At 33.4% G+C, this 57,671-nt stretch carries 55 protein-coding genes (2 of these 55 cut by a window edge); 45 read left to right on the top strand and 10 right to left on the bottom strand.

Annotation, left to right across the window (positions count from 1 at the left end; all coding sequences use genetic code 11):
• On the top strand, positions 1-2,337 hold the 3' portion of the coding sequence (locus CLV00_RS11505) for a carboxypeptidase-like regulatory domain-containing protein (RefSeq protein WP_099715336.1). 198 nt of this gene lie to the left of the window's left edge; the window shows 2,337 of its 2,535 coding nt (coding positions 199-2,535); its start codon lies beyond the left edge, outside the window; its stop codon occupies positions 2,335-2,337.
• Positions 2,338-2,417: 80 nt separating this feature from the next.
• On the opposite strand, the gene glmM is transcribed toward CLV00_RS11505, so the two are convergent.
• Positions 2,418-3,806: a phosphoglucosamine mutase gene (glmM, locus tag CLV00_RS11500; protein ID WP_099715335.1), complete on the bottom strand. Its 1,389-nt coding sequence runs from the start codon at positions 3,804-3,806 to the stop codon at positions 2,418-2,420.
• Between the two features lie 119 nt (positions 3,807-3,925).
• On the opposite strand from glmM, the gene CLV00_RS11495 reads away from it, so the two are divergent.
• The 43 genes from CLV00_RS11495 to CLV00_RS11295 all read left to right on the top strand — a co-directional run bounded on the left by CLV00_RS11495 (position 3,926) and on the right by CLV00_RS11295 (position 46,781).
• Entirely contained in the window at positions 3,926-4,510 is a 585-nt protein-coding gene (locus CLV00_RS11495; RefSeq protein WP_099715334.1) for an ACP phosphodiesterase, read from the top strand.
• Positions 4,507-6,192: a gamma-glutamyltransferase gene (ggt, locus tag CLV00_RS11490; RefSeq protein ID WP_099715333.1), complete on the top strand. Its 1,686-nt coding sequence runs from the start codon at positions 4,507-4,509 to the stop codon at positions 6,190-6,192. The genes CLV00_RS11495 and ggt (CLV00_RS11490) overlap by 4 nt, the downstream gene beginning before the upstream one ends.
• Positions 6,193-6,206: 14 nt before the next feature.
• On the top strand, positions 6,207-7,892 hold the full coding sequence (gene ggt / locus CLV00_RS11485; protein ID WP_099715332.1) for a gamma-glutamyltransferase: 1,686 nt from the start codon (positions 6,207-6,209) through the stop codon (positions 7,890-7,892).
• 13 nt (positions 7,893-7,905) lie between these two features.
• Positions 7,906-8,574: a DNA alkylation repair protein gene (locus tag CLV00_RS11480; protein ID WP_099715331.1), complete on the top strand. Its 669-nt coding sequence runs from the start codon at positions 7,906-7,908 to the stop codon at positions 8,572-8,574.
• A gap of 42 nt (positions 8,575-8,616) precedes the next feature.
• On the top strand, positions 8,617-10,401 hold the full coding sequence (locus tag CLV00_RS11475) for a chloride channel protein (protein ID WP_099715330.1): 1,785 nt from the start codon (positions 8,617-8,619) through the stop codon (positions 10,399-10,401).
• 61 nt (positions 10,402-10,462) lie between these two features.
• Positions 10,463-11,416 carry a Fic family protein gene (locus CLV00_RS11470; RefSeq protein ID WP_099715329.1) on the top strand — a complete coding sequence of 318 codons (954 nt, stop codon included), beginning with the start codon at positions 10,463-10,465 and terminating at the stop codon, positions 11,414-11,416.
• A gap of 100 nt (positions 11,417-11,516) precedes the next feature.
• Positions 11,517-14,348, top strand: coding sequence for an excinuclease ABC subunit UvrA (uvrA, locus tag CLV00_RS11465; protein ID WP_099715328.1), 2,832 nt, complete (start codon positions 11,517-11,519; stop codon positions 14,346-14,348).
• Between the two features lie 34 nt (positions 14,349-14,382).
• Positions 14,383-14,742, top strand: a complete 360-nt coding sequence (locus tag CLV00_RS11460; RefSeq protein WP_099715327.1) for a cupin domain-containing protein — start codon at positions 14,383-14,385, stop codon at positions 14,740-14,742.
• A gap of 113 nt (positions 14,743-14,855) precedes the next feature.
• A complete protein-coding gene (locus tag CLV00_RS11455) occupies positions 14,856-15,584 on the top strand; it encodes a TIGR00730 family Rossman fold protein (protein ID WP_099715326.1) in 729 nt (242 codons plus the stop codon).
• Positions 15,585-15,774: 190 nt separating this feature from the next.
• On the top strand, positions 15,775-18,522 hold the full coding sequence (locus tag CLV00_RS11450; RefSeq protein WP_099716319.1) for an aminopeptidase: 2,748 nt from the start codon (positions 15,775-15,777) through the stop codon (positions 18,520-18,522).
• Positions 18,523-18,708: 186 nt separating this feature from the next.
• On the top strand, positions 18,709-21,117 hold the full coding sequence (locus CLV00_RS11445) for a thiamine pyrophosphate-dependent enzyme (RefSeq protein WP_099715325.1): 2,409 nt from the start codon (positions 18,709-18,711) through the stop codon (positions 21,115-21,117).
• A 140-nt stretch (positions 21,118-21,257) separates the two neighbouring features.
• On the top strand, positions 21,258-21,515 hold the full coding sequence (locus CLV00_RS11440) for a hypothetical protein (RefSeq protein WP_099715324.1): 258 nt from the start codon (positions 21,258-21,260) through the stop codon (positions 21,513-21,515).
• Between the two features lie 164 nt (positions 21,516-21,679).
• On the top strand, positions 21,680-22,357 hold the full coding sequence (locus CLV00_RS11435; protein ID WP_099715323.1) for a peptidoglycan DD-metalloendopeptidase family protein: 678 nt from the start codon (positions 21,680-21,682) through the stop codon (positions 22,355-22,357).
• 2 nt (positions 22,358-22,359) lie between these two features.
• Entirely contained in the window at positions 22,360-22,836 is a 477-nt protein-coding gene (locus CLV00_RS11430) for a hypothetical protein (protein ID WP_099715322.1), read from the top strand.
• 285 nt (positions 22,837-23,121) lie between these two features.
• On the top strand, positions 23,122-23,484 hold the full coding sequence (locus CLV00_RS11425; protein WP_099715321.1) for a cupin domain-containing protein: 363 nt from the start codon (positions 23,122-23,124) through the stop codon (positions 23,482-23,484).
• A 216-nt stretch (positions 23,485-23,700) separates the two neighbouring features.
• Positions 23,701-24,252 carry an AraC family transcriptional regulator gene (locus CLV00_RS11420; RefSeq protein WP_099715320.1) on the top strand — a complete coding sequence of 184 codons (552 nt, stop codon included), beginning with the start codon at positions 23,701-23,703 and terminating at the stop codon, positions 24,250-24,252.
• Positions 24,253-24,341: 89 nt separating this feature from the next.
• The gene (locus tag CLV00_RS11415) at positions 24,342-27,143 is read left to right on the top strand and encodes an ATP-binding protein (RefSeq protein ID WP_233206895.1); all 2,802 of its coding nucleotides are present in this window, start codon (positions 24,342-24,344) and stop codon (positions 27,141-27,143) included.
• Positions 27,143-27,577 (top strand): response regulator, encoded by a 435-nt coding sequence (locus CLV00_RS11410; RefSeq protein WP_099715318.1) that lies wholly within the window; start codon positions 27,143-27,145, stop codon positions 27,575-27,577. The genes CLV00_RS11415 and CLV00_RS11410 overlap by 1 nt, the downstream gene beginning before the upstream one ends.
• A 205-nt stretch (positions 27,578-27,782) precedes the next feature.
• Positions 27,783-27,977 (top strand): hypothetical protein, encoded by a 195-nt coding sequence (locus tag CLV00_RS11405; RefSeq protein WP_099716318.1) that lies wholly within the window; start codon positions 27,783-27,785, stop codon positions 27,975-27,977.
• Positions 27,978-28,408: 431 nt separating this feature from the next.
• The gene (locus CLV00_RS11400) at positions 28,409-29,470 is read left to right on the top strand and encodes a class I fructose-bisphosphate aldolase (RefSeq protein ID WP_099715317.1); all 1,062 of its coding nucleotides are present in this window, start codon (positions 28,409-28,411) and stop codon (positions 29,468-29,470) included.
• A 253-nt stretch (positions 29,471-29,723) separates the two neighbouring features.
• Positions 29,724-30,197 carry a Dps family protein gene (locus tag CLV00_RS11395; protein WP_099715316.1) on the top strand — a complete coding sequence of 158 codons (474 nt, stop codon included), beginning with the start codon at positions 29,724-29,726 and terminating at the stop codon, positions 30,195-30,197.
• Positions 30,198-30,604: 407 nt separating this feature from the next.
• Entirely contained in the window at positions 30,605-30,988 is a 384-nt protein-coding gene (locus tag CLV00_RS11390; RefSeq protein WP_099715315.1) for a hypothetical protein, read from the top strand.
• 44 nt (positions 30,989-31,032) lie between these two features.
• Positions 31,033-31,254, top strand: a complete 222-nt coding sequence (locus CLV00_RS11385) for a hypothetical protein (RefSeq protein WP_099715314.1) — start codon at positions 31,033-31,035, stop codon at positions 31,252-31,254.
• Between the two features lie 165 nt (positions 31,255-31,419).
• The gene (locus CLV00_RS11380; protein WP_099715313.1) at positions 31,420-31,875 is read left to right on the top strand and encodes a PA2169 family four-helix-bundle protein; all 456 of its coding nucleotides are present in this window, start codon (positions 31,420-31,422) and stop codon (positions 31,873-31,875) included.
• A gap of 102 nt (positions 31,876-31,977) precedes the next feature.
• Positions 31,978-32,736, top strand: coding sequence for an ABC transporter permease (locus CLV00_RS11375; RefSeq protein ID WP_099716317.1), 759 nt, complete (start codon positions 31,978-31,980; stop codon positions 32,734-32,736).
• 1 nt (position 32,737) lies between these two features.
• Positions 32,738-33,514, top strand: coding sequence for an ABC transporter ATP-binding protein (locus CLV00_RS11370; RefSeq protein ID WP_099715312.1), 777 nt, complete (start codon positions 32,738-32,740; stop codon positions 33,512-33,514).
• A gap of 18 nt (positions 33,515-33,532) precedes the next feature.
• Positions 33,533-34,417, top strand: a complete 885-nt coding sequence (locus CLV00_RS11365; protein WP_099715311.1) for an MlaD family protein — start codon at positions 33,533-33,535, stop codon at positions 34,415-34,417.
• 183 nt (positions 34,418-34,600) lie between these two features.
• A complete protein-coding gene (locus CLV00_RS11360) occupies positions 34,601-35,365 on the top strand; it encodes a DUF4382 domain-containing protein (protein ID WP_158234601.1) in 765 nt (254 codons plus the stop codon).
• A gap of 169 nt (positions 35,366-35,534) precedes the next feature.
• Positions 35,535-35,753, top strand: a complete 219-nt coding sequence (locus tag CLV00_RS11355) for a hypothetical protein (RefSeq protein ID WP_099715309.1) — start codon at positions 35,535-35,537, stop codon at positions 35,751-35,753.
• 191 nt (positions 35,754-35,944) lie between these two features.
• Positions 35,945-36,130 carry a CsbD family protein gene (locus CLV00_RS11350; protein WP_099715308.1) on the top strand — a complete coding sequence of 62 codons (186 nt, stop codon included), beginning with the start codon at positions 35,945-35,947 and terminating at the stop codon, positions 36,128-36,130.
• Positions 36,131-36,298: 168 nt separating this feature from the next.
• Positions 36,299-36,760, top strand: a complete 462-nt coding sequence (locus CLV00_RS11345; RefSeq protein WP_143394892.1) for a hypothetical protein — start codon at positions 36,299-36,301, stop codon at positions 36,758-36,760.
• Between the two features lie 200 nt (positions 36,761-36,960).
• Positions 36,961-37,596 (top strand): porin family protein, encoded by a 636-nt coding sequence (locus tag CLV00_RS11340; protein WP_099715306.1) that lies wholly within the window; start codon positions 36,961-36,963, stop codon positions 37,594-37,596.
• Positions 37,597-37,718: 122 nt separating this feature from the next.
• Positions 37,719-37,871 carry a lmo0937 family membrane protein gene (locus CLV00_RS16345; protein ID WP_121342222.1) on the top strand — a complete coding sequence of 51 codons (153 nt, stop codon included), beginning with the start codon at positions 37,719-37,721 and terminating at the stop codon, positions 37,869-37,871.
• A 70-nt stretch (positions 37,872-37,941) separates the two neighbouring features.
• Positions 37,942-38,094 (top strand): lmo0937 family membrane protein, encoded by a 153-nt coding sequence (locus CLV00_RS16340; protein WP_121342223.1) that lies wholly within the window; start codon positions 37,942-37,944, stop codon positions 38,092-38,094.
• A 31-nt stretch (positions 38,095-38,125) separates the two neighbouring features.
• Entirely contained in the window at positions 38,126-38,458 is a 333-nt protein-coding gene (locus tag CLV00_RS11335; protein ID WP_099715305.1) for a YtxH domain-containing protein, read from the top strand.
• Between the two features lie 54 nt (positions 38,459-38,512).
• On the top strand, positions 38,513-38,860 hold the full coding sequence (locus CLV00_RS11330) for a hypothetical protein (protein ID WP_099715304.1): 348 nt from the start codon (positions 38,513-38,515) through the stop codon (positions 38,858-38,860).
• 1 nt (position 38,861) lies between these two features.
• Positions 38,862-39,200 carry a hypothetical protein gene (locus CLV00_RS11325; protein WP_099715303.1) on the top strand — a complete coding sequence of 113 codons (339 nt, stop codon included), beginning with the start codon at positions 38,862-38,864 and terminating at the stop codon, positions 39,198-39,200.
• 174 nt (positions 39,201-39,374) lie between these two features.
• Entirely contained in the window at positions 39,375-40,148 is a 774-nt protein-coding gene (locus tag CLV00_RS16580) for a diguanylate cyclase (RefSeq protein ID WP_233206894.1), read from the top strand.
• A gap of 376 nt (positions 40,149-40,524) precedes the next feature.
• A complete protein-coding gene (locus CLV00_RS11315; protein ID WP_099715302.1) occupies positions 40,525-42,300 on the top strand; it encodes an Ig-like domain-containing protein in 1,776 nt (591 codons plus the stop codon).
• A gap of 88 nt (positions 42,301-42,388) precedes the next feature.
• Positions 42,389-44,422: an OmpA family protein gene (locus tag CLV00_RS11310; RefSeq protein ID WP_099715301.1), complete on the top strand. Its 2,034-nt coding sequence runs from the start codon at positions 42,389-42,391 to the stop codon at positions 44,420-44,422.
• A 242-nt stretch (positions 44,423-44,664) separates the two neighbouring features.
• Positions 44,665-45,144 (top strand): nuclear transport factor 2 family protein, encoded by a 480-nt coding sequence (locus CLV00_RS11305; RefSeq protein WP_099715300.1) that lies wholly within the window; start codon positions 44,665-44,667, stop codon positions 45,142-45,144.
• Positions 45,134-45,580, top strand: a complete 447-nt coding sequence (locus CLV00_RS11300; RefSeq protein ID WP_099715299.1) for a DUF1572 family protein — start codon at positions 45,134-45,136, stop codon at positions 45,578-45,580. Before CLV00_RS11305 ends, CLV00_RS11300 begins: the two co-directional genes overlap by 11 nt.
• Before the next feature lie 112 nt (positions 45,581-45,692).
• Positions 45,693-46,781, top strand: coding sequence for an AI-2E family transporter (locus CLV00_RS11295; RefSeq protein WP_099715298.1), 1,089 nt, complete (start codon positions 45,693-45,695; stop codon positions 46,779-46,781).
• 1 nt (position 46,782) lies between these two features.
• Here CLV00_RS11295 and CLV00_RS11290 read toward each other — a convergent pair whose 3' ends face one another.
• From CLV00_RS11290 to CLV00_RS11255, 8 genes are all read right to left on the bottom strand, one after another.
• Positions 46,783-47,829 carry an o-succinylbenzoate synthase gene (locus tag CLV00_RS11290; RefSeq protein WP_099715297.1) on the bottom strand — a complete coding sequence of 349 codons (1,047 nt, stop codon included), beginning with the start codon at positions 47,827-47,829 and terminating at the stop codon, positions 46,783-46,785.
• Between the two features lie 62 nt (positions 47,830-47,891).
• The gene (locus CLV00_RS11285; RefSeq protein ID WP_099715296.1) at positions 47,892-49,097 is read right to left on the bottom strand and encodes a M48 family metallopeptidase; all 1,206 of its coding nucleotides are present in this window, start codon (positions 49,095-49,097) and stop codon (positions 47,892-47,894) included.
• A gap of 213 nt (positions 49,098-49,310) precedes the next feature.
• The gene (locus CLV00_RS11280; protein ID WP_099715295.1) at positions 49,311-49,988 is read right to left on the bottom strand and encodes a metal-dependent hydrolase; all 678 of its coding nucleotides are present in this window, start codon (positions 49,986-49,988) and stop codon (positions 49,311-49,313) included.
• A gap of 53 nt (positions 49,989-50,041) precedes the next feature.
• Positions 50,042-51,004 carry a 1,4-dihydroxy-2-naphthoate octaprenyltransferase gene (gene menA / locus CLV00_RS11275; RefSeq protein WP_099715294.1) on the bottom strand — a complete coding sequence of 321 codons (963 nt, stop codon included), beginning with the start codon at positions 51,002-51,004 and terminating at the stop codon, positions 50,042-50,044.
• Positions 51,005-51,087: 83 nt separating this feature from the next.
• Positions 51,088-52,602 carry a PH domain-containing protein gene (locus CLV00_RS11270; RefSeq protein ID WP_099715293.1) on the bottom strand — a complete coding sequence of 505 codons (1,515 nt, stop codon included), beginning with the start codon at positions 52,600-52,602 and terminating at the stop codon, positions 51,088-51,090.
• Positions 52,602-53,123, bottom strand: a complete 522-nt coding sequence (locus tag CLV00_RS11265) for a PH domain-containing protein (RefSeq protein WP_099715292.1) — start codon at positions 53,121-53,123, stop codon at positions 52,602-52,604. The genes CLV00_RS11270 and CLV00_RS11265 overlap by 1 nt, the downstream gene beginning before the upstream one ends.
• A gap of 72 nt (positions 53,124-53,195) precedes the next feature.
• Positions 53,196-54,026 carry a 1,4-dihydroxy-2-naphthoyl-CoA synthase gene (locus tag CLV00_RS11260; protein WP_091170323.1) on the bottom strand — a complete coding sequence of 277 codons (831 nt, stop codon included), beginning with the start codon at positions 54,024-54,026 and terminating at the stop codon, positions 53,196-53,198.
• 881 nt (positions 54,027-54,907) lie between these two features.
• Positions 54,908-55,762, bottom strand: coding sequence for a S1 RNA-binding domain-containing protein (locus tag CLV00_RS11255; protein ID WP_099715291.1), 855 nt, complete (start codon positions 55,760-55,762; stop codon positions 54,908-54,910).
• A 323-nt stretch (positions 55,763-56,085) separates the two neighbouring features.
• On the opposite strand from CLV00_RS11255, the gene CLV00_RS11250 reads away from it, so the two are divergent.
• The gene (locus tag CLV00_RS11250) at positions 56,086-57,438 is read left to right on the top strand and encodes a M28 family metallopeptidase (RefSeq protein WP_099715290.1); all 1,353 of its coding nucleotides are present in this window, start codon (positions 56,086-56,088) and stop codon (positions 57,436-57,438) included.
• A gap of 77 nt (positions 57,439-57,515) precedes the next feature.
• On the opposite strand, the gene CLV00_RS11245 is transcribed toward CLV00_RS11250, so the two are convergent.
• A protein-coding gene (locus tag CLV00_RS11245; protein ID WP_099715289.1) for a DUF2853 family protein crosses the window boundary here: on the bottom strand, positions 57,516-57,671 show its 3' portion. 186 nt of this gene lie beyond the right edge of the window; 156 of the gene's 342 nt are visible here — the last part of the coding sequence; its start codon lies off the right edge, out of view; it ends in the stop codon at positions 57,516-57,518.

Below are 57,671 nucleotides of genomic sequence, written 5' to 3'. Positions count from 1 at the left end.
GAAACAATTGATTATCTAAACTCAAAAACACTTTTAAATTTCAAAGCTTTAGACGATCGATATGTTACCGTTTCTGTGCTAAACAAAACAATATCGGTTTGCGGAATTGTTTTATCCGATGAAAAGAAATCTCGTTTAGTTGGCGCTTCTGTACTGGTAAACAACATTGGAAGAAGTACAATCACAGATGAAAATGGTAAATTTAGCTTAACAAATATTCCAATAACTGCAACGCTTACTGTTTCTTATGTGGGTTTTGAGTCCAGACAGTTTTCTGCTAACGAATTGTTTTCTGCACAAAATAATTGCAAAGAAATTGTCCTTTCCACAAAAAACGAAGAGTTGAATCAGGTTATGATAAATGTTTATTTAACGCCCGGATTACAAAAATACCTGGATGGAAGCACCGTTTTAAACACTAAAAAATTCGGTATTCTTCCAGGATTAATCGAACCCGATATTTTGCAATCTGTTCAAGCGCTTCCCGGTGTAGAAAGTACTAATGAAAGCATTGCTAATATCAACGTGCGCGGCGGAACTAATGATCAGAATTTAGTGCTTTGGGACAATATCAAAATGTATCATTCCGGTCATTTCTTCGGGCTAATATCTGCTTACAATCCCAATCTTACCAACAAAGTTATCGTCAGTAAAAACGGAACAAGTGCTGAATACAGCGATGGCGTTTCCAGTACGATTAACATGTACACGAAAGATTTGGTTACCAATACCTTTTCTGGTGGTGCAGGAATTAACTCCATTAGCGCCGATGCTTTTTTAGAAATTCCAATAACTAAAAAATTAGAACTTCATATTTCAGGACGTCGCTCAATTACTGATTTGTTTAAATCGCCTACGTACACAAAATACTTTGATCGTAGTTTTCAAGACACTGAAATCAATGCGGATAGCGACCGGCACGATACGTCTTCTGATTTCTACTTTTATGATTATACTGCTAAATTACTTTTTGATTTGAATGAAAAACATCAATTTAGAGTAAATATTATTGGTATCAATAACGCTTTGGATTATTCGGAACGTCTCACAAATTCAAACGAAACCCAATCCAAAACCAGTACTTTATCCCAGAAAAACATGGGTTACGGCGGAAATTGGAAAGCACAATGGAATTCAAAATTAAGTTCAAACTTCATTACTTACTTTTCCAGATACAATATTGATGCTAAAGATTACAGGGTAGAAACGGATCAGCGCTTGACAGAAGCTAATGAAGTACAGGAAACTGGAGTGAAATTAAATACCTATTACAAAACAAATGACAACCTAAATTTCTTGTTTGGATACCAATTCAATGAAACTGGGATGTTAAACCAAACCACCGTTAGCGCTCCGTTTTATTCCAGTACTAAAAAAGATGTTTTATTGAATCACGCCTTATTTTCAGAAGTGGAATACAATAAAAACAATACGTATTTAAGAGTTGGATTGCGTTTGAATTATTTTCAAAAATTCGAAAAGCTTTTGGTCGAGCCAAGAATAAACATTCGACAAAAATTATCAGATCAATTTGCTTTAAAATTAGAAGGAGAATTCAAAAATCAATCCACTACGCAAATCGTGGATTTTGAAGATGATTTTTTAGGTGTCGAAAAAAGACGTTGGGTTTTAGTAAACGATAAAGACATTCCGATTGCGACGAGCAAACAAGGTTCTTTTGGTGTCGAATTCAATAAAAATAAACTAAATATTGAAGCTACAGGATTTTATAAGATAGTTGACGGCATCACAGCTTCTAATCAGGGTTTCTACAACAGCTTTCAGTTTAATAATGCGAATGGAAGTTACACCGCAAAAGGTTTTGAATTTTTAGCCAATAAAACAGCGCGTCAATACAGCGTTTGGGTAAGTTATACGTTTAGTACAAATGACTATGAATTTGATACTTTTACGCCTTCTACTTTTCCTAATAATGTAGATATAAGACATTCTGTATCACTTGGTTTTTATTACGACATTCTTAAAAATCTAAAAATAGCGATTGGTGGAATTTGGAGAAATGGTCAGCCGTATACAAAACCAATTGATGGGAATGAAACCGTTCAAAACGGAAATAATACCATGGTAAATTATGATTCACCAAACAGTGAAAACCTAGATAATTTCATGCGATTGGATGCTTCTTTAAATTATAATTTCAATCTGTCTGAATCTATTAAAGCTTCGTTTACTGCCGGAGTAATTAACGTTACCAATCAAGATAATGATATCAATCGTTATTATAAAGTCAATCCAAATGACTCGAATGATGCTATTCAAGTAGATAATAAATCGCTGGGCTTAACGCCAAATGTAAGTTTTAGAGTGAATTTTTAATTTCAATTTTACTGTATTCTAAAAATAAAACCCTTTCAAAATAGAATTTGAAAGGGTTATTTTTATATATGAATACGAAATTATATTCCGGCAATTGCTTTTATTTCGTCAATGATTCGTAATGCCAAAGCATCTGCTTTTTCTTGTGAAGCCGCTTCGGTATAAATACGAATAATAGGTTCTGTATTTGATTTTCTAAGATGAACCCAATTTTCAGCAAAATCAATTTTCACACCGTCAATAGTGGTTATATCTTCATTTTTGTATTTCTCCGTCATGGCAACAAGAATCGCATCCACATCAATTTGTGGTGTCAATTCGATTTTGTTTTTGCTCATATAATATTCCGGATATGAAGCACGCAAAGCAGAAACTGTCATTTTTTTGTTGGCTAAATGCGTTAAAAACAACGCCACTCCTACCAAACTATCACGTCCGTAATGCAATTCAGGATAAATGATTCCGCCGTTTCCTTCACCACCTATTATAGCATTATTTTTTTTCATTAATTCCACTACATTCACCTCACCTACGGCACTGGCTTCATAGCTTCCGTTATGCATATTAGTCACATCACGCAAAGCACGGGAAGACGACATATTCGAAACGGTGTTTCCTGGCGTTTTACTCAATACATAATCGGCGCAAGCCACCAAAGTGTATTCTTCTCCAAACATTTCTCCGTCTTCGCAAATGAAAGCCAAACGATCTACATCTGGATCCACAACGATTCCTAAGTGTGCTTTTTCTTTTACAACCAATTCTGAAATATCAGTCAAATGTTCTTTTAAAGGTTCTGGATTATGAGGAAAATGTCCGTTTGGTTCACAATATAATTCTACTACTTCAACGCCCATTAATTCCAATAATCTTGGGATAATAATTCCTCCTGAAGAGTTTACACCATCAACAACCACTTTAAATTTAGCTGCTTTTACTGCATCAACATCTACCAAAGGCAAATTCAATACTTCATCAATATGAATATCCATATAAGCATCGTTAATCATAATGGCCCCTAAATCATCTACATCCGAGAAATCGAAAGCTTCCGCTTCAGCAATTTCAAGAATTTTAAGTCCTTCTTCACCATTCAGGAATTCTCCTTTTTCGTTCAATAATTTCAAGGCATTCCATTGTTTTGGATTATGGGAAGCAGTAAGGATAATTCCTCCTTCGGCATTTTCTAACGGAACGGCCACTTCAACAGTTGGCGTTGTCGAAAGCCCCAAATCAATCACATCAATTCCTAAACCAATTAAAGTATTTACCACCAAATTGTGAATCATTGGTCCCGAAATACGGGCGTCACGACCTACAACAACAGTGATTTTTTCTTTTCCAATATATTTTTTCAACCAAGTTCCATACGCCGAAGCAAATTTAACTGCATCAACTGGTGTCAGGTTATCCCCAACTTTACCTCCTATTGTTCCACGAATTCCCGATATTGATTTTATTAAAGTCATTGATTATTATTTTAATTTTTGAATTATAAATTTTAAATTGCTCACAAATATAATAATTGACGGTTTATAAAAGTCATTTAGAATTCAAAATTCATCATTTAAATTCCTAAATTAGGCGAATGAATTTTCTAGCACACATCTATCTTTCCGGTGACAATGATTTAATCAAAATTGGCAATTTTATGGCCGATGGAATTCGTGGAAAACATTTTGAAAGTTATCCTTTAGAAATTCAAAAAGGAATCATTCTGCACCGCGCCATTGATACTTTTACCGATGCTCATCCCATTTTTAGAAAAAGTACCAAACGCCTTCATGAAAAATACCATCATTACGCAGGTGTAATAGTGGATGTTTTTTATGATCATTTTTTGGCTAAAAACTGGAACACATATTCTGATGAAAAACTGGATGATTTTGTAGCACGATTTTATCAATCCCTGCACGATAACCATATTAATCTTTCGGAAAGAACCAAGGGAATGATGCCTTACATGATTGAACACAACTGGCTGGTGAGTTATGAAACCGTTGAAGGAATTAACCGGATTTTGACGCAAATGGATCAACGTACCAAAAACGAATCTAAAATGCGATTTGCCACTAATGAACTTTCTGAATTTTATCCTGAATTTGAAGAGGAATTCACCAATTTCTTTCAAGAATTAATCCTATTTTCGAATACTAAAATAATCACTTTATGAAAAAAATACTTTTTCTGCTTGCCTTTGCCGTTTTGGGTTGTAAATCGAATGAAAAAACTGTTGAACCAACTGGTTTAGTAACTTCAAAAGCTATGGTAGTTTCAGCTCGTGAAGAAGCTTCTCAAATTGGAGTTGAAATCATGAAAAAAGGCGGAAACGCTTTTGATGCTATGGTTGCCACAGAACTAGCATTAGCGGTTTCACATCCACAGGCAGGAAATATTGGCGGTGGCGGTTTCATGGTTTTCAGAAAAGCCAATGGCGAAACTGGAGCAATCGATTACAGAGAAAAAGCACCTTTAGCAGCGTCTAAAGATATGTTTTTGGATGAAAAAGGAAATGTTATAGAAGGTAAAAGTAGAGAAACCGCTTTGGCCTCCGGAATTCCGGGTACCATTGCAGGAATATTTGAAGTGCATAAAAAATACGGTTCTTTACCCATAAGCGAAATTCTGAAACCTGTAATTGCATTGGCCGAAAGAGGTGTCGTTGTCACTAAATTTCAAGCCGAAAGTTTGGCTTATTACAGAGCTTCCTTTATCAAAAGCAATGGTAAGAACAGTTTGTTTTCTAAAGCATATAAAGAGAATGACACTATAAAATATACAGCATTAGCAGCAACATTAAAACGAATTGCACAAAACGGTCGAGATGAATTTTACAAAGGAGAAACAGCTCAAAAGTTAGTTGCTTTTCTGGCTAAAAAAGGCGGAAATACAACATTAGAAGATTTAAACAGTTATAATGCCAAATGGAGAACTTCAATTACTTTTCAGTATAAAAATTTAAAAATCACTTCGATGTCACCTCCCAGCAGTGGCGGAATTTGTTTGAATCAAATCATGAAAATGATTGAGCCTTTCAACCTTTCACAAATGGGACACAACAGCTTGAAAACGATTCAAGTAATTACAGAAGCTGAACGAAGAGCATATGCTGACAGAAATTATTTCTTGGGTGATCCAGATTTTGTAAAACTTCCTATAAAAGAATTACTAAGTCCATCCTATTTAGAAAAAAGAATGAGTGATTTTTCATTCGATACAGCTTCAAAATCCTCGGATATTGCCCATGGAACAATCAAAGGATATGAAAGCAACCAAACTACGCATTATTCTATTGTTGATTCAAAAGGAAATGCAGTTTCGGCAACGACTACTTTAAATGATAATTATGGTTCTAAAATATATTGCGATGAATTGGGTTTCTTTTTGAATAATCAAATGGACGATTTTAGTGCCAAACCAGGAGTTCCAAACTTATACGGATTAACTGGAAGCGAAGCTAACAGTATTGCTCCTGGAAAAAGAATGTTGAGTTCCATGACACCAACGATTGTTGAAAAAGACAACAAACTGTTCATGGTTGTAGGTACGCCGGGAGGTTCCACCATTATCACATCGGTTTTACAAACGATATTGAATGTGTATGAATTTGATATGAGTATGCAAGAAGCGGTAAATGCCCCACGTTTTCATCATCAGTGGTTACCTGATGAGATTACTTTTGAACCGAATTCTTTCGATAAAGAATTATTAACCAATTTGAAGAAAAAAGGATATTTAATCAATGAAAAAAACAAAGAAATCATTGGCGAAGTCGATGCGGTTTTGATTCTTCCAAATGGAAAATTGGAAGGTGGCGCAGACAAAAGAGGTGATAACAAAGCCGTTGGTTTTTAAATTTTACTATTCGAATGAAAAAAATTATTATTCTATTGAGTGTTCTTTCTATTGGTTGTAAAACCCAAAATGTAATGGTTCAACCCACTGGAGTTGTTGCCAATGAAGCAATGGTTGTTTCGGCACGTGAAGAAGCTTCAAAAATTGGAGTTGAAATCATGAAAAAAGGCGGAAATGCTTTTGATGCGATGGTCGCAACTGAATTGGCTTTGGCTGTAGCCTATCCGTTTGCAGGAAATCTTGGCGGCGGTGGTTTTATGGTGTATCGAAAAGCAAATGGAGAAATTGGTTCTTTGGATTACCGTGAAAAAGCACCATTGGCAGCCACAAAAGATATGTTTCTGGATGAAAAAGGAAATGTTATAAAAGGAAAAAGTACCGAATCTTCTCTTGCTATTGGAGTTCCCGGAACGATTGCCGGTGTTTTTGCAGTACATGAAAAATTGGGTTCCTTGCCGATTGAAGAAATTCTGAAACCTGTAATTGAACTGGCAGAAAGAGGTGTCATTGTTACCAAAAAACAAGAAGACCGATTGACTGCTTATCGAGCCAAAATCATAAAAATAAATGGTGACAAAACATTATTTGCAACTGCATTTAAAGAAAATGATGTTATAAAATATCCTGCGCTGGCAGCTACATTGAAAAGGATTTCAAAAAATGGCAGAGATGAATTTTACAAAGGCGAAACAGCTAAAATATTAGTTAAATATCTTCAGGAAAAAGGAGCAATAATCACATTAGAAGATTTGGCAAAATACGAAGCCAAATGGAGAACACCACTCACATTTGATTACAAAGATTTAAAGGTTATTTCTATGCCTCCACCCAGCAGTGGCGGAATATGTCTGGCTGAAATTTTCAAAATGATAGCACCTTTCGATCTGGCTAAAATGGGACATAACTCAACAGAAGCTATTCAAGTTATCGTAGAAGCCGAAAAAAGAGCCTATGCAGACAGAAGTTATTATCTGGGCGATCCTGATTTTGTAAAAATCCCTTTGAAAGCCTTAATGGATGATGATTATTTGAAACAAAGAATGTCAAATTTTAGTTTTGAAAAAGCCACTTTATCATCGGATATAAAGGAAGGAAAAGTAAATTATAATGAAAGTACCGAGACCACCCATTATTCAATTGTGGATCAGTTTGGCAATGCGGTTTCGTCAACTACTACGTTAAACGACGGGTATGGTTCTAAATATTATTGTGATGAATTAGGCTTTTTCCTCAACAATGAAATGGATGATTTCAGTGCCAAACCAGGTGAACCAAATATGTTTGGATTAGTGGGAAATGAAGCCAACAGTATTGCGCCACAAAAACGAATGTTGAGTTCCATGACGCCAACTATTGTAGAGAAAAACGGGAAATTATTTATGGTTGTGGGTTCTCCGGGCGGTTCTACAATTATCACATCGGTATTACAAACAATATTAAATGTTTACGAATATCGTTTGAGTATGCAAGAAGCGGTAAATGCACCACGTTTTCACCACCAATGGTTACCGGATTTAATCACTTTTGAACCCAATACTTTCGATACAAAAACCTTTGAAACCCTGAAATCAAAAGGATATCTTATCAATGAAAAAACAACACCCGTAATAGGAAAAGTAGATGCCATTTTGGTTTTACCAAATAAAAAACTCGAAGGTGGCGCAGATTTTAGAGGGGATGACAAAGCAGTTGGATTTTAAGAAATACTAATTTATGAACTTTATACTTGCGTTAGAAACCGCTTTTGCAGTAAATAAAAACCCTGAAAATGCTTTTGCGATGGCAAAATACATGAAGAATAACTTTCCGTTTTTTGGAATAAAAACCGAGGAACGAAGACGTATTTTTAAGGAAATTTGGAAAGAAAACAAAAACGAGGTTTCAGCAAACGCAAGAGTAATTGCACTAGATTTATATTCAATACAAGAGCGGGAATTTCATTATTGTGCGATTGAAATCTTGATAAAAGAACTCAAAGGAAATTATAAAAAAGAAGATATTCAACTGATTGAAAAACTAATTCTGAACAATTCTTGGTGGGACAGCGTCGATACGATTGCTAAGTACATTTTGGGAGAATATCTTTTGGAATTTCCATTAGAAACCAAAAATGTAATAGAACGATTTTCAAATTCAGAGAATATGTGGTTGAACCGGAGCGCTATTTTATTTCAATTGGGTTACAAACAAAAAACGAATACTGATTTTTTATTTTCAGAATGTCTTAAACTAGCTTATTCTAAGGAATTTTTTATTCAAAAAGCAATTGGCTGGGCGTTACGGGAATATGCAAAGTCAAATCCCGAAATTGTGAGACAGTTTGTAGAAAACAGTAATTTAAAACCATTAAGCACAAAAGAAGCGTTGAAAAATATTTGTTGAAATTAAAATAATAGTAGTTTTGCACCCCTTTTAAAAATTATCATGTTCAAAAAATATATTTCGAAATTAGAAACCATAATAGCTTTTGCGCAATCTATGTTGACGCCAAAGCAGTTTATATTTTTATCGGCGGTTTTGGTTGGTATTTCGGCTGCATTTGCTGTTATCGTTTTAAAAACTTTTGCGCACTGGGTCTTTTCTTTTGCTACCTATGTCAGTGGAATTTTAAAATTGGGATTCATCAATAGTATTTTGCCGATAATTGGTATTCTGCTTACTGTTTTTGTTGTCAAAAGAGTTTTGGGAGGAACTATCCAAAAAGGAACTTCACAAATTTTATATGCTGTTGCAAAAAAAGCGAGTATTATCCCAAAAAAACAAATGTATGCTCAAATCGTCACAAGTTCCCTGACAGTTGGTTTAGGAGGTTCTGCAGGTTTAGAAAGCCCGATTGTAATTACTGGTGCTGCTTTTGGTTCGAATTATGCCCAAAAATATAAATTAAGTTATAAAGACCGAACGCTACTTATCGGTTGTGGTGTAGCCGCTGGTATCGCTGCTGCTTTTAATGCGCCAATTGCCGGAGTTTTATTTGCAATCGAAGTGCTGTTGGTTGATGTTAGTATTGCAGCATTTACACCCATTATGATTGCAGCTGCAACAGGTGCTTTAGTTTCAGTAATTGCATTAGATGAAGAAATTTTGCTTTCGTTCAAACAACAACAAAGTTTCGATTATCATAACATTATTTTCTATGTTCTCTTAGGTTTGTTTACCGGATTTATTTCGGTTTATTATTCCCGTAATTTTCAGAAAGTAGAACATTTTTTCGCGAGACTCAAATTATCACCTTATAAAAAAGCGTTGTTTGGTTCTTCGATTTTAGCCATTCTCATTTTTATTTTTCCGACGCTTTTTGGTGAAGGTTACGAAAGTATTAAAACAATATCTGACAATGATCCCGGGAAATTATTGGAAAACACATTATTTAGTGGTTTCCGAGACAATAGTTGGGCTTTATTGGTATTTGTAGGTTTGACCATGATGCTGAAAGTTTTTGCAACTGGAATTACTCTGGGAAGTGGAGGAAACGGAGGAAATTTTGCTCCTTCCCTATTTTTGGGATCTTATGTTGGTTTCTTTTTCTCTAAATTTTTAAATCTGACAGGACTTACTAAATTACCTGTCAGTAATTTTACTTTGGTTGGAATGGCCGGAATTTTAAGTGGTTTGTTCCACGCTCCCTTGACTGCGATATTCTTAATTGCTGAAATTACAGGAGGATATAACTTGATGATTCCTTTGATGATTGTGGCTTCCATTAGTTTTGCGATTTCAAAACGATTTGAAAAACATTCTATGGATGTTAAGAATTTAGCTAAAAAAGGGCATGCTTTTACCAGCAATAAAGACACTAATATCCTTTCGACTTTAGAGACGACTTCCATAATTCAAACGGATTATTTAACGGTTTCCCCTGATGAGAATTTAGAAAGACTGGTAGATTTAATTTCGCATTCCAATCAAGTGATTTTTGCAGTGGTTGATACTGAAAAAAACTTATTGGGTATTGTTCACTTTAATGATATTCGAGAAATAATATTCAATACATACCGAGTAAAATATACTTTGGTTAGAGAAATAATGATAGAACCTACAGAAATCATTTCTCCTGATGACAGCATGGAAATGGTCATGAATAAATTCGAAAAATCGAAAAAAGCCTTCTTACCCGTTCTTAAAGACGGAAGATATTATGGTTTTATTTCTAAATCTGTGGCGCTGGAAGCCTATAGAACAAAACTAAAATCAATGACGATAGAATAATTTTAATATCGGATAGTGTTAAATTATAAAATATCCGATAATAAGAAGTATCTTTGTGGTTATGTGGAAGATAGACCTAAACTATAGAGAAGAATTTCAAACAACTTTTGAAAGATTGTATGAAAAAAAGCAAGTTCTGCAAACCAGCAGACCATTGCCAAATATCGCTTTGCATAAAATCAGAGAAAGCCTTTCCATTGAATGGACCTATAACTCTAATAGTATTGAAGGAAATACAATGAGCCTTCGGGAGACACAAATGGTCATTCAAGAAGGTATTACCATTAAAGGTAAATCGCTTAGAGAACATTTTGAAACTCACAATCATGATAAAGCCATTGACTATTTATATTCTATTGTAAATGAAGATTATAATTTAAGGAGTATAGATATTTTGTCTTTGCATGGTTTCGTTTTACGTTCTATAGAAGATGACTTTGCGGGACGCATTCGTAATGGAGGTGTACGCATTACTGGCGCTAATTTCACACCGCCAAATGCAAATAAAGTTTCGGATTTATTGGATGAACTAATTGATTTTATCAATACAAATCCATTAGAGCTTAATGATATTGAACTAGCAACCGTCTTTCATCATAAATTAGTTTGGATACATCCTTTCTTTGATGGAAATGGTCGTACGGTTCGATTGGCAATGAATTTATTACTGATGCGTTCCGGTTTTCCGCCTGCTATAATTTTAAAAAATGACAGAAAGAAATACTACGAAGCATTGAATAAAGCAAATGGTGGTAATTATCAAAAATTAACCCTGCTGATGTGCCAATCTCTTGAGAGAACACTGAATATTTACATTAATGCATTGCCAGGAAATGACAAAGAATATGTAGCAATTTCAAATTTAGTTCAAGAACCTAATATGCCTTACGGCCAAGAATACATAAGTTTATTGGCTAGAACAGGAAAGATTGATGCCTACAAAGAAGGTCGGAACTGGCTTACAACCAGAGAGGCCGTCGAGGATTACATGGCAACCAGAAAAAGAAAACGCTAACTACAATTAGCGTTTTTTATATCCTAATTTAACATAAACTTCTAAAGTGTTCTATTGAAAGAATAAATCAAAATGGTAACTTTGCTTTTTTGCAAAAATTATGCTAGACAAAGACAATACCATTGAAGTTCAAGGCGCTCGCGTTCATAACTTAAAAAACATAGATATTTCCATTCCTCGTGAAAAACTGGTTGTAATTACCGGTCTTTCAGGTTCTGGGAAATCCTCCTTAGCTTTCGATACGATTTATGCCGAAGGGCAACGCCGTTATGTAGAAACATTTTCTGCTTATGCGCGTCAATTTTTGGGCGGTTTGGAACGTCCCGATGTGGATAAAATCGACGGACTTTCCCCAGTAATTGCTATTGAGCAAAAAACGACCAGTAAAAGTCCGCGTTCCACAGTGGGAACTATCACTGAGATTTATGATTTCCTGCGTTTGTTATACGCTCGTGGTGCTGATGCATACAGTTACAATACAGGTGAAAAAATGGTTTCCTATTCTGATGAGCAAATCAAGGATTTGATTATTCATGATTTTAAAGGAAAACGCATTAATATTTTAGCGCCAGTTATACGTGCTCGAAAAGGACATTATGCTGAGCTTTTCCAACAAATTGCCAAGCAAGGTTTCCTAAAAGTTCGCGTAAACGGCGATGTGCTGGATATTACTTTAGGGATGAAATTAGATCGTTATAAAACCCACGATATAGAAATTGTTGTGGATCGAATGGTGATTGAAGATACGCCAGATAACGAAAAACGTTTGACTGAAAGTATCAATACAGCCATGCATCACGGAGAGAATGTATTGATGGTTTTAGACCAAGATTCTAATGAAGTGCGTTTTTTTAGCCGGAATTTGATGTGTCCTTCTACCGGAATTTCATACCAGAATCCCGAACCGAATTTATTCTCTTTCAACTCTCCAAAAGGAGCTTGTGATCATTGCAACGGTTTAGGGATGGTAAACGAAATCAACACCAAAAAGATAATTCCAAACCCGAAATTATCGATAAAAGCGGGTGGTTTTGCTCCTTTGGGCGAATACAAATCCTCTTGGATTTTTAAGCAATTGGAAATTATTGGAGAAAAATATGGTTTCAAATTGACAGATGCTGTGGAAACTATTCCAGCGGAAGCAATGGAAATGATTTTGAATGGTGGAAAAGAAAAATTCACCATCAACTCCAAAGATTTAGGCGTTGCCAGAGAATACAAAATTGATTTTGAAGGGATTTCGCATTTCATAAAAAACCAACATGACGAAAGCGGTTCTACAACCATAAAACGTTGGGCAAAGGAATTCATGGACGAAATAAAATGTCCTGTTTGCGAAGGTTCTCGTTTGAAAAAAGAGGCGCTATTCTTTAAAATCAATGAAAAAAATATTACCGAATTGTGCGATATGGACATTTCGGATTTAACCGCTTGGTTTTTGGATTTAGAAAATCATTTATCTGACAAACAAAAGATTATCGCTACTGAAGTAATCAAAGAGATTAAGGACCGATTGAACTTTTTGATGAATGTAGGTTTGGATTATTTGGCTTTAAGCCGAAGCTCCAAATCACTTTCGGGTGGTGAAGCACAACGTATTCGTTTGGCTACCCAAATTGGTTCACAGTTGGTTGGTGTTTTGTATATTTTGGATGAGCCAAGTATTGGTTTGCACCAAAGAGACAACGATAAACTGATTCATTCTCTGGAACAATTACGAGATATTGGAAACTCTGTAATTGTGGTGGAACACGATAAAGACATGATTGAACGTGCGGATTATGTGATTGATATTGGACCAAAAGCAGGAAAATATGGAGGCGAAATCATCAGCAAAGGAACGCCTGCCGAAATTCTGAAACATCATACTATTACAGCGATGTATATGAACGGCGAAATGAAAATCGAGGTTCCTGCAAAGCGCCGTGAGGGAAATGGGAAGTTTTTAAAACTGACTGGTGCAACAGGAAATAACTTGAAAAATGTTTCGATAGAATTACCTTTGGGTAAAATGATTTGTGTGACCGGAGTTTCGGGAAGTGGAAAATCGACATTGATTAATGAAACGCTCTACCCTATTTTGAACGCGTATTATTTCAACGGTGTCAAGAAACCGCAACCGTATAAAAAAATAGAAGGATTGGAACATATCGATAAAGTGATTGATATTGACCAAAGCCCGATTGGGAGAACACCACGTTCAAATCCGGCAACTTATACCGAAGTTTTCACCGAAATCAGAAATCTGTTTACGATGACTTCTGAAAGTATGATTCGCGGATATAAAGCGGGACGATTTAGTTTTAATGTAAAAGGCGGACGTTGCGAAACCTGTGAAGGTTCTGGTGTGCGAACGATTGAAATGAACTTTTTGCCAGACGTTTATGTAGAATGTGAAACCTGTCAAGGAAAGCGTTTTAACAGAGAAACACTGGAGATTCGATACAAAGGGAAATCCATTTCGGATGTGTTGAATATGACGGTGGATGAAGCGGTTCCGTTTTTTGAAATGATTCCGAAAATTTACAGAAAAGTAAAAACCATTCAGGATGTTGGTTTGGGCTATATAACTCTTGGCCAACAAAGCACTACACTTTCCGGTGGTGAAGCACAACGTATTAAACTGGCCGGAGAATTATCTAAAAAAGATACCGGAAATACGTTTTACATTTTGGACGAACCTACAACAGGATTGCATTTTGAAGACATCAGAGTGTTGATGGAAGTGATTAATAAACTGGTTGATAAAGGAAATACGATATTGATTATCGAGCATAATATGGATGTGATTAAACTGGCCGATTACATTATAGACATTGGACCTGAAGGAGGAAAAGGCGGCGGACAACTTATTGCCAAAGGAACTCCCGAAGAAATTATAAAAATTAAGAAGAGCTATACGGCGCAGTTTTTGAAAAAAGAGTTACTTTAGTATCTATAAATATAAAAAATAATTTCGTTAAGTTATGAATTTAAAAAAAGCGTTCAGTAGTGTCGAAAACTACTTTTCACCTAAAATAATTGGCGAAGTTAATGATCAATTTATCAAAGTAGCTAAAATTAAGGGCCAAGATCTGCCATGGCATAATCACGAAAATGAAGATGAATTATTTTATATTGTAGAAGGCGAGCTTTTAATGGAAATTGAAAACGAGCCAAAATTATCTATGAAAAAAGGAGATTTATTTGTGGTGAAAAAAGGTATTAACCATAGAGTTTCATCAACTGACGAATGTTTAATAATGCTTATAGAATCAAAAACTACCGAACATACAGGTAAAGTTATATCCAAAATAACTAAATCAATTGAAGAACAAACGTATTAAATTTACTTAGCCCTGATAGTAATGAAAATCCTTTATTGTTTTTTTAAACAATAAAGATTGAAAAGGATAGCAGGAATTAGCTCCAAAAAAAATAAGATTATAAAATAGAGAATATGAGATTAGAAGATTTTGATAATGATGAGGATAAAGTAATCCAAGACCGGTTAAAAAGAAAGACTTGGAACGAGATTAGAACCAATGATAGTTGGGCGATTTTTAAAATTATGGCCGAGTTTGTAAACGGTTATGAAAGTATGGGACGCATTGGTCCGTGTGTGAGTATTTTTGGATCTGCCAGAACGAAACCCGAAGATCCTAATTATTTATTGGCAGAAAAAATTGCCTACAAAATAAGTAAAGCCGGCTACGGTGTGATTACCGGTGGTGGACCGGGAATTATGGAAGCGGGAAATAAAGGAGCGCATTTAGGTGGAGGAACATCGGTAGGGTTGAATATTGAATTGCCTTTTGAGCAACATTTCAACCCGTATATTGACAGCGATAAAAACTTGAATTTTGATTATTTCTTCGTTCGAAAAGTAATGTTTGTTAAATATTCCCAAGGATTTGTGGTGATGCCAGGAGGTTTTGGAACCATGGATGAGTTGTTTGAAGCGATTACTTTGATTCAAACAAAAAAAATTGCAAAATTCCCTATTATATTGGTTGGAACCAGCTTTTGGTCGGGATTAATTGAATGGATAAAAACAGTTTTAATAGAAAAAGAACATACCGTAAGTGCCGAAGATTTGAATTTATTCAAAATTGTGGATACTGAAGATGAAGTGGTTGATGTGCTGGATAAGTTCTATAAAAAATACGATTTAACCCCTAATTTTTAACAAAAAAGCTGTCTAATCAACAGCTTTTTTTATGTTAATTAGACTGTTTTTATAGTGTTTTATTCTAAAAAAAAGTATATTTATTTTTTTAATAAATTAATATCTGAATTTGAACTCATTCTTTAAAATTACGTTTTATGCTCTTGTTTTATTACTTTCTGTAAAGCAATATGCACAACATCATTCTGATATAACGGCTGAGTTAAATACGGAGAATAAAACGTTGAATATTCAACAACAAATTACTTTTTTTAATCAGTCAAACGATACGTTAACCTCGATTGTACTGAACGATTGGAATAATGCTTTTTCTACTAAAAATACTCCTTTAGCCAAACGTTTTTCTGATGAGTTTTATAGAGGTTTTCACTTAGCGAAAGAAGAAGAGCGCGGAAGCACGAAAAATGTAATCATTTTAGATGCAAATAAATTGGTTTTATCATGGGAAAGACCAGATAGAAATCCTGATTTGATTGAAATTAAATTAAGCCAAAATTTACTTCCGAATCAAAAAATTGTTTTGCAGCTGACTTATCTAACTAAAATTCCAAGCGATAAATTCACAAAATACGGATACAATAATAACGGAATTATACACCTTAAAAACTGGTTTCTTACGCCAGCCCGTTATGAAAATCATGATTTTATACGCTACAGTAATACCAATTTAGATGATATTGCCAATGCTTATTCAAGTTTTGAAATTGATTTAAAAACACCTAAAAATTTCGAAGCTATTTCTGATTTAAAAAGCAGTAAATCAAGTGTTAATGACCCTTTTATAAATTATAAATTATCGGGAAATAACAGGGCCGATTTCAATCTTATCATAGAGCCAAAAACCCATTTTGAAAGTTATACAAATAGTGCTATTGAAGTACTGACCGATTTAAGAAACAATAAATTAGATAATATTCAAAAAGCGATTGTAATCGATCGAATTGTGAATTTTGCAAACGATTTAATTGGAAAATATCCACATGAAAAGATTATTGTTTCTCAAACGGATTATGAGAGAAATCCTTTTTATGGCTTGAATCAGCTTCCTTCTTTTATAAGTCCCTTTTCAGATGAATTTCTTTTTGAAATTAAATTTCTGAAAACCTATCTGAATGAATATTTAAAAACAAGTTTACAATTAGACCCCCGAAAAGACAATTGGATATATGATGGTTTGCAGGTTTATGCCATGATGAAGTATATGGATGAAAATCACCCAAATACTAAAATGATGGGAAGTGTGTCTAACCTCCGACTATTGAAGAGTTATAATATTGCCAATATTGGTTTTAATGATCAGTATAGTTATTTCTATATGCTGATGGCTCGAAAAAACCTGGATCAAGCACTTGGAGATCCAAAAAACACGTTGATAAAATTCAATGAACAAATAGCCAGTAAATATCGTTCCGGATTAAGTATTCGATTTTTAGATGATTATTTACAAAATGATGCTGTACCTGCCAGTATCAAACAATTTTACAATCAAAATCAGATCAAACAAGTTTCCAAAACAGATTTTGAAACTATATTAAAATCAAATACCGACAAAGACATTAATTGGTTTTTCAATACCATAATTAATTCCAGAGCTATTATTGACTATAAATTTTCCAGTGTTAAGAAAACCAAAGACAGCATCACTTTTTCAGTAATAAACAAGACAGAAACTCCTATTCCCATCCCTGTTTATGGTACAAAAAAAGGCGCGGTAGTTTTTAAACAATGGCTGGATATTGAAGAATGCGACAGTACTTTTACGTTTCCGAGAAATGGTGCAGATAAAATTATTTTAAATTTAAAGAATGAAGTCCCTGAATATAATTTAAGAAATAACTGGAAAAAACTAGATGGTTTTTTTCCGAATAACCGTCCGGTTAAGTTTGTGTTTTTAAAAGATTTAGAAGATCCTTATTACAATCAAGTTTTATACGTTCCGTCTATATATTATAATTTATACGACGGAATAACTCCCGGAATACGATTGCATAATAAAACTATTTTGGACAAGCCATTCACATTTGACATCAATCCATCCTACTCTACTAAATCTAATAATTTATCTGGATTAGTTTCATTTGCAGTTAATCAGAATTATCGAAACAGCACGCTTTATAATGTAAAATATTCTGTTAGCGGTTCTTACTTTCATTATGCGCAAGATGCTTCTTACCTGAGAATAAATCCTATGGTTCAATTGCGAATTCGGGAGCCTAATTTCAGAGATAACAGAAAACAACTGATTCTTTTGCGACAAGTTATCGTAAACAAGGAAAAAAGTGCTTTTACAATGGACAATGCCCCATCTAATTATTCCATTTTTGACGCACGCTATGTCAATACAAAAACCGAAGTAACGAATCATTTCAATTTTAGTTCTGATATTCAAATTTCGGGGAAGTTTGGAAAAGTAAACGGAGAAATAGAATATCGAAAGCTTTTTGAAAACAATCGTCAAATTAATTTGCGATTCTATGCAGGTAGTTTTTTATACAACAAAACCGAATCTGATTTTTTTAGTTTCGCATCAGACCGACCTACCGATTATTTGTTTGATTATAATTATTTTGGACGTTCAGAGAGCACTGGTTTTTACAGTCAACAATTCATAATGGCAGAAGGTGGTTTTAAATCAAAAATGGATACTCCGTATGCTAATAGATGGATTACCAGTTTAAATGCAAGTGTGAGCATATGGAACTGGATAGAAATTTATGGAGATGTCGGTTTTATTAAAAATAAAAGCCAAAATGCAAAGTTTTTATACGACAGCGGGATTCGTCTCAACCTTGTTACAGATTACTTTGAGCTGTATTTTCCTGTATATTCGAATAATGGATGGGAAATAGCGCAAAATAATTATAACGAGAAAGTACGATTTATAGTTACTTTTTCGCCTAAAACATTAATCAATCTTTTTAATCGAAAATGGTTCTAATCCAATATAATTTTCATTATTCATTAAACTATTCTCATTAAAATGAATTTAAAATTACATATAACAAAAAAATAAAGTTCTTTTTATTAGAATAAATTGCAATAATTAAATTATATTTTTTTTAATGAATTATGAAAATAGCTAGTTTTTAAGTAAATTTGCCTCACAAAGTTATACTTTTCAATTATGATAAAAGAAAAAACCAATACTACATTGACATTTGAAGATTTCAAAATCGAGGTGCTGAATGACTATAAGTTAGCTATAATCAGTAGAGAATGCAGTCTTTTAGGACGTAAAGAAGTATTGACTGGAAAGGCTAAATTTGGCATTTTTGGTGATGGAAAAGAAGTACCACAATTAGCCATGGCAAAAGCCTTTAAAAATGGTGACTTCCGTTCCGGGTATTATCGTGATCAAACTTTTATGATGGCTATTGGAGAATTAACCGTGCAACAATTTTTTGCAGGTTTATATGGTCATACAGATGTTGAACAAGAGCCAATGTCAGCAGGAAGACAAATGGGCGGTCACTTTGCCACTCATAGTTTAAACGAAGACGGAACTTGGAAAAACTTAACAAAACAAAAGAACTCAAGTGCTGATATTTCTCCAACGGCTGGACAAATGCCAAGATTATTAGGACTTGCTCAAGCTTCAAAAATATACAGACAAGTTTCTGGAATACCAAATGCGGCTAATTTTTCTAATGAAGGAAATGAGATTGCATGGGGAACAATAGGAAATGCAAGTACCTCTGAAGGTTTATTTTTTGAAACCATAAATGCTGCAGGTGTATTACAAGTGCCTATGGTTATGAGCGTTTGGGACGATGAGTATGGAATTTCTGTACATGCAAAACACCAAACTACTAAAGAAAATATCTCTGAGATTTTAAAAGGATACCAAAGAGAAAATGGCAGTAATGGCTATGAAATACTGAAAGTAAAAGGTTGGGATTATGCTGACTTAATTGCTACTTACGAAAAAGCTGCTGATATTGCCCGTGAAAACCACATTCCTGTTTTAATTCACGTAAATGAATTGACACAACCACAAGGACATTCTAGTTCAGGTTCTCATGAAAGATATAAAGATGCAAATCGTTTGGCATGGGAAAGAGATTTTGATTGTATCCGCCAAATGAAATTATGGATGATTGCCATCAATATTGCGTCACCAGAAGAAATTGATGCTATTGATGCTCAAGCCAAAAAAGATGTTTTAGAAGGTAAAAAAGCTGCCTGGAATGCATTTATTGAACCTATTATTGAAGAGCAAAAACAACTGGTGGGATTATTAGAAAAAATAGCTGAAACCAGTAAAAATAAAGATAGAATTTTACAATTCACATCTGATTTAAATAGTATTAAATCACCGTTGAAAAAGGAAATTCTAGTTACAGCACGTAAAGTTTTACGCTTAATCCTAAATGAAAACGGTAAAGAAGAATTGTCACAATGGATCAGTTCTTATACTAAAACTACACAGGAAAAATTTAGCAGTAACTTATTTTCAGAAACAGATTTAAATGTCTTTTCTGTAGAAAAAGTACTTCCGGTATATCCAGAAAATGCCAAAGAAGATACGGATGGCCGCATGATTTTACGTGATAATTTCGATGCTATTTTTACAAAATATCCTGAAACATTAATTTTTGGTGAAGATGCCGGAAATATTGGTGATGTGAATCAAGGTTTAGAAGGAATGCAGGAAAAATATGGAGAATTACGTGTTGCCGATGTCGGAATTCGTGAAGCTACCATATTAGGTCAAGGAATTGGAATGGCATTAAGAGGCTTACGCCCAATTGCTGAAATTCAATATTTAGATTATTTATTGTACGCAATACAAATCATGAGTGATGATTTAGCAACACTAAGATACCGTACTGTTGGAAAACAAAAAGCGCCATTAATTATCCGTACCCGTGGTCATCGTTTAGAAGGAATCTGGCATTCCGGTTCTCCTATGGGAATGATCATAAATGCTATACGAGGAATTCATGTATTAGTTCCAAGAAATATGACTCAAGCAGCAGGATTTTATAACAGTTTGTTAGAATGTGATGAACCCGCATTAGTAATCGAATGCCTAAATGGTTACCGATTGAAAGAAAAAATGCCTTTGAACTATGGCGAATTCAAAACTCCAATTGGTGTTGTGGAAACGTTGAAAGAAGGTGCTGATATTACGTTAGTTTCATACGGTTCAACATTGCGATTAGTGCAACAAGCAGCAAATGAGCTTCTTGAAGTAGGTATTGATTGTGAGATTATCGATTTACAGTCTTTACTACCATTTGACATCAACCAAGATGTGGTAAAAAGTATTGCTAAAACAAATCGCTTACTAGTTATTGACGAAGATGTTCCAGGCGGAGCTTCAGCTTATATTTTACAACAAATAATTGAGCAACAAGACGCCTATAACTATTTAGACAGTAAACCGCAAACCTTAACTGCAAAAGCACACAGACCTGCTTATGGAACGGACGGAGACTATTTTTCAAAACCTTCTGCAGAGGATATTTTTGAAAAAGTCTATGCAATGATGAATGAAGTTAATCCTTCGAAATATCCAAATTTGTATTAAGAACTAATATTATAAATTAAAATCCCAATCTTTACGATTGGGATTTTTTTTTAAAAATAATAAACCAATTTTCTCTTTTAAAGATTTAAAACAGTAAATTGTAAATCAATTAATTGGCTAATAACCATAAAACATAAAATATGAAAAAAGCATCATTGTTTTTAGGAATCCTATCACTACTTGCGATTGTTTCCTGCAAGAAAAAAGAAGAAACTCCAGTTCCAGCAACACAAACTGAAACTTCAAGTGAGACAACTACAACTGTCACTACCGAAGCTAAAGATAGCACATCAATAAAAGTAGCTACCGATGGTGTAAGTGTGACTACAAAAGATGGAAAAACTAAAACCAGCGTAGAACTTTCCGGTGGTGAAGCTAAAGTGGAGATCAAAAAGTAATATCCCATTATTATGTCGACAAAGTATTAGAATGCCAATATGAAATTTCATATTGGCATTTTTTTTAGAAACATTTTTCACAATTAAAAGTTATAATACTACCTAAATTTTTATGTTGCCATTTTTTATTTTAAATTTAAGAATTATAAAAATTAATACAAATTATGACCGCACTGGAAACTATCTTAAAAGACATCCAAAATGTAAAAGTGATAGACAAATCAATAGATTACGACCAATACATCCCACTGGATTTATCGATACAAAATGAAAACTTTACAAAACGGACTATTGAAACTGCAAATGATTTTGAAAAATATATCGAAAACTATTTAGACGAAAACAATGCAAAAGTTGCTTTTGGTGGGTATAATGAAATTAGAAATCTATACAAACGCAGTGATATTTTCAACGATTCTAAAACTGAGGAACGAAATATCCATATCGGTTTAGATTTATGGATTAAAGCCGGAACTCCAGTATTAGCGGCACTTGATGGATTTATTCATAGTTTTAATTACAATACTGGTGTAGGAGATTATGGTCCAACGATTATCTTAGAACATAAAATAGAAAATCAACGTTTTTATACTTTATACGGTCATCTTTCGTTAGAAAGTATCAGCGATATTAAAATTGGTGATATTTTCGAAAAAGGACAACAAATAGCGACTTTAGGAGATGCTTCCGTGAATGGAGATTATGCACCTCATTTACATTTTCAGATTATTGAAGAAATTTCACAAACATTTGGTGATTATCCTGGAGTTTGCAGTGAAAATGACTTGAAGCATTATTTAAAGAACTGTCCAGATCCGAATATCTTATTAAAAATTATATAAATATGAAAAAAATAATTATTGTATTCAGTATTCTTCTGCTCATTGGATGTAAATCAAAAAAAGTGGTTACAACTGCTGAACCGGAGAAAGCTAAAATTGAAAAACTTGGTTTATCCGAAGTTAATGAAAGCCAAAAAAACAAAGCCTATGAATTAGGAAAGAGAGTTTTAATGACTTGTAATACCTCTAAATTCAAACCTTTCAACCAAAGTGAAGCAACAGAATCTGTCATCAAGAATACAACAGAGGAAAGATTGACAAAAACCTGTACTAGATTCCGCCAGTATTATGGGACTTTTATTGATCTTCAATTAGTTGAGATTTACAAAAATAATTTTGATGGAACAACAATTTTTCGCTACAAAGCACTGTATTCAAAGAAAGTAGCCAATAAAGAACTTCGTGTTTCAATGAATCAAGAAAATAAAGTTTCCTCAATTAAATCATTGGATTGGGTCACTCCTTTTTCGATGAATTAATTTTTTGATAAAAACAAATCCCGAGTATAAACCCTTTTATGCCCCAGAAAGCCTCTTTAATCTAAGTTTAGATTAAAGAGGCTTTACTAATTTGTCCCACACTGATTTATTATGAAAAAAGATTCTGTTTATCAACATCTTTGATAATGTAAACAAACGAGCTATCTCATTATTGACTCTTTTCGGCCAAAATCAACTCTTTTATACGATTATATAGCGTAATTGGGTTTAAAGCGACTACCTTCACAAAATCTCAACTTATCGAAGAGCAATTAAATAGTCAATATGCAATATAAAAATAAACCTATAGATAACCGTGAGTTAACAAAATCCCAATCACACATCATAGTTGAAATTATACAGTATATACCAAATGCTGTTTTAAGCAGAACCATAATTAAAAAAACTACCGGAAACATAACTGCTTTATCATTTGATGCTGGCGAAGAATTATCGGAAAGAACATCACCTTTTGATAATTATGTGCAAATAATCGACGGAACAGCCGAGATTTTTATCAACGAAATAAAACACCTGCTTAAATTAGGAGAAGGAATAATAATTCCGGCTCACTCCACACATTCCTTTAATGCAAATGTGCAATTCAAAATGATTTCAACAACTATAAAAAGTGGGTACGAAAATTAATTATGCTTTATGAAAGCACAGCTTATTTATGTCATCCAAAAAAAATAATACGCTATTTTTCACTGTTTTAATATTTAAAACTACGATTTAAGAGAATAATAGATGGATATCCTTCTAATAAATTATTCATTAGAATATATAATGTAACTTTAACCTGAAAAAAAATAATTTTTCTAAACTGTAAACGAAATATCTTTGAAACTATACATAAAATACATGGTAAGTAATCGCTGTAAGATGGCGGTAAAAGAAGAATTAAAAAAACTTGGACTACACTTCATGGTTGTAGATTTAGGTGAAGTTGAAATCATGGAAAATATCTCTATGGACCAGAGGCAACTTTTAAAAAGAGCACTTTTGGACTCCGGACTTGAATTAATGGATGATAAAAAATCCATGCTAATCGAAAAGATAAAAAATGTAATTATCCAGATGGTTCACCATTCAACAGAGAATATAAAAATTAATTTTTCTGATTATCTGAGTCAACAATTAAATCACGACTATACGTACCTCTCCAACTTATTTTCGGAAGTGCAAGGAACTACAATCGAGCAATTTATAATTTCACACAAAACTGAACGTATAAAAGAGCTGATTATTTATGGTGAATTAAACATCACTGAAATAGCTTGGAAAATGAACTACAGCAGTGTGGCACATTTATCCAGCCAATTTAAAAAAGTTACCGGCCTCTCACCTTCCCATTTTAAACAATTGAAAGATAAAAGACGCAACCCAATTGAAGAAATTGGTAACTTAAAATAGAAAAAAAAATCAAGTCAATTTTATAAATAAATATAGAAACTATAAAAACTCAAGAATCACAATACGCCAGAAGTCTTATTGAAGCAAGTTTGGACCCGTTAATTACAATAAATCCTGAAGGGAAAATTACGGATGTAAATGAAGCTACAGTAAATATTACGGGGCTGAATCGCGATCATTTAATTAATTCTGATTTTTTCAATTATTTCACCGAAAAGCAAAAAGCACGTGAAGTGTATCAGGAAGTGTATGAAAAAGGTTCTGTTTCAGATTCCCCGCTTACACTGAAGCATAAAGACGGAAAATTGACAGATGTATTATTCAATGGTTCTGTTTATAAAGATGATCTGGGAAGTGTATTAGGAGTCGTAATTGTTGCCCGCGATATTGCTGAGCAAAAATGGGCTTTAGATTTACGGGTTGCCAATAAAGAGCTTGCTTTTCAAAACGATGAAAAAGAAAAAAGGGCAGCTGAACTGGTAATTGCCAATAAAGAGCTTGCTTTTCAAAATGATGAGAAAGAAAAAAGAGCTAATGAATTAATCATTGCTAATAAAGAACTTCTATTTCAAAATGATGAAAAAGAGAAACGAGCGGCTGAACTTGCAATTGCCAATAAAGAGCTTGCTTTTCAAAACGATGAGAAAGAAAAAAGAGCTAATGAATTAATCATTGCCAATAAAGAGCTTCTATTTCAAAATGATGAAAAAGACAACCGTGAAGCTGAATTAGTTGTAGCCAATAAAGAGCTTGCTTTTCAAAATGATGAAAAAGAAAAACGAGCGGCTGAATTAGTGATTGCCAATAAAGAACTTCTATTTCAAAACCAAGAAAAGGAAAAACAACAAATTGCCAATAAAAAACTGGAAGAACTTAGTTACGCAGCAAAATTAGCTTCGCAATATTCTCTCAGTTTGATTGAAGCTAGTCGGGATCCATTGGTAACTATAAATACCAAAGGTAAAATTACGGATATGAATGAGGCATTGGTAAACATTACGGGTATGACGCGTAATGAGCTTACAGATTCTGATTTTTTCGATTATTTTACAGAGCAACAAAAAGCCCGTGAAGTATATCAAGAAGTGTTCGAGAAAGGTTCCGTAGCTGATTCCCCGCTTACACTTCGCCATAAAGAAGGCAAGCTGACGGATGTATTATTCAATGGTTCGGTTTATAAAGATGATAAAGGAGATGTACTTGGAGTTGTAATTGTTGCCAGAGATGTAACAGAACAAAAAAGAATTGCTACAGAGCTTGTAGAAGCACGAGTTTTTGCTGAATTAGCCACCGAAATTGCACAAGAAGCCAAAATAAATGCCGAAAGTGCTACCATTATAGCGGAAAATGCAGTAAAAGCAAAACAGCAATTTTTGTCTAATATGAGCCATGAAATTCGTACACCGATGAATGCAATCATCGGATTTACTAAAGTGGTTTTAAAAACAGAATTGACGCCTAAACAAAAAGAATATTTAAACGCAATTAAAATGAGTGGCGATGCCTTAATCGTACTTATTAATGATATCCTTGATTTAGCAAAAGTTGATGCCGGTAAGATGACATTTGAGAAAACACCATTCAAAATGAAATCTTCAATATTAGCGATGCTTCATTTGTTTGAAACAAAAATTCAAGAAAAAAATTTAAAATTAATTACAGAATATGACAGTAAAATTCCTGATGTTCTTGTAGGTGACCCCGTTCGTTTACACCAAATTATTTTAAACTTGGTGAGTAATGCCGTGAAATTTACTTCTAAAGGAAAGATTACGGTAAGTGTTCATTTATTACATGAGGATGATGATAAAGTAATTATTGAATTTGCGGTAATTGACACAGGAATAGGTATTCCGGAAGAAAAAATTGGAAAAATATTTGAAAATTTTCAACAAGCGTCCAGTGGTACTTCAAGATTATATGGCGGAACAGGATTAGGACTTGCCATAGTGAAACAATTAGTGGAACCACAAGGAGGAAGTATTCGTGTAAGAAGTACTGTAAATGAAGGGTCTACGTTTAGTTTTACATTGAGTTTTCAAAAAACAAATGCTGACGCTGAATTAGAGAATGAACTGCTAGAATTAGATACTGAAATAAAAAACATAAAAGTATTAGTTGTTGAGGATATTCCTCTTAATCAACTATTAATGAAAACATTATTGGATGACTTTGGATTTTCCAGAGATATTGCTGAAAATGGTAAAATAGCCATCGAAAAATTAAAAGAAAACGAATACGATATCATTCTAATGGACTTACAAATGCCAGAAATGAATGGATTTGAAACTACAGAATACATTCGTAAAACAATGAATTCTAAAATTCCTATAATCGCTTTAACTGCTGACGTTACAACCGTAGATTTAGCTAAATGTAAAGCAGTAGGAATGAATGATTATCTGGCAAAACCAGTTAATGAAAGGCTGTTGTACAGTAAGATTGTTGGAATATTAAAAAAACCAAAACTTGAAAAACTTAGTGCTAAGCTTAATGAGAATATAGAAGAAAATAGCGTTAAAGAGGAAAAAATTAAATGTATTGATTTGATTTATTTAAATCAGCGAACAAAATCAAACCCAGCATTAATGATGGAAATGATTTCATTGTATTTAACACAAACTCCACCGTTAATTAATACCATTAAACAAAGTTTAGAAGATAAAAACTGGCAATTATTGGGTGCTGCAGCGCATAAAATGATTCCGTCTTTTGCCATAATGGGCATGAATCCTAACTTTGAAAATATGGCGAAAAAAATTCAGGAATTTGCAATTGCGCACGAAAAAATGGAAGGAATAGATGACTTAGTCCTGCAACTTGAAGAAATTTGTTTACAAGCATGCCAAGAATTACAAGAAGAACTTAATATAATCAAAAATACCATATAATGAAAAATGATACTAAAATAAAGATATTCCTAGTAGATGATGATGCCTTGTTTTTAAAATCTTTAGAAATTGAATTTTTAGAAAATGCTGATTTTACAGTGGAAACTTATTCTACTGGAGAGCTGTGCATCGCTAATATAAATAACAATCCAGATGTAGTAATTTTAGATTATCAACTTGATGGTATAGTTGCAAATGCAATGAACGGAATTGAAACATTAGATAAAATAAAAGCTTTCAATCCAGAAATTCCAGTAATAATGTTGTCCTCCCAAGATAAAATTGAAGTTGCCATAAACTGTATGCATCATAAAGCTGTGGACTATGTGGTAAAAAGCGAAACCGCTTTTGTTCGCTTACAAAAAATAATCACTTCTGTTTTTAAATATCAAAAAATGGAAAAGCAATTAAATTGGTACATGGATAGAATGTAGTATTTTTTAAAGTGTGAATGATATAACTTTTATTGACAATTATGTAACACTTTTAGAGTCAAACAGAAATACATTTGCTTTGTAATTAATTCAAGTACAAACACTTGAATTAATAAAACCTCAAAGCATTTCTATTTTTATCAAGTAGACTTTGAAAGTTAAACATAAAAATAAATTACAATATCAATCTTTAAAAAATAAAATTATGAATCTTAAAAGAATCTTTGGAGCATTACTTACCGCACTTGGAATAGGTGGTCTTATTTATACTGCAATAGTATTTGCTGGAACATCTGGCGACATGACAGATGTTAAATCATTAATCATTTACGGCGTACTGGGTATTATTTTCTTCGTTTCTGGAATCAGTTTGGTTCGTACAACAAAAGACGAATCATAAAAATATACTAGTACTTAGTTCATTTTAATTGAAATCCAATTTTAGCGGATCTCTATTAAATTATTGGTTACACTAAAATACCTGTATCTTTATACAATGTGAAGCTATTTTATAGCCAAACAAAACAGTCAAATTTGTTTTAAAGGTCCAATACACTATATAACTTTCCTTGTTTTTTCGGATTCAAAGAAAGTTATTTTTCGTTTTACTTGGTCACAAATAAGTAATTTTCAAATTCTTTGACCTTTTTTAAACGTTATTTTTTCCTTGTTAGAAACATTAATTCATCCATTTTAAAACTCACAAACACTTCATTTCATAGCCATTAATTTAATTTTTAATCATTTACAAGATTTAAATTATTAAATATAACTATCTTTATATCAGTATTTTAAAATGGAACAACTGTTGTAAATCTAGACTGTTTCAAGATGAAAAATATAGCGCAATTACTAGCTTTATTAGGCAGTGAAAAAGACTTTTTACTGAATCATATCTGTAAAACAATTTCGAAAGATCAAATTCATTTACCCAATCCTTCGCATATAGATACCGTTTTTTTACCAAGCAATCGAAACGCACAAACGATTAGAAGTTTGACACAATTGTACCATCATGGCCGACTTTCGGATACTGGTTATATTTCGATTTTACCCGTAGACCAAGGAATTGAACATACTGCGGGAAGTTCTTTTTCTCCAAATCCTATTTATTTTGACCCCGAAAACATCGTGAAACTTGCCATTGAAGCGGGCTGTAATGCGGTGGCTTCCACAATGGGAGGACTGGCAATGTTATCCAGAAAATATGCGCATAAAATTCCGTTTGTTGTAAAAATCAATCACAATGAACTCCTAACCTATCCCAATAAATACGATCAAATCATGTTTGGGAGTGTTCGAGATGCCTGGAATATGGGAGCTGTAGCTGTGGGCACAACTGTTTACTTTGGCTCAGCCGAATCAGACAGGCAAATTATAGAAGTGGCAAAAGCTTTTGAAGAAGCGCATAATTTAGGTATGGCAACTATTCTTTGGTGTTACGCAAGAAATGATGTATTTATTAAAAACGGTGTCGATTATAATACCGCTGCTGATATTACCGGTCAAGCCAATTACTTGGGGGTTTCTATCCAGGCAGATATTATTAAACAAAAGCTACCTACTAATAACGGTGGTTTAACGACAATACAATTTGCCAAAACAAATCCAGATATGTATACAAAATTAGCCTCAGATCATCCTATAGATTTATGCCGCTATCAGGTAATGAACTGTTTCTCCGGTCGAATCAGCATGATTAATTCCGGAGGAGAATCTAAAGGTGAAACTGATTTAGCCGAAGCCATAAAAACTGCCGTCATAAACAAACGAGCTGGTGGTAGCGGAATGATTATGGGTCGAAAAGCTTTCCAACGCCCCTTTGGTGAAGGTGTAAAACTGATACAAGCTGTTCAGGAAATTTATCTGGCTAAAGAAGTTTCTATTGCTTAAACATAGATTAATCAATTGATTAAAACTTCAATACTAAATCAAAAAACACTGATTACATAGCTTTTATACTCCCATAAGGTGTGAATCATGTAACTTATTTTTACAATCTTATAATACTTTTAGAGCGAAATCAAATGACCTTTGTACTATAATGATACTTTATTAATTGTTGCACACCGTTTGAATGATTTAAAAAAAACGTGTACAAAGTCTTAAAAAAAGTAGCGGCAATTAAATATTAAATATAGAAAATATGAAACCACAAATTGGAATTACACAAGAACATTTAAAAAATAGCATTTCTATCCTATCGTCAATTTTAGCGAATGAAATGACACTGTATATTAAATTAAGAAAATTTCATTGGAATGTTTCTGGCGAAAGTTTTATGGAATTTCACAAATTATTTGAAGGTCAATATACACAACTGGAAGCTTCAATAGATGAAATTGCTGAACGCATCAGCAAATTAGGAGGAAAAACTATTGGAACAATGAAAGAGTTTTCAGATTTAAGCATCATCAAAGAATCGCCTAATCATTATCCATCTCAAAAAGAAATGGTTAAAGAATTACTGGAAGATCATGAAACAGTTATTGTTCATCTTCGAAAAGATGTTGATACAAGTGCTGAAGAAAATAAAGATGCCGGAACTGGTGATTTCCTTACAGGTTTGATGGAAGCACACGAAACAATGGCTTGGACACTAAGAAGATATTTAGAATAATAAAAATATAAAAAACATGGAAAATTCAGAAAATGAAGTTTATTCAGCTTCAAAAAGTCATTGCAGAGTTGGTAAAATAACTCCTAAAAAAATAGAAGAAGATAAATCTACCACAACAGTAGATTCATAAAAATAGTAAGGTTAGGTTGGTTTTTTTTAGGTTTGGTTAAGGGCTATTGTTTTTACAATAGCCCTTTTTGGTATTATAATTATTGCTTTTCTAAGCAGGAATTATTTCAATTTTCATTCAAATTGTTAGGATTAAAAACCCTACTTAAAACATGTAAATTATATAATCTTTACCTAAAGTAATGTAATATTTTTTTAGATTAAATAACTGAACTTTAAATAATTGTAATTCATTAATTATAATAACAGTTACATCCCATAACGCTAAAAAAACAATTATGAAAACAACAAAGAAATTAGGCATTTGGATGGATCATTCCATGGCCCATTTAATGGAATTTACTTCCAAGCATTTTGAAATTGAAACTATTGAATCAGAACTTAGCAATCAGGAAAAAATTGCAAGTTTAGCAAAATCCGAAAACTCAAATTTTAGTAAAGAGAGAAAACAACTTTTTGAGTACTATAAAAAAATTGGCGAAGCCATAAAAAATTATAAACGCGTAATTCTCTTTGGACCTACTGATGCAAAAATAGAACTCTTTGATCTTTTGAGTGAAGACACCCGTTTTATAAAAATTAAATTCGAGATTAAAGACACTGATAAAATGGACGTAAATCAGCAACATAATTTTGTTAAAGAATACTTTTCAAGAGCATAATTCAACCTTTATACCATTATATATCAACTTAAAAACTTTTAAAAATGAAAACAAGAACTATAGGAATCGTTATGATTATTTTAGGAATAATTATGTTGTTGTATACTAGTTTTAATTATGTAACAACTGAAAAAGTAGTTGACATAGGTCCAATTCAAATTAACAAAGAAGTTAATCATCCCATAAAATGGTCTCCAATTATAGGAATTATACTTGCTGTAGGCGGTGTTGTCTTGATAGTTGCAGGTACTAAAAAAGAAGCTTAATTCTGATGCTAAAATTTCAATTTATTGAATGTGTGAATAATGCAACTTTAAATAATAGTTATATAACACATTTTTTGGCATTGATAATGACCTTTGCAAAGCAGACAATCTTAAATAAATGTAGTACAGTATAATCTAGTTTAATCACTGTTAAAATAGAATAAGATGAATAAAGAGAAATCAATTGTGGTATTAAATAATCTTATTGAAATCAATAATGATAGAATTCAGGTTTATGAAACTGCAACAATAGTAACAGAAGAAAGTGATTTGAAAAATTTGTTTTCTGAATTCCAAAAAACAAGTGAAATTTTTAAATCAGAACTGGTAGAAGAAGTTCAAAAAATGGGCGGAATTCCTGTGGATGTGATTAAAAAAAACAACTTTTTTGTGAAGCTTTGGATGAATTTCAAGGCAAAACTTGTCGATAAAGACAGAGAAGATATTTTAAACACTCTTGAATATAAAGAATTTGTAGCTATAAAAAGTTATAAAGAAACCTTGACCGATAATATTGATCATCTTACCGTTGAGCTTCTTATTATCCTTAAATCACAACAACTTTTATTAACTGTACATCATGATAAGGTGAAAAAGTTAGGAGATTTAATGTTGTCTTAAAGCAAACCATTTTTTCTGATTCACTTTAAGTCAATACTTAATTCGCATTTATAAAAAACACAATGACCAATGAATAGTATAATAACAGCCAGAAAAGAAAGCATAATAACGTACTTGAAAGAAACTTTCAATGATGTGGGCAACATTACATTATTTGCAGCGCGTTTTTTCAAAGAAGTGATTAAACCTCCTTATGAAATCAAGGAGTTCATGAAACAATGTTACGTTATTGGGTATAAATCTTTGCCATTAGTAACCATCACAGGATTTATAATGGGCTTAGTGCTTACACTGCAATCGAGACCTACATTGGCTAAATTTGGCGCAGAATCCTGGTTGCCAAGTATGGTTGCTCTTTCTTTAATACGGGAAATAGCGCCCGTAATTACCGCTTTGATTTGTGCCGGTAAAGTTTCATCTGGTATTGGTGCTGAATTAGGCTCTATGAAAGTGACGGAACAAATAGATGCGATGGAAGTTTCAGCAATAAATCCGTATAAATATTTAGTCGTTACAAGGATTTTAGCCACTACACTTATGATTCCGCTTTTAGTGATTTATGCAGATGGTATTGGGATTATTGGAGGATATGTGGGAATAAATATTCATAGTGATGTTAATTTATACCGTTACATCTCACAAGTTTTAGAATCCATTACATTTTTAGATATTTTTCCGGCGACTATGAAAACTTTTTTCTTTGGTTTCTTTATTGGAATGATTGGCTGTTATAAAGGATTTAATGCGGCTAATGGAACTGAAAGTGTTGGGAAAGCGGCTAATTCTGCCGTAGTGACTGCTTCGCTAACAATATTTATTATTGATATGCTTGCCGTACAATTAACCGATTTATTTTTCTAAAATGATACAAGAAACAACAACAATAGCTCCTGCTCCTATTTCTAAAACGAATAGTCCAGTTATAGAAATAAAAGAACTTTATAAATCCTTCGGCAAAAACGAGGTTTTAAAAGGAGTTACTTTCTCTGTAAATAAAGGTGAAAATTTAGTAGTCTTAGGAAAATCAGGTTCCGGGAAATCAATAACCATAAAATGTTTAGTTGGTTTAGTGGTTGCTGATGAAGGCGAAATAAATGTATTTGGTACCGATATCACAAAAATAGATATCGCTGAACTAAATGAAATCAGAGTTCGCATCGGTTTTCTTTTTCAAAATGCAGCGCTGTATGATTCCATGAGTGTTCGAGAAAATCTAGGATTTACATTGAAACGACACGCCAAAGATTTATCTGCAGAAGAATTAGAAAATCAAATAAAAGACGTTTTAGAAAGCGTAGGCTTGGCTGAGGCAATTGATAAAATGCCTTCGGAATTATCAGGAGGAATGCGAAAAAGAATTGGTCTTGCAAGAACCCTTATTCTAAAACCCGAAATCATATTATATGATGAACCTACCACTGGATTAGACACAATAACATCAAGAGAAATCAGCGAATTATTATTAGAAATTCAAAAAAAGCATAAAACATCTTCGATTATTATTACTCATGATATGGCTTGTGCAAAACACACTGCTGATCGGCTTGTGATTCTAAAAGATGGTGTAATACATACCGAAGGAACATACGAAGAATTAGAAAAAAGTGATGACGAATGGGTTCGTTCTTTTTTCATATAACCAATAAAAAAATATAAAATGAATAAAGAATCTGGATACCAATGGAAATTAGGAATGTTTGTAATTATAGGGTTAGTACTTTTTGTTACAACAATATATTTTGTTGGAAAACAGAAAAATTTATTTGGCTCTACATTTGAATTGAATTCGAAATTTAATTCGGTGAACGGACTTGAAGTAGGCAATAATGTTCGTTTTTCCGGTATCAATATCGGTACAGTGGAAGAAATTGAATTTCTTACGGATACATCTGTAGTAATTAAATTAATCATAAAAGAAGAAGTTCGTAAATACATAAAGAAAGATGCTATTGCGAGCATTAGTTCTGATGGTTTAATGGGCGATAAAGTGCTCACCATATCCTCTGGGAAAAACTCTAATGTAATTGTAGAAAACAACGATAATATAGCTTCAAAGCAAGCTATAGAAATGGATGATTTAATGGTCAGCGTAAAAAAGAGTGTTGATAATGCTGGCGTTATTACGGCTCAACTTGCCCAGTTCAGTTACAGCATGAATAACGGAAATGGCGCTTTATCTAAATTAGTATCCGATGAGGAATTTGGAAACAGTATAAAAAACATGGTTTCTAATCTTGAAAACAGTTCAAATGAATTTAAAAAATTCACTATAAAAATGAATGATGGAAAAGGAGCGCTTTCTAAATTAGTGAGTGATGAAAAAATGGGTCGAATGATTGATTCTACCCTAACAAATGTAAAAACAGGAACCGAAGGACTCAATGAAGTTATAGAAGCTGCAAAACATAATTTTCTGTTGAGAGGCTATTTCAATAAAAAGAAAAAAGCAGAAGATAAAAAGCTGGAAGAGCTTGAAGATCAGGAAGAAATAGAAATGAAAAAGGAATTAAATATTGGGGCAAAATTTGATACTATAAAATAGTCTTTAAATAGCAATAGCTTAAAATACTTCTCGAAAATACATCAAATTAAGAAAATACTTATTATTTTATCCTTATAAGTGAGAATTCTACAACTTTATAGTAAAGTTGTATAACATTTGATTTATAGGCGCAAAGTATCTTTACAATACTATAAATATTTTGAACCCCTAAATTAAATGAAAATGAAAAAAATGAAATTTATTCTGTCTTTCATCATGCTTGGATTACTAATCTATTCCTGTAACAATGATGATACCAATGCCAGTTATCCTTATGCCGTGAGACTGACTGACGCTCCTGGTCCTTATGAAGAAGTAAATGTAGACATACAAGGCGTGGAAGTTATAGGTGAAGATGGCAAAATTGTAGCACTAAATGTAGAAAAAGGTATTTATAACTTACTAGAATTTTCTAATGGTGTCGATACATTAATCGCAACAGATTCACTTGAAATTTCTTCAGTGAAACAAATAAGACTTATTCTGGGTGCTGCTAATACAGTAGTTCTTGATGGTGTAAGTTATCCTTTGAGTACTCCAAGTGCAGAACAAAGCGGATTGAAGCTTCAAGTTAACCAAACACTTCAAGAAGGAATATTGTACACTGTTCTTTTGGATTTTGATGCCAATAAATCGGTGGTTAAATTAGGAAATGGCGGATATCAATTGAAACCGGTTATTAGAACAATAGAAAAAGCAATTAGCGGTTCTATAAAAGGTAAAATTACTCCAATAGGAACAATGGCTGTAGTTGAAGCAACTTCATCAACAGCTGTAAGTTATACAAGCAATGTAAATGAAAACGGTGATTTCTTAGTGATGGGACTTCCTCCTGGAACGTATACCATTACTATCACTCCTGCTCTACCATTATTACCCGTAACAAAAACTGATGTAGTTGTTACAGCTGGTCTTACAACTGACATAGGATCTTTTATTATCTTATAAAAATAGTTATACAAAATGCCTTTTTTAATTAAAAATGGTATTTACAAACAACTTAATGCCTCTAAAATCATTAAAAACATCATACCAGTAAAGGATGTTTTTAATGATTTTTATTTTTTAAATTCAAATAAAAAGTGACTCTTAAAATAACCTTAAAATTGAAATCATTATGAAAACAGAAAAAGAACTTAATGACGCTATTCTTGAAATTACAATGAAAATACGGAATAACTATCCTGAATTATCTAAATATTTATCAGAGATGCCTGTAACTATTCCGGACATTACAAATCCTGAAATAAATATTAAAACACTAACGGATTATTACAAATCATTGGAAGACCTATTAAAAAAATACGTTCCAAATCATATTCACGATTCAAATTAACAAAATGGTTATTTGATATAAATACCAAAAAAAGCTATTTAATTATTCCATAAGAAATAATTTATTGATTCCTTTTTTTACAAAATCAGTGAATATAACAAACTATTCATAAAGTTATGTAACTGATTTAATCCATAAACGCGCCAACTTTGTAAAGTGAAAACTATTTCGCGTACAATACACACAAAAAAATGAATTCAATAGAACTTACAGGAAATTGGGAAGAGCAAAAAGGAAAATTAAAACAAAAATTTGCTGCTTTGACCGAGAATGATTTACTCTTTACAGAAGGTAAAAAAGAAGAAATGCTGAGAAAACTCCAAATTAAATTGGGGAAAACCAAAGAAGAAATTCTTAAAATTATACAGTCTATCTAATAACTTTTTTTCAAAAAAACCTTATTTACCCCTATTACTACATTGCCCACTTTTAAAACCGTTGCATAATTCAAACTAGCAACATTAAATGCTACTAGTTTGAATTATAAAATGGTTAAACGGAAGTTTTCTAATCCCATCAAAAAATTTAATAGTAAACTACATAAAATGAAAAAGACACTTTTTACCCTTGCAATAACAACTTTCATGGCTGGAACCTTTTTAACAGGTTGTCAAAATACTTCTAAAAAAGAAGAAGCTGCTCAAGATAATGTAGAAGACGCAAGAGAGAATCTTGAAGATGCAAAAGAAGAATTGTCAGATGCTAGAAAAGTAGCAACAGAAGATGAATGGAATGCATTCAAAGCAAGTACTAATGCTACAATTGCTGAAAATGAAATGAGAATAGCGGAGATGAAAGCCAGTATGAAAAAAACCGGAAAATCAATCGATGAGGAATATGCTGAAAAAATTGATATTTTAGAACAAAAAAATAATGATATAAAAGTTAAGATTGAAACCTATAAAAATGATACCAGCAGTGATTGGGAATCTTTTAAACAGGAATACAATCGCGATATGGATGAACTAGGTCAGGCATTGAAAAACCTCACAGTAGACAACAAATAGTAAATTAAAAAGACGAGTTATACAACTCGTCTTTTTTTTGTCTAATTATTTTTTGATTAAAAAAAAACAACCTGAAAATATTTGACAATAAATCGTTTAAGGTGTGAATAATGTAAACTTAACCAAAAGTATTGTAACAAAGTAAGAGCGTAAGATGCTGATATTTGTAGTATAATAATTCTATAACAAAAACAATTAAAATGAAAAATTCAAAAAAACTGATTTTTGCTTCATTAGTCATAACATTCATGACTTTAACTAATGCAAATGCACAAGACAGCGCTTCAAAATTTGGTGTAAAAGGAGGCGTAAATTTCTCTAATTTATATACTGAAGACGTTGATGACAACAATGTGTTAACAGGTTTTAATGTTGGTTTTTTTGCCAAATTGCCTATTTCGAATAATATCGCTTTGCAACCTGAAATCTCTTACACTGGAAAGGGAGCTGAACTAGTTTACAATAACTCTTTGGTGAGTGGAACTGCTCAATTTAAATTAGATTATATTGAAGTACCTCTTTTATTGGTAGTTAATGTGACCAAGAATTTTAATATTCATGCAGGTCCTTATGCAGCTTATATGGTGAGTGCTAAAACGACTAATAAATCAGATAGTGGTAGTTATAATTTTGAAGATAATATTGACACGGATGATTTCAACAAGTTTGATGCAGGTCTTGCCGGTGGTGTCGGGATTGATTTAGAACCAGTTAGTTTTGGAGTACGTTACAATTATGGATTGACTAAAATTGGAAAAGAAGACTCATCAACTAGCTTTAGCTCTCCAGATGCTAAAAATAGCGTCCTGAGTTTCTACGCTGCTTTTGCTTTTTAATTAGTTTTAAAAAAGCAAAACTAATTTTACCATAAAACACTGTAAAACAAAACAATACATATATTTTTTATATGTAACTTTACTAAATTTAATCAAAAAATAATCGTTAAAAATTAAAAATCATGAGCAATTTACTTTACACTATCGCAGTAATTTTAGTCCTTTTTTGGGCAATTGGTTTCTTTGCATACAGCGTAGGATCAATTATCCATATCCTTCTTGTTATCGCAGTTATTGCAGTTATATTGAGAATTATACAAGGCCGAAAAATCTAATACATCTACTTATTAATTGACCTACAAAAATAAATTGAATACAAATATAAATCATTAAAAACTAGAAATCATGAGCAATCTTCTTTACACAATCGCAGTTATTTTAGTCATTTTTTGGGCTATTGGATTCTTTGCATTCAGCGTAGGATCAATTATACACGTACTTCTTGTTATTGCAGTTATTGCAATACTATTTAGACTTATACAAGGTAGGGGTATCTAAATCAAATAATAAAACAATAAAATAAATAATTATGAAAGCAGATAAAATAATATTAGGAGTTTTAGGAGGCGTAGCCGTTGGAGCATTATTAGGAGTATTGTTTGCACCTGAAAAAGGGGACAAAACAAGAAAAAAAATCATGGACAAGAGCAACGATTATGCTGATGAATTAAAAGATAAATTAGATACTTTATTGGGAACAATCAATAAAAAGTATGAGAAAATTTGGAGTGAAGGCGAAAATTTAATCGCTGAAGGAAAATCAAAATTTGGTGATGCAAAGCATGAAGGTGAAACTTTACTTGCTGAAGGGAAATCAAAATTTTATGATGTAAAAAACGAAATTAAAAACACAAGTATCTAAAAAAGACACTTCGATTTTAAAATTTCACAAGTAACTACGCTTACAAATTATCCCATGGAAAACACAGCAACAACAATAGAAATGCTTTTTGAGAAAGCAGAGGATTATACTAGAACAACAGTAGAATTGGTGAAGTTAAATGCAGTAGATAAAACTGCTGATGTCATGTCCTCGCTTCTTTCTCGATTAACCGTTTCTATTGTTTTTGTAATGTTTGCATTTCTTGTAAACATTGGTCTTTCCTTATGGATAGGCGAATTATTAGGTAAAGTATATTATGGTTTTTTTGTAGTATCCAGTGCTTATTTTCTGATTTCAATAGTATTATACATTTATAAAGATCAATGGCTTAAAATGCCAATCAGCAATTTTATCATTGTCAAAATGCTTAAAAAAAGTTAATATGAAAACCATTAACGAGACAGATACTCTTAAGGAAACGATACAATTGCTTAAAATAAAACAAGCTAACGAATTAGTACATCTTAAAGACCAGTATTATCATACGTATGAAAGTTTGAAACCTTTGAATATAATCAAAAATGCTTTTGGCCAATTGGCTACTTCATCTGATTTTAAAGGAAATATACTTAGTAATATTATTGGTATATCAACCGGTTATTTGACTAAAAAAGTTTTACTGGGATCAACCCATAATCCAATCAAAAGAATATTAGGAACATTATTGCAATTTGTAATTACTAATGTTGTTACCAAACATTCAGATACTTCAAAATCATAACTCTTACATTTTAGTTTTGAATTGATTTCTTCGAATGCAATAATCATCGATAATTCGATAAATCTGTTATAAACCATTTATTTGTTCTTTTTTAAATAAGCTCAAAACAAAAGTTCTAACCTGGAGATTTATTTTATTTAGATTATATCTTTTGACAATTAATTTGAACAGAGCATGGAAAAAAGATTCAAAAAAGAAGCGCTAATAATAGTAAATAAAGAACTTGCTTTTCAAAACTTAGAAAAAGAAAAACGAGCTACAGCACTAATTATGGCCAATAATGAACTTGCTTTTCAAAACTTAGAAAAGGAAAAACGTGCCGCTGAATTAATAATTGCCAATAAGGAGCTTAAGTTTCAAAATCAAGAAAAAGAAAATCGTGCAGCTGAATTGATTATTGCCAATAAAGAACTTGTTTTTCAAAACTTAGAAAAAGAAAAACGTGCAGCTGAATTGATTATTGCCAATAAAGAACTTCTTTTTCAGAATAAAGAAAAAGAAAATAGAGCCGCTGAATTAATTATTGCCAATAAAGAACTTGCTTTTCAAAATAAAGAAAAAGAAAATCGAGCTGCTGAATTGATTATCGCCAATGAAGAACTTCTTTATCAGAATAAAGAAAAAGAAAATCGAGCCGCTGAATTAATAGTTGCTAATCTAGAGCTTAAAAAAGCTGAAGAATACCAAATAGAATACATAAAAGGACTGGAGGAAATGATGTTTATGACTTCTCACAAAGTGAGACAGCCCATTGCTAATATTTTAGGCTTGTCATATTTGCTGCATCATCAATTATTAAATTCACCAGATGATCTAAAAGAATCTTTAGATTTCATCAAACAATCTGCTTTGAATCTTGACACGTTTACTAAAGAACTTACCCAATTCATTTTTAATTTGGGAGAAAAAGGAAAATTGTGTTTAAATAAAAACATTTCAGACATTTAAATTTAAAAATAGACACAACCCATTAAAGTGTGTCCGTTCAAAATCACAGGGTTTAACTTTTTCATTAAAGTTGAACCCTTTTTTATGTTTTGGCACTATTAAATGGGAGTCTTTGACTTAAAAACTGTTTACGCAACAATATGTTTTAGATTAAACTTTTTAAGCATCCCTAAGTTTTGGAAGAAAAAAAATTAAATAGAGTGATATCTTTTTAACATATTTTAAATCCCAAGCAATTGATTATCAATTTAAAATTGAAAATTTAACTTTTTAAATAAGTGAATTTTACAACTTCCATTTTTAATTGTGTAACATTAATAGTCAAAAACAAAACAATCTTTGCTGTACAAAATACTTAATCCCCTAAATCAATAAAATGAAAACTAAAAACTTACTATTAACATTTGCAATATTGTTTATTGCATTAATTTCAGGCTGTGCGGAAGACGATTTTATAGCGCCCGAAGGTATATGCCCGGTTGTTCAATCTACGACTCCGGTTAATGGAGCTTTAGCCGTTCCTTTTAGACAACTGATTTCAGCAACATTCAATGAAGAGATGGATGCAGCAACAATCAATCAATCCACATTTATTATTACTAAAGCCGATGGTTCTACCATTACAGGTACAGTAACCTATAGTGGAACTACTGCTACATTTACTCCTAGCAGTCCTCTTACTCCAAATACTACTTACAGTGCCAGAATTAAAACCGGAGTTAAGGATGTAATGGGTAATGCACTTCAAGCTGATTATGTTTGGACATTTAGTACCGGAATGCTTATTGTTCCTATGGTGAGTGCTACTGACCCATTAAACAATGCTGTAAACATTACTCTAAATAAAACGATAACTGCCACTTTTAGTGTACCAATGAATCCTTTGACATTAAACAGTTCTACTTTTACGGTAAAACAAGGAACAAATACGGTTGCTGGAGTAATTACTTATTCTGGGTCTACAGTATCTTTTACACCTACAAATTTGTTAACCGCTAACACAGTTTATACAGTTACAATAACAACTGGAGCTGAAAGCACACTAGACACTCCATTAGCTGCTAATTATGTATGGAATTTCACTACAGCAGCAGCACCTACAGTAACGAGTACAGACCCACTTAATAATGCTACAGGAGTTAATCTAAATAAAACTGTTACAGCAACATTCAGTGTACCTATGGATCCTTTGAGTATAAATGCAACTACTTTTACTTTGAGACAAGGTACAACAGTAATTCCAGGTGTTGTTACTTACACTGGTGGAAATACAGCTTCGTTTAACCCAGTAAATTCACTTAATCCAGGACTTACTTATACTGCTACCATAACAACTGGTGCTAAAAGCACTTTGGGTATTCCATTAGCAAATAACTATGTATGGAATTTCACTACAGCAAATACAGTAACACCAACTCCTATAGTTACTAGCGGACTGTTTTTTGGAGTTTTTGGAGGTAATGCAGGAATCACAAACCAAGGGTTATTATCTGTAGTAGATGGAACAATAGGTACAACTGCTGCTTCCTCTTTAGTGACCGGCTTTACAGATGGTACAAGTGGTGATGTATATACCGTAACCCCATTAAATAACGGAGTTGTAACAGATGGAATTTTTACTGATGCTCCTGCTCCAGGAAATGCTACCAAAGCAGCAACTGCATTAGCGGGATTAAATGCCGCAAGAGATCTTTACAATAGCATCTCCCCTGCCTCAATGCCAGGTGGCGTTGCTAATCCAGGTGCTGGTGAATTAGGAGGATTAACATTAGCTCCTGGTATCTATACAGCTTCAAGTTCTTTTACTATAACTAACGGAAATCTTACCTTGAATGCAAATGGTGATCCCAATGCAAAATGGTATTTTCAAGCACCTTCTACTTTAACGGTAGGTGATTCAATGCCAAGCAGTGTTACTTTTTTAAACGGTGTTGGAAACCCTAATAATGTGTATTGGTATGTTGGTACTGCAGCAGTTATTAACTACGCAGGTGGTGGAGTTATGGTTGGAAACATTATCGCCAATTCTGGTGTGACTTTATCTTCCCCAGCTAACAGCACTAATCCCTTTTTAACAGTACTAAATGGTAGAGCGATTTCTCTAGTAGCTTCAGTTACTATGGTAAATACAGTTATCAATGTGCCAAATTAGGTATTTGACAAAACAACTATTAGAATCAAACATTTCATCCCGTCTCAGGGCGGGATATATTTAAAATGAATCAAACAAAACAAATAACATGGACAATATAAATAATTTCAAAAAAGGATTACGCCAAGCTTGGTCACCTAATAACTTACCACTAAAAAGCCTTTTAGTAGTCTCATTGACGTGGTTAAGCGTGCAAACACCAATACAGGCACAGGAAGTTCAAGCGGTTAAATATGCTAAACCTTCTTGGTACTTTGGACTTGCTGGTGGTGCTAATTTTAATTTTTACCGTGGTTCTACTAATCAGTTGAATGCTGGTTTTACGCCTCCGGCTACTTTTCATGAAGGAAATGGCACAGGACTTTTTATTGCACCACTTTTAGAATATCGTCCTGCTGATTCAAGATGGGGTGTAATGTTACAAGCAGGATATGATAGCCGCAAAGGTGCTTTTGACCAAGTAAAAACAGCATGCGACTGTCCTGCTGATTTATCTACTGACTTAAGTTACATCACCGTGGAACCAAGCGTACGTTTTGCTCCTTTTAAATCTAATTTTTATCTTTATGGAGGTCCACGATTGGCTTTCAATATGGACAAATCATTTACATACCAATTAGGCATTAATCCGGCTTTTCCTGATCAAGCTCCTTCTCCTGCAGTAACGGGTGAATTTAGCGAAATAGAGAAAACTATTTTGTCAATGCAAATTGGTGCAGGATATGATATTCCGCTTTCTTCAGATAGCAGCAAAACACAATTTGTATTGTCTCCTTTTGTTTCTTTCCAACCTTATTTTGGTCAAAATCCACGTGCTACAGAGACTTGGAACATAACTACAATTAGAGCGGGAGTTGCCCTTAAATTGGGACAAGGAAAAAACATTCAAGAAGCAACGGATTTGGCTAAAGACCGTGAAGTGCAGTTTTCTGTAAACTCTCCTAGCAATGTTCCCGGAGAAAGAAGAATGACTGAAATTTTCCCGCTTAGAAACTATGTTTTCTTTAATGAAGGATCAACAGAGATTCCAAATCGTTATGTTTTATTGACGAAAAATCAAGTGAAAGACTTCAAAGAAGATCAATTGGAAACATTTGCTCCAAAAAATTTATCAGATCGTTCTAAACGTCAAATGACTGTTTATTATAATGTACTGAACATCCTTGGAGATCGCATGCAAAAAAATCCTTCATCGACAATTACTTTGGTGGGTTCCTCTAACAATGGCAATACAGATGGTCTTACTATGGCAGAATCTGTTAAAACCTATTTGGTAAATATATTTGCAATAAATCCAACCAGAATTACCCCTAAAGGTCAAAATAAACCAAATATCCCATCAGAGCAACCAGGAGCAACATTAGAATTGGTTTTGCTACGTGAAGGAGATCGCAGAGTTTCTATCGAAAGTAACTCTACTGATCTATTGATGGAATTTCAAAGTGGTCCTGATGCGCCATTAAAACCAGTACAGATTGTTGCCTCACAAGAAGCACCAGTTGAAAGTTATGTAACCTTCAACAATAAAGGAGCTGGAGAAGCATTATCATCTTGGTCATTACAAATAACTGACGAACAAGGAAAAGTACAATCTTTTGGACCTTATACTCAAGATGAGGTAAGCATTCCTGGAAAAACAATTTTAGGTAGCCGTCCAGAAGGAGATTATAAAGTAAAAATGATTGGCCAGACTAAAAGTGGTAAAATTGTAGAAAAAGAAACTCCGGTTCACATGGTACTTTGGACTCCTGCAAAAATGGAAGAAGGGATGCGATATAGTATAATCTATGAATTCAATACTTCTAAAGCGATTTCATTGTATGAAAAATACCTAACTGAGGTAGTTACGCCTAAAATTCCTGTTGGAGCAACCGTAATTATCAAAGGTCATACGGATATTATTGGTGATGAAGTTTACAATCAAGACTTGTCATTAGCTCGTGCAAATGATGTAAAAAATATCCTTCAGAGCAGTTTAGCTAAAGCGGGTAGAAACGATGTTAAATTCGATGTATCAGGCTATGGTGAAAATGAAAATAATTCTCCATTTGACAACAAAACTCCCGAAGAACGTTTTTACAATCGTACCGTAATAATTGATATTATTCCTGCCGTTAAATAAATCGAGATAATAGAATACCATCTAATAAATTATAAAAGAGGATAGAAACTTAAAAGTCTATCCTCTTTTTTTATCTAAAATTGAGAAACCATTTCCGAATGTAATCTAATGAGAATCAATCCTGAATTATTCCTGGTGTTTCTATATCAGAAATAAATCACATCAAATTATTCTATATTCCTTTTTTAAAACCTAAATTTTAACAAAAAAATTATTATTTTTACTACTCACTTTATGTAGATATGACCCCAAACGAAAAAACCCTCATTAAGTTTTATACTGCTTTTGCCAATGCCGATGCTTCAACTATGTGTGAATGCTATCACTCTAAAATTGAATTTCGTGATCCTGCTTTTGGTTTATTAAAAGAAAAGGATGTGTGCCAAATGTGGAAAATGCTTATTGAAAAAAGTAAAGGAAATATAAAAATTGAGTTTTCAGATATAAAAGCAGATGAATACGTTGGTTCCGCGCAATGGATAGCTACCTACAATTTTAGTAAAACCAATAGAAAAGTAGTAAATGTTATTCGCGCACAGTTTCAGTTTAAAGACGGATTGATCAAAAAACACACTGATGATTTCGACATCTGGAAATGGTCCAAACAAGCTTTTGGAATTAACGGATATTTATTAGGTTGGACTGGTTTTTTTCAACATAAAATACAGCAACAAGCACTGCTATCATTGAAAAAATACAAAGAAACTAAAAATGCTAATTGAAACTTTAAAAACACTATTCAACCGAGATTTAAATCAGCTAAAAACCGAAATTGAGTCGTACCAAAACGAAAACGATATTTGGAAAACTCAAAAAGGCATCGCTAATTCAGCCGGAAATCTATGCTTGCATTTAGTGGGAAATCTAAATACTTACATTGGCGCCGAATTTGGAAAGACAGGTTATATAAGAAACAGACCATTAGAGTTTTCACTGAAAGACATTCCAAGAGCAGAATTGCTGTCAAAAATCGAAGAAACCATTGTCGTTGTTGACAATGCATTAAATACAATATCAGAAGAAGAATTAAAAAAGGAATATCCTCTTTTAGTTTTCGAAAACAAGACTTCTACTGAGTTTATGCTTGTCCATTTGACCACGCACCTAGCCTATCATTTGGGACAAATTAATTACCACAGACGATTATTGGAAACTTAAAACATTCGCAATAATTGGCAATTTAGTAGCTTGTTACACGTTTTAGGTTCATACTTAAATCGTTTATAAAGTAAGGAAGAGTAAGGAATAACGCTTATAATACAACAATTATATGTCAGAATCTTCTAAAACACCCATTCCATTTCAATCCAACAGGAGATTTTCTCTGTTAGAAATTCTTCAGTTTATCGTATTGGCGGCTTTGATTCTGTACTTTGGCAAAACATTATTTATTCCGTTAAGCTTTTCATTACTCATTGGTTTTATTCTATATCCTGTTTGTAAATGGATGGAAACAAAAGGAATCAACAAAGGAATTGCAATTGTTATTTGTATTTTAGGAGTAACACTTTTGGTAGGAGCTATAATTTATCTATTATTCGCACAGTTTTCAGAGTTTCTTCACGAATGGCAATCTTTAAGAACCAAACTAACCGAAACAATAAATCAATTGAGTCTTTTTATTTCGGAACGATTTGACATTAGTTTGCAAAAACAAACAGAATTTATCAATAATACAATCAACAACTCCGGTTCACAAGCTTTTTCAATAGTCCGAAACACCGCTTATTCCCTCTCTGAATCTGTATTTTTTTTATTAATGATTCCTGTTTTCTCGGCATTAATACTTTTCCACCGCCAGATGTTATCAAATGCCTTATATGAACTTTTCCCTCCCGAAAGAAAAAAAACCATTCACGAAATCCTCGTTGAAACCATTCATGCGTATTACAATTTCATCAAAGGAATGCTGCTGGTCTATTTAATAGTTGGATTATTAAACAGTATCGGACTATTGATTATCGGAGTACCACACCCATTTTTGTTTGGTTTTATAGCCTCAATCCTAACTTTTATTCCGTATGTAGGAATCATGATATCGTCGCTCTTGCCCATTGCCGTTTCTTGGATAACGTACAATTCAATTTGGTATCCGTTGGCCGTCATTGCTGTTTTTTCTGTTGTTCAAGCACTCGAAGCCTATATTATATTTCCTTTTGCAGTGGGAAGCCGTTTGAAAATAAACACACTTGTCATCATTATTATAGTAATCTTGGGAGGCATTTTATGGGGCGCTGCAGGAATGATTCTCTTCATTCCGTTCATAAGTATCATAAAATTGATTGCCGACCGTACACCTAGTTTAAAGACGCTATCCGTTTTATTGGGTGACGGCGAACAAAAGAAAACTACGAAATAATCTATTTCAAAAGAACAAAATCAAACTTCCAATCCAACTCTTTTTTATACCACAATTGCCCCTGTGAAACTTCCAGCGGGCAGTCAAAATTATTGGTATAAAGTGCTCCGGTTCCTAATCCTTGAGGCATCAAATTGTGCTGTAAAAAGGTCCATTGCGCAATAGCATTCAGTCCAATATTACTTTCCAAAGCTGAGGTAATCCACCATCCGATTTTATGCTTTTCAGCCAATGAAATCCATTCTTGAGTGCCTCGAAAACCGCCTATAAAACTAGGCTTCAAAATGATGTATTGCGGCTTAATTTTCTCTAATAATTGTTCCTTTTCTATCAAAGTAAACACACCAATCAACTCCTCATCCAAAGCAATAGGAAAAGGTGTGATTTTACACAGCTCTGCCATACTGTCAGTATGATTTTTTTGTATCGGTTGCTCTATGCTATGCAATTTAAATTCAGATAGTTGCATTAATTTATCTAAAGCTAAATTTTCACTAAAAGCACCGTTAGCATCAACCCGAATTTCGACTTGTTCCGGAGTAAAATGCTCCCGAATAAATCGCAATAATTGCAGTTCTTTATCAAAATCTATTGCACCTATTTTGAGTTTAATGCATTGGAAACCTTGTGCTAGTTTCTCTTCGATTTGCTGCTTCATAAACGACTCCTCACCCATCCAAACCAAACCGTTTATCAAGATGGATTTTGTGCCATTTGTAAAGTCCGAAGGGAACAATAAAAAAGGGTTTTCACTCTCCAAAGATTGGAACGCCATCTCCACTCCAAACTGTATCGAAGGAAACTCCATTAAAGCTTCCCAAAGTTGGTCTTTTCCTAAGTGAATAGCATCGCAAGTCCATTGTAATTTTTCTTCATAATCCGAACAATCATCAATACTCAATCCGCGAAGGATTCCACATTCTCCTATTCCTTTTTTACCGTCTTGCTCCAAGACGATAAACCAAGTTTCTTTTTCGGTCATAACGCCACGGGAAGTTCCTGATGGTCGTTTGAAATTAAGAATGTATTTGTGATAGGTTGCTTTCAAGAAATTATAAATTATGAGTTATGAGTTATTTTAATCTTGTATCTAACTAATTATATTAAAACTTAATCCACTAACTTCAAAATCCTTTCAAAATCACGGGAAGTTATTCCTGCCTTTTTGAACGTAGCAAAATCTTGTTTTATTTTTTGAGTCCAACTCAAACTATCCGTAACGTTTTGAGATTGATATTCTTTATAAATAGCTTTTGCCGAGGCATAATTATAATTTAATAAATAGGCGTGTGCCAAATTCATCTTTATCAACAACTCCGTATCATCAAGTTTTTCGCCTTCTTTCAGGAATTTAATTGCTTTTCCGTATTGCTTCGTCAACACATAACTACTTCCTATTGCATTGTAATCCAAAGCGGTCGCCTTGCCATCATTGATAATTGTTGTCAGTTTCGAGATGGCTTCGCCTTGTTTTCCTTGTTTTGCAAATACAGCGGCTTGCTTGCGCAAATCATCATAAACACTTTTTGAAAGACTGGTTTCCCCAAAACAACTGTTGCCAAAATCCTTGAACGCTTTAGCACGCTCTACAGCCAATAATTTTTGAAATTCCTTAAACTTGTACTTGGATTGGATTTTATCGAGAATACAAACGCAAAAATCATCTGAATTGGTCATTTTTTGAGCCAAATTAGATGTTTTACATTGATCGATGATTGCTTTTCTGTTTTCAAGCGTCCAGCCACGACTGAGTTTATTATCGACCCACGGCACAACTTCCAGAATAATTTTTTGGTTCATGATCCAGTTTTTACTTTCGAAACCAAACCATAAATTCCCAGAATTGGATTGCATACAAGCCGATTTATCAGTAGAAAGTCGTTTGGCATCTTTACTGACTGGCGTATCCTGAACCAAACACGCATCATCAGTTTCTCCATTTTCTTTGTATTTTGCAGCCAAGTCGGCACTGGAAAAAACAGCATACTTGCATTTGTCATCTCCAGAAATTTTAGACAAAATAAAAACTGCTCCTGCTGAACCTTGACTAATTCCCGTAGGATCCGGGATGGCTTTTAAAACCGAAACCAAACTGCCCGCCATTTGCTGATTTTTATCCAAAAGCGTTATTCTATAAACAACCTCAGTAGTTCCTTCAGGGAAATCTTGGGTTTTTATGATGCTTCTGTCTCTCGCTGAAACCGATATTTCTTCGGTTGTAGCGCGGGTTTTATCCCAATAACCGTCTTTTTGAGAGAAAATAGATTGAAATGAAATAATTGTTATTACTAATAAAGCTATTTTTTGAATGTTCATTTTCTTGATTAACGTTTTTTAGCCCAGATTACTTCACTTAATTTTTATTTACATAGGGGTTCATTGAACTTCGTTTGCAGTGAAAATCCTTTTTATCAGCCTTTTTCGGCTGATAAAAAGATTACTTCACCATACTTTTATTTTAGTGGAGTTCAGTGAATTTCATTTGCAACGAATAGCTGGAGATTGCTTCGAAAAACTCACAATGACTAATTACAATTCGATGGAACTTCCTATTTCAAGCAACATCAAATCTTTTCCTTTATTGAAAAATTTACGAATGGATTCCTCGTGGTCGATTTCGATATACCCAAAAGTGTCATAATGATACCCTAGAATTTTATCGCAATCCAAGAAATCAGAAGCAATAATTGCATCTTCGACATCCATGGTGAAATTATCGCCTATCGGCAGAATAGCCAAGTCGAGTTTGGTACGCATAGGAATGAGTTTCATATCCATAGAAAGTGCCGTATCGCCTGCAATATATACGTTTTTATGTTCGCCTTCGATGACAAAACCACCTGGATTTCCTCCGTAACTGCCGTCAGGAAAGGAACTGGAATGAATGGCATTCACATATTTCAGTTTCCCAAAGTCAAAATTCCAGCTGCCACCGTGATTCATCGGATGCGACTGAAAGCCTTTTTGAGAATAATAACCTGCAATTTCAGCATTGGAAACAATTACTGCATTGGTTCTTTTGGCAATTGCCTCGACATCAAGAATATGATCTCCGTGAGCATGCGTCACCAAAATATAATCCGCTTTTAAGGTGTCAATGTCAATGTGTGCTGCGTTTGGATTAGCCGAAATATAAGGATCAACAATGATGTGTTTGCCTCCAACTTCTATCCCTAATGATGCGTGACCGTAAAATGTTATTTTCATTTTTTTTAATTTAAAAATTGAATGATTGAAAGATTCCGTATTCGATTATTATTTTATCTCCCGCCTAAAAATGTATTCACAATGATATCCGAAAAAAAGTAAATCATACCTAACGACAATAAAACCGAAAGTGCAAAAGTACTCAATGCCAGTTTTTTTAATTCAGGATCTAATTCCTTAGGGTTTTGATTTTTATAGACGGTAATTAAATGTTTAGTTAAAGGAATATACGCCAATAAAAATAAGTATTGATCAAAATGAAAATCGTCAACAATTGCAAAAATCAACACCATGACCATCGCTGTTGCAATCAAAAAATAATGGTATATTTTTGCTTTGGCTCCGCCAATTTTTACGACAATCGTATTTTTATTAGACTTCCTATCTGAGGCTTCATCACGCATATTATTCAGATTCAAAACACCGACGCTCAATAATCCAATAGCAATTGCAGGTAAAACCAATTCGAAATCCAATTGTTTGGAGTATAAAAAATTCACCCCTAAAGTACTTACCAATCCGAAAAATACAAAGACAAATACATCGCCAAATCCACGGTAACCATACGCTGTATTCCCAACTGTATAGCGAATTGCAGAAATAATTGAAAGAATTCCCAATACTAAATAGAACAAGGAAAACCATAGATTTGTATCTCTAAACGCATAATAAATCAACAACATCGCTGAAAGCAACGTCAATGCCGAAGTAATTATAATCGCGCGTTTCATGGCTTGTGGAGTAATCACACCACTTTGTATCGCACGTTTTGGACCTACTCGATCCTCGTTATCCGTTCCTTTCATGCCGTCACCGTAATCATTGGCAAAATTAGACAGTATTTGCAATCCCAAAGTTGTTAAAATAGCAAAACCAAATAACCGCCAGTTAAAGACTTCTGTTGGCGTTAATATATCGTCTGTTGGGTGCGCCAAAGCATACATACTACCAACTATTATTCCAGAAACCGATAAGGGTAATGTACGTAATCGTGCGGCTTCAATCCAATGTTTCATGTTTTTTTATTTAAAAGTTGAAGTTTAAAACTTAGGATTTAAAGTATATAAAACTTTAAACCTCAGACTTTAAACCATTTTATTTACATCCAATTACTATCGGAAGTTTCTATTTGATACAACCAAAGGTTGACTTGTTGCTTTATAACTGAATAATCCCCTAACTGAAAAGCGATATCTCCTCCTGCTGTATGCAATGTTACAGAACCTATATTCAACTTTTTATGCCAAAAAAGCTGGGAAGTTGTAATCGCTTGGATTTTACTGGGCTCAATAATATCATTACTCACATCCCAAGCACCACTTTGCTTTATTATAAAATTCTCGTTGATGAAGAGTCGGTTATTCTTAAATTTAAAATATTGGATTAATCCAATAAAAATCACATAAACCGGCACTACATAACTGTATTCAAAAAACAGGGGTTCAATCCAATATCCAATCGCCAAAAATCCTAACAAAGGTAGTCCTATTGAAAGGAAAACAGAAAAAACAAGTTTACGAAAATTAGGCTGAAGCATTAATCCTTTTTCAGGAATTTTATGAAACAACAATTTCAATATCGAATCTCTCTCTGCTTCACTACATCCTGGAATTTCTATTACCGACTTGCGTTCTTCTTTTTCTCCGCTTGTCGCTTGTTTGATTTTCAGCTCCAGAATCCCCATTTTCTTTTGGAAATAATTCCTTTTAACGGTCGTAATCTGAACTTTTTCAGGTTTGATAATAGTGCTTTTTGTGTTTAACAACCCAAAAGACAACAACAAAGAGCCTTTTTGTCGGGTTATTTTATAATCATAATATTTGAAAACGATTCGGATTACATTTACAACCAAAACAATCCCAAACAAAAATACTATCGATATTAAAATCGTCTGAAAGACTAAATTTTTATCTATGTAAGAACCTACTTTCTCTTTGTAAACATTATTCTCGTCTCCAAAGTTTTGCAAATTCTCATAAATCGTACTAAAGAAAATAAGCAACAAGGCGATACTTCTCTCATAGTTAGACGTTATTCCAACTTTCAACAAACTCAAAAAACTTATTTTAATGAAAGGATGTGTCGCTTCAAATAGTTTTTGCTCGGTTTCCTCCAATGAAATTTCTTCAGTTCCAATTGTATGCTGCGTTTCTTCATTTTCCAACAAACAGAATTTCAACTCCAAAGCCAATTCATGCGAAATCGCTTTGATAGCTCCTTCTTTTTTATTGCTTCCGGCAGTATCTACATCCAATTCATAAACACCAATTAACTTTTGAATAAAAGACTGATTGATATTTACCTGTTGAATTTTACGCAGCTGAATCGCTGTTTTAGTTTTATTGAAAACGCCATCTGTAATGATAAATTCTTCATTTTCGGCATCCAAAAAGAAAGTAAAATTCAGATATTTCAAATAAGAAACAACTCCAATACTCCCAAAGACAGTTGCCATCCCAAGGAAAAAATACAATTTATTAACCTCGTCAAACTTAAAAATCCAAATCACAATCATAGGCCACAACGCTCTGGCGTATTGCTGAAGCGTGTAAAAAAACATCACCAAAATCCCTATTGAAGATTGCCTTTGCGGCTGACTAAAATCGGCTCCCATTACAATTGCTTTTGTATTTTACCCATCAACAATTGTTTGATATTTTCGGCTTGTTCTTTTTCGATTCCCGGAATTTCAATGTCACTTGAACTTCCTCCGGCCGTAAAAATTTCAATTTTGGCAAGACCAAAATAACGTGAAATTAATCCTTCATGCAAAGCCACATGTTGCACTCTATTATAAGGAATTACAATAGTTTTTGTAGCAATAATCCCGTGTCTGAAAAGAACATCGTGTTCCCGGAATGCAAATCCTTTTTTCTTGAATCCAATAATCGAAAACACGACTAACAAAATCGAAAATACAGGAATTACTATTCCTAAAATCAACCAGACTCTTCCCGAAAACAATTCCGGTTTAAGCATGGAAAATAATATTGGAACTAGAATTAGTAGTGCTATAATTCTCACCAGACTAATCAAAACCACTCTAATGTATTTAGGATGTAAATTCGTAAAAGTGACTTCCTCAAATTTTGGAAGTTGGCGCGTATCAATCGTTTCGTTTGTGAAATTTTCCATTTTTTTATTTTGTTTCAGGTTTAAAGTTTAACGTTTCAAGTTCTATACTTGAAACCTAAAACATCAAACTTTTTACGGCAACCATTTTTTCTCAAAATTCGGTTTTCTTTTTTCCAAGAATGCGTTTCTTCCTTCTTTAGCTTCTTCGGTCATATACGCAAGTCTTGTAGCTTCACCTGCAAAAACCTGTTGTCCTACCATTCCATCATCGGTAAGATTCATGGCAAATTTTAGCATTTTAATCGCCATTGGTGATTTTTGCAAAATTTCCTGCGCCCATTCATAAGCTGTATCTTCTAATTCAGCATGCGGAATTACCGCATTTACCATTCCCATATCCATTGCATCCTGAGCCGAATAATTACGTCCCAAGAAGAAAATTTCGCGTGCTTTTTTCTGTCCCACCATTTTAGCTAAATAAGCAGAGCCATAACCACCATCAAAACTCGTTACATCAGCATCCGTTTGTTTGAAAATAGCGTGTTCTTTACTCGCCAAAGTTAAATCGCAAACCACATGCAAACTGTGTCCTCCACCTACAGCCCAACCTGGAACTACAGCGATAACTACTTTTGGCATGAATCGGATTAAACGTTGTACTTCTAAGATATTCAAACGATGCTGTCCGTCATCACCCACATATCCTTGATGCCCACGCGCGTTTTGATCGCCACCGCTGCAAAAAGAATACACGCCATCTTTAGAAGAAGGTCCTTCAGCAGAAAGTAAAACGACACCAATGGACGTATCTTCCTGTGCATCATAGAATGCATTATATAATTCGGCAGTCGTTTTCGGACGGAACGCATTGCGCACATCCGGTCTGTTGAATGCAATTCTGGCAACGCCATTGCATTTCTTATAAGTGATATCTTCGTATTCTTTGGCAGTGATCCAATCCATTACAATTGATTTAAATTATTTTAGTGTAAAAATAAATCATTTTTTACATTTTATCTATTCTATTTAGATAAGCTTATGGTAATCCTTCTCTGATTAAAGGCTTTAAAACGTTAAAAAAGAATTAAAAAAAAGCATTTTAACAGTAGGTAATTCAAATTATTTTTAATTTTAAATCAAGCTAATCAGATGAATACAAATTGTTTATCTTGATTAATTATTGATTCTTCACTGATTTATTAACCTAAAAAAAGAATGTATTGAATGCAATTAAAAATGTTGTCGCTCCTTTTTCTACGGTAATAACTTATAAAAATATATTCAAAGCCCCGATAAACGAGCTAATGTTACAACCATTTGCCTCAGCAGTAAAAAATAAAAAGTAACACCTACGGTTAAATAAAGATTTATTTTTCTTGTCCTTGCAAAAGTGAGACATTAATAAAAAATTGTTTTAGAAAATTATCTTCCAATATATAGAAAACCAGCGGCCTTATCGTGAAATTATTTCTTAACTCGTAAGCAAGTGATTATACATTTAAAGACAAACTATTCTTTAAAGTAATTTACGCTTAAGTTAATATTTTTAAAATAGTATAGAGCATACTATTGTTCATTATAGGTGGATAAATATACTTTAAAAGTAAAATTAAATTTATTTTATTTTAATGCTGCTAGAATTTAATATTCTAAAACAGTATTAAAAAGAGAAAGACTAACCGTTATGATTAGTCTTTCTTTTTTTAAATAAATAAAGATTGTTCAACTATATTTTTTTTCTAAACCATTTAGAAATTAAGCTACATTAAGAATCTCCTCTTAACTAAATTTCCTTAATCTCTTAATGGTTACAAAAGAATAAACATCAATATTGTTAGTATTTTTTATTCCTTAACCAAGTAAATTCCGTCTTCCTTGATTTCTATTAATTTCTCTCGGTACAAAGCGCCAATAGCTTTCTTGAAAGTTTTTTTACTCATCTTCAAAACCGTTTTAATGTCTTCCGGATGTGAATTGTCAGTCAATCGCAAGAATCCTCTGCTGGCTCTTAATTCATCCAGAATTTTCTCGGCATTCGGTTCGATACTTTGATATCCTTGAATTTGTAACGAAACATCTATTTTATTATCCGGACGAATCGTTTTGATATAGCCACGTATGCGGTCTCCCGTACGAATCGCATCATCATAGACTTCATCTTTGTACAACAACCCTTTGTACTTTTCGTTGATGATCACGTTAATTCCTATCTCGGTGATGTGCGAAACAATCAAATCTACTTCTTCCCCTTTTTCAACCGTAAGTTCCTCATTTTTTAGAAATTGGTTGGTCTTACTTGAAGCAACCAAACGATTGGTTTTTTCGTCCATATATAAGTACACCAAGTAGCGTTTCCCTTTTTCCATAGGACGCGCCTGCTCTTTAAACGGAACCAAAATATCCTTTTCCATTCCCCAATCCATAAAAGCACCAACCTGATTGGTATAATTTACACGTAAAAGTGCAAACTCATTCAATAAAATATAAGGTTCTAATGTCGTGGCAACGGGTCTTTCTTCGTGGTCTAGATACACAAAAACAATTAACTCCTCACCTATTTCAAATTCGTTTGGCACGTATTTGTTAGGCAACAGAATATCATGTATTCCTTCTGGATCTTGTTCTGGATTTCCCAGAAACAAACCCACTTTGGTATCACGTAAAATGGTAAGCGTATTGTATTTTCCTATTTCAATCATTTTCTTTCAATTTCTAAAGCGCAAAGGTACGAAGTTTGAAAATAGTAAATTAAGAAACCGTCCACAAAAAAACAAGCCTAAAATCCGATGGCTATTTTCTTTATTAGGAGCACAAATTTCCGTTTTTTCATAACGAGTTGTCCTGCTGTTCGCAGTATCAACGCCCAAAAGCGTGGGATACTTGCTTCCATCGGGGCTAGATTAGAACGTTTTGTTTTTCAAAATTTCGAACATTATAAGAGTAAACAATTCCTAAAACTTAATTTCGTTTATACTTTCTTTTTCTTTTTCACTAACTTTGAAGAAACTAAAAAATCCTATTAATGAAACCAACCTCAATTCTCTGTTTGTTCCTACTATTATTCATTTCTCATACGAATTACGCACAAACCACAGTCGATGACCCCGAAATAAAAAAAATGGTTGCCGAAGTAAAATCGGAGAACATGGAAGCTACAGTTCGAAAACTTGTATCTTTTGGAACCCGACATACATTAAGCGATACCAAAAGCAACACCCGCGGTATTGGAGCGGCGCAACGCTGGGTAAAATCAGAGTTTGATAAATATGCTTTAGCATCTGGCGGAAGACTGACTTCTATTATTGATTTTTTTACCATCAAAGCTGATGGAAGACGTATTGCTACAGACAGCCAATTAGGTAATGTTATGGCAACTTTAAAAGGAACTGATCCTACAGATGATCGTGTATTGATTATAAGCGGCCATTTAGATTCCCGTGCTTCAGATGTAATGGATGCCAAATCAGATGCACCAGGCGCTAATGACGATGCTTCCGGAGTAGCAGCCATGATGGAACTTGCCCGAATCATGAGCCAAAGAGAATTTCCTTTTACCTTAATTTTTGTGGCGGTTGTTGGTGAAGAACAAGGATTGTACGGAGCCAAACATTTAGCCGATGTTGCCAAAGATGGAAAATGGAATGTTATTGCCATGATTAATAATGACATGATTGGAAACAGTTTGTCCAGCGGTACTTTATTGCGTGATAATACTAAAGTTCGTGTTTTCAGTGAAACAATTCCATTCTTAGAAACGGAAGCCGAATCAAAAATGCGTAAATCGACCAATCGTGATAATGATAGTCCATCGAGACAATTAGCCCGTTACATTAAAACGGTTACCAATCAATATGTGGAACAACTGGACATTAATTTAGTGTATCGCAACGACCGTTTCTTACGTGGTGGCGATCACACTCCTTTCAGTCAAAATGGATTTACGGCTATTCGTTTTTGTGAAATGAACGAAAACTACGATCACCAACATCAAAATGTTCGAAAAGAAAATAACATCCAATACGGCGATCTTGCTGAGTTTATGGACTTTGAATACATGAAGAAAGTAACCTGCTCTAACTTGGCTACGTTCAGTAATTTGGCTTGGTCTCCAAAAGCACCAACAAACGTAGGAATTGAAGTAAAGGATTTGACTAATTTTTCTACTTTAGCATGGACTGCTCCTGAAGGAAAATCAGTTTATGGATATAACATTTTGATTAGAGAAACGTCATCACAACATTGGGAAAAAGCAATTTTTGTAAAAGACACAAAAGCCGAAATCCCATATTCTAAAGATAATTTTTTCTTTGCTGTTCAAACAGTTGATGCATTAGGACATTCCAGTTTACCGGTTTTCCCAATACCAATTCGTTAAAAAGCGTTCAATACTAAACAAAAAAGCGTTTGCCGAGGCAAACGCTTTTTTTATGGATACTATTTACAAATTAAATATTAATTGTAAACACTCTCTTTTTTGAAGTGAACTGTCAGTAAATAATAAACGACCACTCTGTATTTATTTTTATTGGAACGGCCGTATTTTTCCATAACTGCATCTAGTGCTGCATCTAAATCCGGTCCATCTGCAAGTCCTAATTTCTTGATTAG

The sequence above is a fragment of the Flavobacterium sp. 11 genome (assembly GCF_002754315.1).
In the GTDB taxonomy this organism is placed as follows: Bacteria; Bacteroidota; Bacteroidia; order Flavobacteriales; family Flavobacteriaceae; genus Flavobacterium; species Flavobacterium algoritolerans.
The sequence above is the reverse complement of the archived record's forward strand: the minus strand, read 5'-3'. Positions and strand labels throughout refer to the sequence as shown.

What these genes read in the sequence shown, in the direction of transcription:
- CLV00_RS11340 (WP_099715306.1), top strand. Translation starts at nt 36,961, where the DNA reads ATGAAAAATTCAAAAAAACTGATTTTTGCTTCATTAGTCATAACATTC.
- CLV00_RS11410 (WP_099715318.1), top strand. Translation starts at nt 27,143, where the DNA reads ATGAAAAATGATACTAAAATAAAGATATTCCTAGTAGATGATGATGCC.
- CLV00_RS11345 (WP_143394892.1), top strand. Translation starts at nt 36,299, where the DNA reads ATGAAAAAGACACTTTTTACCCTTGCAATAACAACTTTCATGGCTGGA.
- CLV00_RS11380 (WP_099715313.1), top strand. Translation starts at nt 31,420, where the DNA reads ATGAATAAAGAGAAATCAATTGTGGTATTAAATAATCTTATTGAAATC.
- CLV00_RS11440 (WP_099715324.1), top strand. Translation starts at nt 21,258, where the DNA reads ATGAAAAAAGCATCATTGTTTTTAGGAATCCTATCACTACTTGCGATT.
- CLV00_RS11395 (WP_099715316.1), top strand. Translation starts at nt 29,724, where the DNA reads ATGAAACCACAAATTGGAATTACACAAGAACATTTAAAAAATAGCATT.
- CLV00_RS11305 (WP_099715300.1), top strand. Translation starts at nt 44,665, where the DNA reads ATGACCCCAAACGAAAAAACCCTCATTAAGTTTTATACTGCTTTTGCC.
- CLV00_RS11350 (WP_099715308.1), top strand. Translation starts at nt 35,945, where the DNA reads ATGAATTCAATAGAACTTACAGGAAATTGGGAAGAGCAAAAAGGAAAA.
- CLV00_RS11310 (WP_099715301.1), top strand. Translation starts at nt 42,389, where the DNA reads ATGGACAATATAAATAATTTCAAAAAAGGATTACGCCAAGCTTGGTCA.
- CLV00_RS11365 (WP_099715311.1), top strand. Translation starts at nt 33,533, where the DNA reads ATGAATAAAGAATCTGGATACCAATGGAAATTAGGAATGTTTGTAATT.
- CLV00_RS11270 (WP_099715293.1), bottom strand. Translation starts at nt 52,602, where the DNA reads ATGGGAGCCGATTTTAGTCAGCCGCAAAGGCAATCTTCAATAGGGATT.
- uvrA (WP_099715328.1), top strand. Translation starts at nt 11,517, where the DNA reads ATGCTAGACAAAGACAATACCATTGAAGTTCAAGGCGCTCGCGTTCAT.
- CLV00_RS11445 (WP_099715325.1), top strand. Translation starts at nt 18,709, where the DNA reads ATGATAAAAGAAAAAACCAATACTACATTGACATTTGAAGATTTCAAA.
- CLV00_RS11300 (WP_099715299.1), top strand. Translation starts at nt 45,134, where the DNA reads ATGCTAATTGAAACTTTAAAAACACTATTCAACCGAGATTTAAATCAG.
- CLV00_RS11425 (WP_099715321.1), top strand. Translation starts at nt 23,122, where the DNA reads ATGCAATATAAAAATAAACCTATAGATAACCGTGAGTTAACAAAATCC.
- CLV00_RS11325 (WP_099715303.1), top strand. Translation starts at nt 38,862, where the DNA reads ATGAAAACCATTAACGAGACAGATACTCTTAAGGAAACGATACAATTG.
- CLV00_RS11420 (WP_099715320.1), top strand. Translation starts at nt 23,701, where the DNA reads ATGGTAAGTAATCGCTGTAAGATGGCGGTAAAAGAAGAATTAAAAAAA.
- CLV00_RS11285 (WP_099715296.1), bottom strand. Translation starts at nt 49,097, where the DNA reads ATGAACATTCAAAAAATAGCTTTATTAGTAATAACAATTATTTCATTT.
- CLV00_RS11280 (WP_099715295.1), bottom strand. Translation starts at nt 49,988, where the DNA reads ATGAAAATAACATTTTACGGTCACGCATCATTAGGGATAGAAGTTGGA.
- CLV00_RS11335 (WP_099715305.1), top strand. Translation starts at nt 38,126, where the DNA reads ATGAAAGCAGATAAAATAATATTAGGAGTTTTAGGAGGCGTAGCCGTT.
- CLV00_RS11435 (WP_099715323.1), top strand. Translation starts at nt 21,680, where the DNA reads ATGACCGCACTGGAAACTATCTTAAAAGACATCCAAAATGTAAAAGTG.
- CLV00_RS11480 (WP_099715331.1), top strand. Translation starts at nt 7,906, where the DNA reads ATGAACTTTATACTTGCGTTAGAAACCGCTTTTGCAGTAAATAAAAAC.
- CLV00_RS11455 (WP_099715326.1), top strand. Translation starts at nt 14,856, where the DNA reads ATGAGATTAGAAGATTTTGATAATGATGAGGATAAAGTAATCCAAGAC.
- CLV00_RS11475 (WP_099715330.1), top strand. Translation starts at nt 8,617, where the DNA reads ATGTTCAAAAAATATATTTCGAAATTAGAAACCATAATAGCTTTTGCG.
- CLV00_RS11460 (WP_099715327.1), top strand. Translation starts at nt 14,383, where the DNA reads ATGAATTTAAAAAAAGCGTTCAGTAGTGTCGAAAACTACTTTTCACCT.
- CLV00_RS11265 (WP_099715292.1), bottom strand. Translation starts at nt 53,123, where the DNA reads ATGGAAAATTTCACAAACGAAACGATTGATACGCGCCAACTTCCAAAA.
- CLV00_RS11330 (WP_099715304.1), top strand. Translation starts at nt 38,513, where the DNA reads ATGGAAAACACAGCAACAACAATAGAAATGCTTTTTGAGAAAGCAGAG.
- CLV00_RS11250 (WP_099715290.1), top strand. Translation starts at nt 56,086, where the DNA reads ATGAAACCAACCTCAATTCTCTGTTTGTTCCTACTATTATTCATTTCT.
- CLV00_RS16340 (WP_121342223.1), top strand. Translation starts at nt 37,942, where the DNA reads ATGAGCAATCTTCTTTACACAATCGCAGTTATTTTAGTCATTTTTTGG.
- CLV00_RS11370 (WP_099715312.1), top strand. Translation starts at nt 32,738, where the DNA reads ATGATACAAGAAACAACAACAATAGCTCCTGCTCCTATTTCTAAAACG.
- CLV00_RS11260 (WP_091170323.1), bottom strand. Translation starts at nt 54,026, where the DNA reads ATGGATTGGATCACTGCCAAAGAATACGAAGATATCACTTATAAGAAA.
- CLV00_RS11355 (WP_099715309.1), top strand. Translation starts at nt 35,535, where the DNA reads ATGAAAACAGAAAAAGAACTTAATGACGCTATTCTTGAAATTACAATG.
- CLV00_RS11390 (WP_099715315.1), top strand. Translation starts at nt 30,605, where the DNA reads ATGAAAACAACAAAGAAATTAGGCATTTGGATGGATCATTCCATGGCC.
- CLV00_RS11430 (WP_099715322.1), top strand. Translation starts at nt 22,360, where the DNA reads ATGAAAAAAATAATTATTGTATTCAGTATTCTTCTGCTCATTGGATGT.
- CLV00_RS11255 (WP_099715291.1), bottom strand. Translation starts at nt 55,762, where the DNA reads ATGATTGAAATAGGAAAATACAATACGCTTACCATTTTACGTGATACC.
- menA (WP_099715294.1), bottom strand. Translation starts at nt 51,004, where the DNA reads ATGAAACATTGGATTGAAGCCGCACGATTACGTACATTACCCTTATCG.
- CLV00_RS11495 (WP_099715334.1), top strand. Translation starts at nt 3,926, where the DNA reads ATGAATTTTCTAGCACACATCTATCTTTCCGGTGACAATGATTTAATC.
- ggt (WP_099715332.1), top strand. Translation starts at nt 6,207, where the DNA reads ATGAAAAAAATTATTATTCTATTGAGTGTTCTTTCTATTGGTTGTAAA.
- ggt (WP_099715333.1), top strand. Translation starts at nt 4,507, where the DNA reads ATGAAAAAAATACTTTTTCTGCTTGCCTTTGCCGTTTTGGGTTGTAAA.
- CLV00_RS16580 (WP_233206894.1), top strand. Translation starts at nt 39,375, where the DNA reads ATGGAAAAAAGATTCAAAAAAGAAGCGCTAATAATAGTAAATAAAGAA.
- CLV00_RS16345 (WP_121342222.1), top strand. Translation starts at nt 37,719, where the DNA reads ATGAGCAATTTACTTTACACTATCGCAGTAATTTTAGTCCTTTTTTGG.
- CLV00_RS11405 (WP_099716318.1), top strand. Translation starts at nt 27,783, where the DNA reads ATGAATCTTAAAAGAATCTTTGGAGCATTACTTACCGCACTTGGAATA.
- glmM (WP_099715335.1), bottom strand. Translation starts at nt 3,806, where the DNA reads ATGACTTTAATAAAATCAATATCGGGAATTCGTGGAACAATAGGAGGT.
- CLV00_RS11315 (WP_099715302.1), top strand. Translation starts at nt 40,525, where the DNA reads ATGAAAACTAAAAACTTACTATTAACATTTGCAATATTGTTTATTGCA.
- CLV00_RS11470 (WP_099715329.1), top strand. Translation starts at nt 10,463, where the DNA reads ATGTGGAAGATAGACCTAAACTATAGAGAAGAATTTCAAACAACTTTT.
- CLV00_RS11360 (WP_158234601.1), top strand. Translation starts at nt 34,601, where the DNA reads ATGAAAAAAATGAAATTTATTCTGTCTTTCATCATGCTTGGATTACTA.
- CLV00_RS11400 (WP_099715317.1), top strand. Translation starts at nt 28,409, where the DNA reads ATGAAAAATATAGCGCAATTACTAGCTTTATTAGGCAGTGAAAAAGAC.
- CLV00_RS11295 (WP_099715298.1), top strand. Translation starts at nt 45,693, where the DNA reads ATGTCAGAATCTTCTAAAACACCCATTCCATTTCAATCCAACAGGAGA.
- CLV00_RS11385 (WP_099715314.1), top strand. Translation starts at nt 31,033, where the DNA reads ATGAAAACAAGAACTATAGGAATCGTTATGATTATTTTAGGAATAATT.